The sequence below is a fragment of the Flavobacterium collinsii genome (genome assembly GCF_902804485.1).
Classification (GTDB): Bacteria; Bacteroidota; Bacteroidia; order Flavobacteriales; family Flavobacteriaceae; genus Flavobacterium; species Flavobacterium collinsii.
Genome location: NZ_CADCST010000071.1, coordinates 115343 through 157383 on the forward strand (window position 1 = coordinate 115343; position 42041 = coordinate 157383).

General features: G+C 34.7%; 39 protein-coding genes and 3 tRNA genes (1 of these 42 cut by a window edge). 22 read left to right on the forward strand and 20 right to left on the reverse strand.

All coding sequences use genetic code 11. The annotated features are described in order from the left end of the window. Nucleotides 1-4116, forward strand: the 3' portion of a protein-coding gene (locus tag FLA105534_RS07325; RefSeq protein ID WP_173965375.1) for a T9SS type A sorting domain-containing protein. Its footprint begins 2190 nt before the window's first position; 4116 of the gene's 6306 nt are visible here — the last part of the coding sequence; its start codon lies off the left edge, out of view; the stop codon is at nucleotides 4114-4116. A 2-nt stretch (nucleotides 4117-4118) separates the two neighbouring features. Further along, on the forward strand, nucleotides 4119-4811 hold the full coding sequence (locus tag FLA105534_RS07330) for a glycoside hydrolase family 78 protein (RefSeq protein WP_173965376.1): 693 nt from the start codon (nucleotides 4119-4121) through the stop codon (nucleotides 4809-4811). Nucleotides 4812-4896: 85 nt separating this feature from the next. Here FLA105534_RS07330 and FLA105534_RS07335 read toward each other — a convergent pair whose 3' ends face one another. Beyond that, complete coding sequence (locus tag FLA105534_RS07335) at nucleotides 4897-5754, reverse strand: MBL fold metallo-hydrolase (protein ID WP_173965377.1); 858 nt, start codon at nucleotides 5752-5754, stop codon at nucleotides 4897-4899. A gap of 338 nt (nucleotides 5755-6092) precedes the next feature. On the opposite strand from FLA105534_RS07335, the gene FLA105534_RS07340 reads away from it, so the two are divergent. The 5 genes from FLA105534_RS07340 (at nucleotide 6093) to sufD (ending at nucleotide 10585) form a co-directional block, all read left to right on the forward strand. Further along, nucleotides 6093-6422 (forward strand): HesB/IscA family protein, encoded by a 330-nt coding sequence (locus FLA105534_RS07340; protein WP_055097560.1) that lies wholly within the window; start codon nucleotides 6093-6095, stop codon nucleotides 6420-6422. Between the two features lie 76 nt (nucleotides 6423-6498). Further along, complete coding sequence (gene sufB, locus FLA105534_RS07345; RefSeq protein WP_173965378.1) at nucleotides 6499-7947, forward strand: Fe-S cluster assembly protein SufB; 1449 nt, start codon at nucleotides 6499-6501, stop codon at nucleotides 7945-7947. Between the two features lie 7 nt (nucleotides 7948-7954). Next, entirely contained in the window at nucleotides 7955-8443 is a 489-nt protein-coding gene (locus FLA105534_RS07350) for a flavodoxin family protein (RefSeq protein ID WP_173965379.1), read from the forward strand. A 12-nt stretch (nucleotides 8444-8455) separates the two neighbouring features. Beyond that, nucleotides 8456-9202: a Fe-S cluster assembly ATPase SufC gene (sufC, locus tag FLA105534_RS07355; protein ID WP_017494567.1), complete on the forward strand. Its 747-nt coding sequence runs from the start codon at nucleotides 8456-8458 to the stop codon at nucleotides 9200-9202. A gap of 66 nt (nucleotides 9203-9268) precedes the next feature. After that, entirely contained in the window at nucleotides 9269-10585 is a 1317-nt protein-coding gene (gene sufD / locus FLA105534_RS07360) for a Fe-S cluster assembly protein SufD (protein WP_173965380.1), read from the forward strand. 105 nt (nucleotides 10586-10690) lie between these two features. Here the strand turns inward: sufD and FLA105534_RS07365 are convergent, their stop codons facing one another. Further along, nucleotides 10691-12040, reverse strand: coding sequence for a serine hydrolase domain-containing protein (locus FLA105534_RS07365; protein WP_173965381.1), 1350 nt, complete (start codon nucleotides 12038-12040; stop codon nucleotides 10691-10693). 219 nt (nucleotides 12041-12259) lie between these two features. Between FLA105534_RS07365 and FLA105534_RS07370 the strand changes: the two genes are divergently transcribed. The 6 genes from FLA105534_RS07370 to FLA105534_RS07395 all read left to right on the forward strand — a co-directional run bounded on the left by FLA105534_RS07370 (nucleotide 12260) and on the right by FLA105534_RS07395 (nucleotide 16377). Further along, complete coding sequence (locus tag FLA105534_RS07370; protein ID WP_173965382.1) at nucleotides 12260-13471, forward strand: aminotransferase class V-fold PLP-dependent enzyme; 1212 nt, start codon at nucleotides 12260-12262, stop codon at nucleotides 13469-13471. Nucleotides 13472-13550: 79 nt separating this feature from the next. Then, the gene (locus tag FLA105534_RS07375) at nucleotides 13551-13904 is read left to right on the forward strand and encodes a hypothetical protein (RefSeq protein WP_246253188.1); all 354 of its coding nucleotides are present in this window, start codon (nucleotides 13551-13553) and stop codon (nucleotides 13902-13904) included. A 2-nt stretch (nucleotides 13905-13906) separates the two neighbouring features. Continuing rightward, a complete protein-coding gene (locus tag FLA105534_RS07380) occupies nucleotides 13907-14332 on the forward strand; it encodes a SufE family protein (RefSeq protein WP_173965384.1) in 426 nt (141 codons plus the stop codon). Between the two features lie 107 nt (nucleotides 14333-14439). Further along, nucleotides 14440-14763, forward strand: coding sequence for an SUF system Fe-S cluster assembly protein (locus FLA105534_RS07385; protein ID WP_017494560.1), 324 nt, complete (start codon nucleotides 14440-14442; stop codon nucleotides 14761-14763). Between the two features lie 73 nt (nucleotides 14764-14836). Further along, nucleotides 14837-15346: a DUF2480 family protein gene (locus FLA105534_RS07390; RefSeq protein ID WP_173965385.1), complete on the forward strand. Its 510-nt coding sequence runs from the start codon at nucleotides 14837-14839 to the stop codon at nucleotides 15344-15346. Nucleotides 15347-15426: 80 nt separating this feature from the next. After that, nucleotides 15427-16377, forward strand: coding sequence for a DUF3078 domain-containing protein (locus FLA105534_RS07395; protein WP_173965386.1), 951 nt, complete (start codon nucleotides 15427-15429; stop codon nucleotides 16375-16377). 45 nt (nucleotides 16378-16422) lie between these two features. Here FLA105534_RS07395 and hflX read toward each other — a convergent pair whose 3' ends face one another. The 9 genes from hflX to FLA105534_RS07440 form a co-directional block, all read right to left on the reverse strand. Then, the gene (gene hflX, locus FLA105534_RS07400) at nucleotides 16423-17652 is read right to left on the reverse strand and encodes a GTPase HflX (RefSeq protein ID WP_173965387.1); all 1230 of its coding nucleotides are present in this window, start codon (nucleotides 17650-17652) and stop codon (nucleotides 16423-16425) included. 167 nt (nucleotides 17653-17819) lie between these two features. Beyond that, nucleotides 17820-18689, reverse strand: a complete 870-nt coding sequence (locus FLA105534_RS07405; protein WP_173965388.1) for a hypothetical protein — start codon at nucleotides 18687-18689, stop codon at nucleotides 17820-17822. Between the two features lie 138 nt (nucleotides 18690-18827). After that, nucleotides 18828-20177, reverse strand: coding sequence for a DUF5689 domain-containing protein (locus FLA105534_RS07410; RefSeq protein WP_173965389.1), 1350 nt, complete (start codon nucleotides 20175-20177; stop codon nucleotides 18828-18830). Between the two features lie 21 nt (nucleotides 20178-20198). Continuing rightward, nucleotides 20199-23036: a carboxypeptidase-like regulatory domain-containing protein gene (locus FLA105534_RS07415; protein ID WP_173965390.1), complete on the reverse strand. Its 2838-nt coding sequence runs from the start codon at nucleotides 23034-23036 to the stop codon at nucleotides 20199-20201. A 264-nt stretch (nucleotides 23037-23300) separates the two neighbouring features. Then, on the reverse strand, nucleotides 23301-24518 hold the full coding sequence (locus FLA105534_RS07420) for an MFS transporter (RefSeq protein ID WP_246253189.1): 1218 nt from the start codon (nucleotides 24516-24518) through the stop codon (nucleotides 23301-23303). A 273-nt stretch (nucleotides 24519-24791) separates the two neighbouring features. After that, nucleotides 24792-25832: a Gfo/Idh/MocA family oxidoreductase gene (locus tag FLA105534_RS07425; protein ID WP_173965392.1), complete on the reverse strand. Its 1041-nt coding sequence runs from the start codon at nucleotides 25830-25832 to the stop codon at nucleotides 24792-24794. 78 nt (nucleotides 25833-25910) lie between these two features. Continuing rightward, entirely contained in the window at nucleotides 25911-26981 is a 1071-nt protein-coding gene (locus tag FLA105534_RS07430) for an NADH:flavin oxidoreductase/NADH oxidase (protein WP_173965393.1), read from the reverse strand. Between the two features lie 344 nt (nucleotides 26982-27325). Next, a complete protein-coding gene (locus tag FLA105534_RS07435) occupies nucleotides 27326-27472 on the reverse strand; it encodes a hypothetical protein (RefSeq protein ID WP_173965394.1) in 147 nt (48 codons plus the stop codon). Between the two features lie 60 nt (nucleotides 27473-27532). Then, nucleotides 27533-27853, reverse strand: a complete 321-nt coding sequence (locus tag FLA105534_RS07440) for a hypothetical protein (RefSeq protein WP_173965395.1) — start codon at nucleotides 27851-27853, stop codon at nucleotides 27533-27535. Nucleotides 27854-28213: 360 nt separating this feature from the next. Between FLA105534_RS07440 and rseP the strand changes: the two genes are divergently transcribed. The 3 genes from rseP to FLA105534_RS07455 all read left to right on the forward strand — a co-directional run bounded on the left by rseP (nucleotide 28214) and on the right by FLA105534_RS07455 (nucleotide 29824). Next, nucleotides 28214-29554 carry an RIP metalloprotease RseP gene (gene rseP, locus FLA105534_RS07445; protein WP_173965396.1) on the forward strand — a complete coding sequence of 447 codons (1341 nt, stop codon included), beginning with the start codon at nucleotides 28214-28216 and terminating at the stop codon, nucleotides 29552-29554. Between the two features lie 86 nt (nucleotides 29555-29640). Continuing rightward, nucleotides 29641-29714: transfer RNA gene (locus tag FLA105534_RS07450), tRNA-Asn, on the forward strand. Between the two features lie 36 nt (nucleotides 29715-29750). Next, nucleotides 29751-29824: transfer RNA gene (locus FLA105534_RS07455), tRNA-Asn, on the forward strand. Between the two features lie 150 nt (nucleotides 29825-29974). Here FLA105534_RS07455 and FLA105534_RS07460 read toward each other — a convergent pair. Then, a complete protein-coding gene (locus FLA105534_RS07460; protein ID WP_173965397.1) occupies nucleotides 29975-30403 on the reverse strand; it encodes an SRPBCC family protein in 429 nt (142 codons plus the stop codon). A gap of 264 nt (nucleotides 30404-30667) precedes the next feature. Continuing rightward, nucleotides 30668-30747, reverse strand: a tRNA-Leu gene (locus tag FLA105534_RS07465). 228 nt (nucleotides 30748-30975) lie between these two features. Here FLA105534_RS07465 and FLA105534_RS07470 point away from each other — a divergent pair. From FLA105534_RS07470 to FLA105534_RS07485, 4 genes are all read left to right on the forward strand, one after another. Further along, entirely contained in the window at nucleotides 30976-31917 is a 942-nt protein-coding gene (locus tag FLA105534_RS07470) for a ribose-phosphate pyrophosphokinase (protein ID WP_173965398.1), read from the forward strand. A gap of 123 nt (nucleotides 31918-32040) precedes the next feature. Beyond that, complete coding sequence (locus FLA105534_RS07475) at nucleotides 32041-32652, forward strand: 50S ribosomal protein L25/general stress protein Ctc (RefSeq protein WP_166921521.1); 612 nt, start codon at nucleotides 32041-32043, stop codon at nucleotides 32650-32652. A 267-nt stretch (nucleotides 32653-32919) separates the two neighbouring features. Then, the gene (pth, locus tag FLA105534_RS07480) at nucleotides 32920-33546 is read left to right on the forward strand and encodes an aminoacyl-tRNA hydrolase (RefSeq protein WP_173965399.1); all 627 of its coding nucleotides are present in this window, start codon (nucleotides 32920-32922) and stop codon (nucleotides 33544-33546) included. Between the two features lie 138 nt (nucleotides 33547-33684). Beyond that, nucleotides 33685-34293 carry a superoxide dismutase gene (locus tag FLA105534_RS07485; RefSeq protein ID WP_217427692.1) on the forward strand — a complete coding sequence of 203 codons (609 nt, stop codon included), beginning with the start codon at nucleotides 33685-33687 and terminating at the stop codon, nucleotides 34291-34293. Nucleotides 34294-34383: 90 nt separating this feature from the next. Here the strand turns inward: FLA105534_RS07485 and FLA105534_RS07490 are convergent, their stop codons facing one another. From FLA105534_RS07490 to FLA105534_RS07500, 3 genes are all read right to left on the reverse strand, one after another. Continuing rightward, nucleotides 34384-34728 carry a hypothetical protein gene (locus FLA105534_RS07490; RefSeq protein WP_173965400.1) on the reverse strand — a complete coding sequence of 115 codons (345 nt, stop codon included), beginning with the start codon at nucleotides 34726-34728 and terminating at the stop codon, nucleotides 34384-34386. A gap of 699 nt (nucleotides 34729-35427) precedes the next feature. Next, the gene (locus tag FLA105534_RS07495) at nucleotides 35428-37326 is read right to left on the reverse strand and encodes an amidophosphoribosyltransferase (protein ID WP_173965401.1); all 1899 of its coding nucleotides are present in this window, start codon (nucleotides 37324-37326) and stop codon (nucleotides 35428-35430) included. Nucleotides 37327-37408: 82 nt separating this feature from the next. Next, entirely contained in the window at nucleotides 37409-38332 is a 924-nt protein-coding gene (locus FLA105534_RS07500; protein WP_173965402.1) for a PfkB family carbohydrate kinase, read from the reverse strand. 246 nt (nucleotides 38333-38578) lie between these two features. Between FLA105534_RS07500 and FLA105534_RS07505 the strand changes: the two genes are divergently transcribed. Beyond that, a complete protein-coding gene (locus FLA105534_RS07505; RefSeq protein ID WP_173965403.1) occupies nucleotides 38579-39148 on the forward strand; it encodes a hypothetical protein in 570 nt (189 codons plus the stop codon). A gap of 3 nt (nucleotides 39149-39151) precedes the next feature. Here FLA105534_RS07505 and FLA105534_RS07510 read toward each other — a convergent pair whose 3' ends face one another. Both FLA105534_RS07510 and FLA105534_RS07515 read right to left on the reverse strand, forming a co-directional pair. Beyond that, nucleotides 39152-39547: a hypothetical protein gene (locus tag FLA105534_RS07510; protein ID WP_173965404.1), complete on the reverse strand. Its 396-nt coding sequence runs from the start codon at nucleotides 39545-39547 to the stop codon at nucleotides 39152-39154. Beyond that, complete coding sequence (locus tag FLA105534_RS07515; RefSeq protein WP_173965405.1) at nucleotides 39531-40118, reverse strand: RNA polymerase sigma factor; 588 nt, start codon at nucleotides 40116-40118, stop codon at nucleotides 39531-39533. The genes FLA105534_RS07510 and FLA105534_RS07515 overlap by 17 nt, the downstream gene beginning before the upstream one ends. A gap of 269 nt (nucleotides 40119-40387) precedes the next feature. On the opposite strand from FLA105534_RS07515, the gene FLA105534_RS07520 reads away from it, so the two are divergent. Next, complete coding sequence (locus FLA105534_RS07520; protein WP_173965406.1) at nucleotides 40388-40735, forward strand: DUF6249 domain-containing protein; 348 nt, start codon at nucleotides 40388-40390, stop codon at nucleotides 40733-40735. A 65-nt stretch (nucleotides 40736-40800) separates the two neighbouring features. Here the strand turns inward: FLA105534_RS07520 and rnhA are convergent, their stop codons facing one another. Together rnhA and purN are read right to left on the reverse strand one after the other, a co-directional pair. After that, on the reverse strand, nucleotides 40801-41277 hold the full coding sequence (rnhA, locus tag FLA105534_RS07525; protein WP_055097607.1) for a ribonuclease HI: 477 nt from the start codon (nucleotides 41275-41277) through the stop codon (nucleotides 40801-40803). Nucleotides 41278-41442: 165 nt separating this feature from the next. After that, on the reverse strand, nucleotides 41443-42006 hold the full coding sequence (gene purN / locus FLA105534_RS07530) for a phosphoribosylglycinamide formyltransferase (RefSeq protein ID WP_173965407.1): 564 nt from the start codon (nucleotides 42004-42006) through the stop codon (nucleotides 41443-41445). Between the last annotated feature and the right edge of the window lie 35 nt (nucleotides 42007-42041).

The following is a 42041-nucleotide window of genomic DNA, read 5'->3' on the forward strand; positions in this document are numbered from 1 at the left end:
GAGAAGTTAAATGTAGGCTACAATTCGCTTACCAATTTAAACTTAAAAGCTAATACTAAATTGACATTTTTAGATTGTACAAGTAATAACCTAACGACGTTTGACACCTCTTCAAATACTGCACTTGAGTATTTAGTTGCCGGTGCTAACGGAAGTGCTCGTGTTTTAAAAACTTTAGATCTTACAAAAAACACTAAACTTTTAGAATTAGAAGTTTGGCAAGTTCAAATTGAAGAACTGAATTTAAGCCAAAATACTGCATTAAAAATGCTGGAACTTCAAAGCAGCAACATAAGCTCTTTAGACTTGTCGAAAAACACAGCATTAGAAGTAGCACTAATTGGCGGTAATAAATTAACAGCCCTTGATGTCAGTAATAATAAACTATTAAAAACTTTAAGCTGTTCGACAAATCAAATACCTTCATTGGATTTAAGCAAGAATACTGCTTTAACTTTTCTAAACTGCGGGAATAACAATTTGACAAGCCTGAATTTACAGAATGGAAATAATTCAAACTTCGTAAAAAATGTAGGGATCTATTTTACAAATATAGAAGGAAGATCTGGGTCAACCTATTACCCTAATTTTAAAGGAAACGCAAACTTAAGCTGTATTCAGGTTGATAATATTGAGTATTCTAATACTAACTGGTCCGAAATAAAAGATCCAGAAGTAAACTATAATGCATTGAATTGCGGTCTTGCAACCACAATTACTGATTTAGCATTCGAAGACAAATTAATCAGTCTTGGAATCGATACTGATGGTAGAAATGGTGCCGTTTTAAACTCTAGTATCAACAATGTTACTTCATTAGATGTATCTAACAGCTCTATTAAAAATTTAACAGGTCTTCAAGGCTTTACGGCTTTGCAAACTTTAAATATCTCTAACAATTTAATTACAAAAGTTGATTTGTCTAAAAATAGCGCATTAAAAACTTTAAACGCAGCTAGTAACAGCACTTTAACTTGTATTATGGTTGCTAATATTTCAGCTACAGAAAATTGGAGTGTTACCAAAGACCCTTCTGCTAGTTTTAGCTTAGATTGTGAAGTTTATACTCTTATCCCCGATTCAAATTTCGAAGATTTCCTTATTGCTCAAAAAATCGACAGGGATGGTAAAAACGGAAAAGTAAAAACCGAAAATATCTCACAAGTTAAATACATGAATGAGTTAAGAAACCGAAATATTAAAGACTTAACAGGTATTGAAGGTTTTACATCTTTAATTCAGTTAGATGTTTCTAATAATCCTTTAACTACCTTAGATGTTTCTAAAAGTCAAGCTTTAACTTATTTGACAGCCGATTCAAATTCTATTCAGGATATCAATCTTTCAAAAAATGTTAATTTAACTTCTTTGAGTTTAAGCTCATCGCAACTCACTACTTTAAATCTTTCAAAAAATGTTAATTTAACTTCTTTGAGTATCACAGGCAACAAACTTAAAACGTTAGACTTAAGTCAAAATACGAAACTAACTCGCCTGAGCGTATATCGTGGAGAATTAATTTCTTTAGATCTGTCAAAAAATACAGAACTGACTGAATTTAACGCCTTTGAAAACCAACTGAGAGTATTAGATTTATCGAAAAACTCAAAACTAACTGTAATTATTCTTTCTGGAAATAAATTAGCAAACCTTAACATCAAAAATGGGGCAAATACTTTATTAACGAATTTAGACTTTACAGCTAATCCTGATTTAACTTGCATTCAAGTTGATAATGCTGCATATTCTAATGAAAATTGGAAAACCAAAAAAGATCAAACTGCTGCTTTTTCAACAGACGTTTGTCCAGTTACAGTACCTTATACATTAATTCCAGATCCAAAATTTGAAACGAAACTTATAAGTCTTGGTATCGACAAGGATGGGAAAAATGGAAAAGTTGCTACAATGAATATTGTCTTTTTAACTAGCTTAAACATCTCAAATAGTGAGATTACTGATTTAACAGGATTACAAGATTTCTCTTCATTAACATCTTTAGACTGCAGTAACAATCAATTGACTGTTTTTGATGCCCTAAAATACAAATCACTGACAAGTTTAAATATAAGTAAAAACAAACTAAGCGCTTCGTTTTTTAGAGCAAGTACTTCATTAACTAATCTAAACATCAGCAATAATGAATTCACAAATCTTGACTTATCTTACTTCACTAACCTTACTGCTTTAAGCGTTAGTTTTAATAAGTTGAGAGATTTAGATGTTTCTAAAAACATAAAGTTAAGAGAATTTGATTGTGCTGGTAACAATTTATATACCCTGAATCTAAAGAACGGCAATAATGCTAATATGCAAAATATGACTTTTGGAAACTTTACTGAAAATCCAAACTTACGTTGTATTCAGGTTGACGATGCTGCTTTTTCTACAGAAAAATGGGTTGCTAAAGACGCAACTGCAAGCTATTCGGCTGCAGCATGTCCGCCAAACTTTCAATACACTTTAATTCCTGATCCAAGATTTGAGAAAATATTAATTTCTCAAGGTTATGATTCTGGTGAAATTGACGGAAAAGTTTTGACTTCAAAAATTGAAAATATTACGTCGATATCTGCGATTGACTTAGGAAATAGAGTAACAGACTTAACAGGAATTGAAGATTTTAAATCATTAGAAAGTCTTTATTGCTATCATGGAGCAATTACTAAAATAGACCTTTCTAAAAACCTAAAATTAAAAATTTTAGACATAGCAGATAATCAGATTACAACATTAGAGCTTTCTAAAAATACTGCTTTAGAATCTCTAAATTGTGGCGCTAATAAATTGACGGAATTAAATGTTTCAAACAACTTAGCTTTACAAACTTTAGTTGCGGATAATAACAAACTAACAGAGATTAATGTATCTAAAAATACAGCATTAACTCGATTAGAGGTTGGTTCAAATCAAATTACAAATATTGATGTAACTGCAAATTCAGCCTTAAAAGGACTAAGTGTTTACGCAAACAAAATAACAGCTTTAAATACTTCTAAAAATACAGCTTTAACTAGTTTAAGTGTTTTTTCAAATGAGTTAACAACTTTAGATGTTTCTCAAAATAAAGCTCTAACTTATTTAAATGCTAAAAAATGTCAATTAACAGCTATTGATATTTCAAATAATGTTTTATTAAATGGTCTTGAAGTTAACGAGAATAAAATTGGAACAATCGATGTTTCAAAAAACCCTCTATTAACCAGTTTGATCGTAAACTCAAATCAATTAACCAGTTTAAATCTTAAAAATGGTAAAAACACATTACTAAACAACAATTATGTCTCTTTTTCATCAAATCCAAAACTATCTTGTATTTTGGTTGATGACGTAACCTATGCCAACACCAATTGGCCATACAAAAAAGATGCTTCTGCAACTTACAATACAGAATGTACCGGAGAATTGAATTTGTCTGCCTACAATTTCACCATTGAAACGAAGAGTGAATCTTGTCTTGGTGAGAATAATGGAGAAATAAGCATTCTTGGTAAGGCAACATATGCTTATACTGCGACTATAAACGACAAGCCTTATACTTTTACCGCCAATAGTTTAAAAGTTAACGCTCTGGCTCCAGGAAGCTACAAAATCAAGATTACGATTCCAGATGTGATTTTCGAACAAAACTTTACGGTTACCATTGCAAAAGGTGCTACTGTTGCAGGAAAATCAAGCGTAACTGCTAAAACGGTTAATGTTGAAATTACGGAAGGAACGGCTCCGTTTACTGTTTTTGTTAACGGAACAGAGCAATTTCAAACTAATGATGTTGCTTTCTCTGTGGATGTTAATAAGAATGCCCTGGTAGAAGTAGCGACTGCAAAAGCTTGTGAAGGTATTTTTGCCAAAAAAGTATCGGTTTCAGATTTCGAATCACAAATTTTGTCGGCTTATCCAAACCCTACTTCAGGAAGTTTTGAAATAGAGATTCCAGGTACTAAAAAGGAAGTTAAAATAGAATTATATAGTTTTTCCGGTCAATTAGTTTCGACTAAAACGTACACTATCGAAAACGGAAAAGCACTATTAAATCTTGAAAATCACCCTTCAGGAATTTATGCTGCCAAAATCTATTTAGAGACTCCGGAATACATTAAAATTATAAAAAAATAAAGATGAAGAATTTTATATCCCTTACAATCATTGGTCTTTTATTCGCAGCTTGCGGCGGTGGTGATGATTCAGGATCTCCGGAAGCGGTCAATGCGGCACCAACTGTACCTGCGTTAAAAGCTCCGATTGATAACAAATTATGCGTAGACAATACCGTTTCCTTTCAATGGGATCTTTCTACAGATTCAAATAAAGATGCTATAACCTATCAGATTCAGGTAGCAAAAGAAAATACGTTTGCACAAATTGTAAAATCTTCAGAAGTGACTACTAATGATACTTCGATCACACTAGAGAAAAACACTGCCTATTATTGGAGAGTAAAAGCGACTGACAGCAAAGGACTGGCAAGTAGCTATTCTTCTACATTTAAACTCTACACCAGTGGTGATGCAGTTGTAAATCATTTGCCTTTTTCTCCAGAATTAATACAGCCAGCTGTAAACTCTCTTTTGAATACAACAACCGCTTCTTTAAAATGGAAAGCTGCAGATGTTGATAGCAACGATGTTCTTACCTACGATGTTTATTTTGGAAAAACCAATCCGCCTACAGCAAAAATAAGTGAGAACACAAGCGCAACTTCACTTGATGTCACATTAGAACCAACAACCCAATACTTCTGGAAAATTGTCGTAAAAGACAATAAAGGAGGGGAAACCATTGGTCAGATTTGGAAATTCAAAACCAATTAAAAATCTTAATAATTACAATTAGTTAAACCAAAAAATCCTGTTTTCGACATACTGAAAACAGGATTTTTTATATTTTAAGTTTCTTCTAAAGAATTTCTTCACAAGTAAAGACATCCTTCAATCGAACTCCTTTTTCGGTATGTTCCACCGTTATAATTTGATTGTGAGCATCATGTTCCAAAAACAAATAATGATTGTTGTCTGCAGCAGCATTTAAAAATTTTGATTTCTCCGGCATTGTTAACAAAGGTCGTGTATCATAACCCATTACATAGGGCAACGGGATATGCCCTGCTGTAGCCAGCAAATCGGCACAGAAAACGATCGTTTTATCCTGATACTGAATATGCGGAATCATTTGTTTTTCAGTATGACCATCCACATAATAAATTCCAAAATTCAATTCTTCAGAAAAACCAAAATCACTTTCAGGGCGCTTAATAAAATTCAGCTGTCCGCTTTCCTGCATGGGTAAAATATTCTCTGAAAGAAAAGAAGCTTTTTCACGGGCATTGGGTTTTGTTGCCCATTCCCAGTGATTCTCGTTGCTCCAGTATTTGGCATTTTTAAACGCCGGCTCATATCCTGTTTTGTCTGAATTCCATTGTACGCTCCCACCACAATGGTCAAAATGCAAATGCGTCATAAAAACGTCAGTAATATCATCCCTATGAAAACCATATTTCGCCAAAGATTTATCTATCGAATGTGATCCCCAAAGTGAATAATAGCCGAAAAATTTTTCCGATTGCTTATCTCCCATTCCGGTATCAATCAAAATCAGGCGGTTTCCATCTTCAATAAGCAGGCAACGTGCCGCAATATCAATTAAATTATTCGCATCGGCCGGGTTGGTTTTGTTCCAGATGGTTTTAGGGACAACGCCAAACATGGCGCCTCCATCTAATTTAAAATTTCCGGATTCTATAGGGTAAAGTTTCATGTGGATATATTTCTAATAGGAAAACAAAGCTAGGAAATACAATCACCTTATGCTAAAATTTTCTGTTTAAAAAAATCAAAACCTCATTGTTTAAAAAAAATCCGAACACTTCTTATTCCTTTTTTTCTATCATAAATAATACCTCCCTTCCATAATATAACTAATATCTATTTTAACATTTGTTATAATAATGTGAACCGTTATGGAAAAAGGTTTTTAAGTCGTATCTTTGCGGATAATTTCATTTCAACATTGAAAGACAGCACTTTAAAATGTAATAATTGGATTACTGTTTTGAAAGCAAATTGAAATGAAAGCAAAAACAAATACCATAAACAATGATAAAAGTTTCTGATACAGCAAAAAAGAAAATCATCGACTTGATGAAAGATGATGGTTTTGATGCCGCCAGCGACTACGTAAGAGTAGGCGTAAAAAGTGGTGGATGCTCTGGTTTGTCATATGATTTAAAATTTGATAAAACGAAAGGCGACGACGATAAAATATTTGTAGACAACGACATAACAATCGCAGTTGAAAAAAAATCATTCCTGTATTTAGCCGGAACAATACTTGAATTTTCAGGAGGATTGAACGGAAAAGGATTTGTATTCAATAATCCAAATGCAAGCAGAACTTGTGGATGCGGAGAATCTTTTTCGCTGTAAATTAAAAGAATCTAACAAAAGCAAAAATTTAAACGCTTAAGAAAATCACTTTTTAAGCGTTTTAAAAAACTAAAAAATGTCAAAATACACTGAAGACGATTTAAAAATCGAACTCGAAACTAAAGAATACGAATACGGATTTTATACTGATATTGAATCGGAGACATTTCCTATTGGCTTAAATGAAGACATCGTAAGAGCTATTTCCCTTAAAAAAGAAGAACCTCAGTGGATGACCGATTGGCGCATTGAAGCTTTTCGCGCCTGGAAAGAAATGATTGAACCAGAATGGGCAAATGTTCATTATGCAAAACCAGACTTTCAAGCAATCTCTTATTATTCTGCTCCAAAACAAGTAGATCCAAACAAAACTTTGGATGATGTAGATCCTGAACTTTTAGAAATGTACAAAAAGTTAGGTATCTCTGTCGATGAACAAAAAATGATGAACAATGTCGCTATGGATATTGTAGTCGATTCTGTTTCTGTAGCTACAACCTTCAAAAAGACTCTTGCTGAAAAAGGAATCATTTTTTGCCCAATTTCAGAAGCAATAAAAGAACATCCAGAATTAGTTAAAAAATACTTAGGAACTGTTGTACCTCAAAAAGATAACTTCTACGCAGCATTAAACTCAGCAGTTTTCTCTGACGGAAGTTTCTGTTATATTCCAAAAGGCGTACGTTGCCCAATGGAACTTTCAACTTATTTCAGAATCAATCAGGCAGGAACAGGTCAGTTCGAAAGAACTTTGGTTATTGCTGACGAAGGAAGCTACGTTTCTTACCTGGAAGGCTGTACTGCCCCAAGTCGTGACGAAAACCAATTGCACGCTGCAGTGGTTGAATTAATCGCTTTGGATGACGCTGAAATTAAATATTCTACCGTTCAGAACTGGTTCCCTGGAAACAAAGAAGGAAAAGGTGGAGTTTATAACTTCGTTACCAAAAGAGGTTTGTGCGAAACAAACGCTAAAATTTCATGGACCCAGGTGGAAACAGGTTCTGCTGTGACTTGGAAATATCCTTCTTGCGTACTAAAAGGAGACAACTCGGTTGGAGAATTTTACTCTATTGCCGTTACCAATAATTTCCAGCAAGCTGATACAGGAACTAAAATGATCCATTTAGGGAAAAACACTAAATCGACTATTATTTCCAAAGGTATTTCAGCCGGTAAATCACAAAACAGTTACCGCGGATTAGTTCAGATTAGTCCAAGAGCGGAAAATGCACGTAACTTTTCTCAATGTGATTCTCTTTTAATGGGAAACAATTGCGGGGCGCATACTTTCCCTTATATCGAAAGTAAAAATCCATCAGCCAAAATAGAGCACGAAGCAACTACAAGTAAAATTGGAGAAGATCAGGTTTTTTATTGTAACCAAAGAGGTATCCCAACTGAAAAAGCGATTGCCCTAATTGTAAACGGTTTCAGTAAAGATGTTTTGAACAAGTTACCAATGGAATTTGCTGTTGAAGCTCAAAAATTATTAGAAATTTCTCTAGAAGGATCTGTAGGTTAATCACAAAATGGAAGGTAAGAAAGTAATCATTTTAGGTTCATCCAGAAAAAACGGAAACACAACCCGAATTGCGGATGAAATTTCTAAAGAAACCGGAATAGAGGTAATTGATCTGAGTGATTATAATATTTCCTATTATGATTACGAAAGTAAGAACAGAGAAGATGATTTTTTCCCTTTAATTAAAGGTATCATCGAAAAGTACGACACTTTAATTTTTGCAACGCCCATATATTGGTATAATATGAGTGGAATCATGAAGGTATTCTTTGATCGCTTTTCGGATTTAATCCGAATTGAAAAAGAAACCGGAAGAAAACTCAGAGGAAAGAAAATTGGTGTGATTTCAAATTCACACGACAATGAAATTGAAGATAGTTTTTACATTCCTTTCAAAAAATCAGCCGATTATCTAGGCATGGAATATTTAGGACACGCGCATTTTAATGCCAACATCTTAAACCAAACAACAAAAATAGAATTGACATTTATATAAAATAAAAAAACAATGTTATCAATAAAAAACCTTCACGCCTCAATTGGTGATAAAGAAATCCTTAAAGGAATTAATATAGAAGTTAAAGCTGGCGAAGTACACGCTATCATGGGACCAAATGGTTCTGGAAAAAGTACACTTTCGGCTGTAATTGCCGGAAACGAAAACTACGAAGTTACTGACGGAGAAGTTTTCCTTGACGGAGAAGATCTTGCTGATCTTGCTCCTGAAGAAAGAGCACACAAAGGAGTTTTCCTTTCTTTTCAATACCCTGTAGAAATTCCAGGAGTTAGTGTAACCAACTTCATGAAAACTGCAATCAACGAAACTCGTAAAGCAAACGGTCAGGAAGAAATGCCTGCTAATGAAATGCTAAAAGTAATTCGTGAGAAATCTGAGTTATTAGAAATCGATCGTAAATTTTTATCTCGCTCCCTAAACGAAGGTTTTTCAGGAGGAGAGAAAAAAAGAAATGAGATTTTTCAAATGGCAATGTTAGAGCCAAAATTAGCCATCCTTGACGAAACAGATTCGGGTCTTGATATCGACGCGCTAAGAATTGTGGCTAATGGTGTTAATAAATTGAAAAGCGAGAAAAACGCCATCATCGTAATCACGCACTACCAACGTTTGTTAGATTATATCGTTCCGGATTTCGTTCACGTTCTTTACAATGGAAGAATCGTAAAATCAGGAGGAAAAGAACTAGCCTACGAACTGGAAGAAAAAGGATACGACTGGATTAAAGCAGAAAACTAGTTAACAGTTACAGTTTACAGTTTACAAAAACTCATAACTCATAACTTATAACTTACAACTACGAAAATGGATTTAAAAGAAAAATTAGTATCGTCTTTTATGGCTTTTGAAGAGCGTGTCGATGTACATTCAGATCTGCATGATATTCGCACCAAAGCACTAAAAAACTTTGAAAATAAAGGTTTCCCAACCAAAAAAGAAGAAGCTTGGAAATACACATCGTTAAACGCCATCTTAAAAAATGACTTTACGGTTTTTCCAAAGCAGGAAAATGCAATTGAATTTAATCAGGTAAAAAAATACTTTTTACACGAAATCGACACCTATAAATTGGTCTTTATTGATGGTGTTTTTAGTTCGCATTTATCTTCTACCACACATGATGGAATTGATGTTTGTTTAATGTCTTCGGCATTGACCAAACCTAAATATAAAATGATTATTGATACCTACTTCAATCAGATTGCAAGTAAAGATGAAAGTTTAACTTCGTTGAATACTGCTTTTGCAAGCGAAGGAGCCTTTATCAATATTCCAAAAAAGAAAGTCGCCGACAAACCTATCGAAATCATGTATTTCTCTACAGGTAATGAAGCTGCATTAATGGTTCAGCCAAGAAATTTGATCATTGTGGGCGAAAATTCACATGTACAAATCATCGAACGTCACCAAAGCCTGAACGAAAATCCGGTTTTAACAAATTCTGTTACCGAGATTTTTGCTCAAAAACGTGCGATTGTGGATTATTACAAAATTCAGAACGACAATAGTGAAGCAAATTTAATTGACAACACTTATGTTTCTCAACAACAAGAAAGTCATGCTTATGTACACACTTTCTCATTTGGAGGGAATCTAACGCGTAACAACTTAAACTTTTACCATTTTGGAGAAAGATTAACAAGCACGCTAAACGGAATTTCTATTCTAAACGATAAACAACACGTAGACCATTATACTTTGGTAAATCACGCAACACCAAATTGCGAAAGTTTCCAAGATTATAAAGGGATTTTCTCTGATCGCTCAACTGGAGTTTTCAACGGAAAAGTATTGGTAGAAAAAGAAGCTCAAAAAACAAATGCTTTCCAAAAAAGCAACAACATTTTATTGAGTGACAAAGCAACCATCAATGCCAAACCTCAATTAGAGATTTTTGCTGACGACGTAAAATGTTCTCACGGCTGTACCGTTGGACAATTAGACGAAACCGCAATGTTCTACATGCAGTCTCGTGGAATCCCGAAAAAAGAAGCTAAAGCGTTATTGATGTACGCATTCTCAAATGCGGTAATCGAAAGCATTAAAATACCGGAATTAAAACAAAGAATTACTAAAATCATCGCTACGAAATTATGCGTTAATTTAGGATTTGATTTGTAATAGTGTTTAACCACAAGGAGCGCTAACATTTAAGCAAAGTTCGCAAAGTTTTATTTTAAGCTTTGCGAACTTTGCGCTTTTTACTGGGCGTCTTTGCAGTTATATTTATTTTTTTACTGAAGAAATAACCTCCTTCAGAAATTCATTAAAATCAAAATAATAACCTCCTTCATTCACTCCCATCCTAACAATTACCATATCCAGAGACGGAATAATCGCTACCATTTGTCCCTGATAACCATTACAATAAAACATATCACGAGGCGCATCGGGAAACTTCCCTCCGGCATTTAACCAAAACTGAGCTCCATAACCTCCATTTGAAGTATTCGTTGGAGTTGCGGTATACTTTACCCAGTTTTCCTCTAAGACCTGCTCTCCGTTCCAGTTTCCTTTATGCAAATACAACAATCCAAATTTTGACCAATCTCTCGCTGTCGCCCAGGCATAAGAAGATCCCACAAAAATTCCCGACATATCCTGTTCCACAATCATCGAGTTCATTCCGATTTTATCGATTACGGCACTATACCAAAAATCAAGATATTCCTGCTGCGTTTTAAACTGACTTCTTAAAATTCGCGATAATAAGTTAGTAGTTCCGGAAGAGTAATACCAATGCGAATTAGGTTTATGCTTAGCCGGTTTATCCATTTGTACCTTCCCCATATCCTCAGCCTGAAAAAGCATTTCAGTTGCATCACAAATTTTAGTATAATCCTCCTCCCATTCCAGACCTGAATTCATATGAAGCAAATCATTAATCGTAATAATTTTACGATCGTCATTTTGCCATTCTGCAATTGGAGCAGGTTTATAAATATCTATTTTTCGCTGTTTGGCCAAAACTCCAAAAGCCGAACTTACAATACTTTTAGTCATTGACCAACCCAGAATTTTACTGTCTTTACTAAAACCAGTATCATATTTTTCGCCAATCAATTTGTCTTTATACAAAACTACAACTGCTCGTGTACGTTTTGCTTTTCCACCTTTTTTATCGAAAGAATCATCAATGGCTTTTTTCAATTTTGAATAATTAATATTCGCAAAAGCGGAATCTTTTGGTTCGTTATTCCCATAAGGAAAAGGAAGACTATTGACTAATTTAGTTCTCTTTGGAAGCAGATAAGGCTTCGAAACATCAAAATCATCATTTATCAAAATTGCGCCCAATCCCTCTCTGTAAATCGCCTTTCTTTCTTTTAGACCATAAACCGTAGAAGTAGCAAATTTTCCTGCGTCATTAATAGTGTTCGTGGCTAAAGTAATCATGTTAATATCATTATCGGTTTTTTCGATTAATTCCTTCGAACGATGATCAATAAAATGACCTGATGCTACACTTTTGGCCGAAAAGCCTGAAATCAAATCAAGTTTGGAATAAGTAGTAAAACCAAAATACAAAAACGCAAGAACTAAAACAAAGACAAGTAATTTTAGAATTTTTTTCATATAGCTAAAGATAATTTTAATGCAATATAAATAATTTACAATCAAGATTACACAACTTATTTTAGAAATAAAATTCATAAAACTAAAAAAACCGAACGAATTTTAAAGAATCAATATATAAACCCTCAATTGATGGTACCATAAAAGGAAATTATAGTTTTAATGGATAAACCAATTTTGTTTTAGTACTTTTGTAGGTAGAATTTTTCTAAATAAGACATGTTAGACATCCAAAAAATAAGAGCTGATTTTCCGATACTTTCAGAAAAAGTAAACGGAAAACCTTTAGTATATTTCGACAACGGCGCGACCTCACAAAAACCACAAATTGTGATTGATGCGATCGCAAAGTATTATCAGGAGATCAACGCCAACATTCATCGTGGTGTTCATACTTTAAGTCAATTGGCAACTGATGCTTACGAAATTTCAAGAGTCAAAATCCAACATCATATCAATGCGAAATTTTCGCATGAAGTACTTTTTACTTCAGGAACTACTCACGGAATCAACTTAGTAACCAACGGTTTTGCTTCAATTTTAAAACCAGGAGACGAAGTAATTGTTTCTTCATTAGAACATCACAGTAATATCGTGCCCTGGCAAATGTTATGTGAGAAAACGGGAGCAACACTTAAAGTTATTCCGATGAATGAGGAGGGTGAGCTTATAATGGAAGCTTACGATGCCTTATTGTCTGAAAAGACTAAAGTGGTAACGGTGAATCACATTTCGAACGCATTAGGAATTATTAATCCGATCAAGTATATGATCGAAAAAGCTCATGCTGTTGGTGCGGCTGTTTTGATCGATGGTGCACAGGCTGTTCCTCATTTAAAACCTGACGTTCAGGATTTAGATTGTGATTTTTATGCTTTTTCAGGACATAAGATGTGCGGACCAACCGGAACCGGAATTCTTTACGGAAAAGAAGAATGGTTAAACAAATTACCTCCTTACCAGGGTGGTGGCGAAATGATCAAAGAAGTTACTTTCGAGAAAACAACTTATGCTGATTTGCCTCATAAATTTGAAGCAGGAACTCCTAATATTGCTGGCGGAATTGTTTTAGGAACTGCCGTTGATTATTTGAACCACATTGGTTTTCACAATATTCATCAGCACGAAACACATTTATTAGAGCACGCAACCAAACGTTTATTAGAAATTGAAGGTCTGAAAATTTACGGAACCGGAAATAAAGCCTCTGTAGTTTCGTTTAATATTGATGGCATTCATCCGTACGATATTGGTTCAATTATCGATAAACTGGGAATCGCCGTTAGAACCGGACACCATTGTGCCCAACCAATTATGAACTTTTTCTGCATTCCGGGAACTATTCGCGCCTCTTTTTCTTTTTACAACACCAAAGAAGAAATTGACATAATGGTTGAGGCCATTAAAAAGGCAAAAACGATGTTAAGCTAAAAAAATTATGAGAATATTATCTTTGTTGCTCTTAACGTTTTTTATAGGAACAAGCTGTTCCAGCCAAAAAAAAGCTGATATGAAAGGTACTGAAATTGAATATTCTGCCGTTTCCCGAGGTATTTACAAAGTGATCGTGGTACAGAATAAAATGGTTTCGATTACCAATGGCCGCAATGTTCAGCCCGTTGAAAGCAAAATAGATGATTTAAAATGGAAACAGATTGTAGCTCAATTTTCGAAAATCAATCTCAAAACTATTCCCGACTTAAAAGGCCAAACACAAAAACGTTTTCATGATGGAGCTGCTCTGGGAAATTTAAAAGTCACTCAGAATCAGAAAATATATGAAACTCAGGGTTTCGACGATGGATACCCTCCAAAAGAGATAGAAAATTTGGTAAATTTGCTACTGGATTTTACGAAAAAATAATTATGACGATAAAAGAAATACAAAACGAAATAATCGACGAATTTTCGATGTTTGATGACTGGATGCAACGTTACGAGTACATCATCGAATTAGGAAAAAGTCTTCCGTTAATCAAAGAAGAATATAAAACCGACGACAATTTAATCAAAGGATGTCAGTCTAAAGTTTGGCTGCAAGGAGAACAGAAAGAAGATAATATTGTCTTTACTGCCGATAGTGATGCCATTTTAACTAAAGGAATTATCGCGATTTTAATTCGTACATTCTCCAATCAAAAAGCATCCGATATTTTAAGCGCCGATGTTGATTTTATTGACGAAATTGGTCTAAAAGAACATTTATCTGCAACACGTGCGAATGGCTTGGTATCGATGATTAAAAACATCAAAATGTACGCATTGGCTTTTGACGCAAAAAATAAAAATTAAAAAAATTACCCCTTAAGCCATTAAGTTTCATAAAGCGTCAGCCTTAATTTCTCTTAATATCTTAATGGTAAAAAATAAAAACACTTAGTGTTCAAAAAACAAAAACAATGGAACAAGAAATAGACACAAACGAATTAGGAGAATCAATCGTAAAAGTTTTAAAAGGCATTTATGATCCGGAAATTCCTGTAGACATATATGAGTTAGGATTAATTTACGATGTAATGGTCAATACTGATTACGAAGTAAAAATCTTAATGACCCTAACTTCTCCAAACTGTCCTGTTGCAGAAAGCTTACCAAGAGAAGTGGAAGAAAAAGTAAAAACAATTGAAAACATAAAGGATGTTGATGTTGAAATTACTTTCGATCCGCCATGGAGTAAAGATTTAATGAGCGAAGAAGCAAAATTAGAATTAGGAATGCTTTAAAAAGGCATACAGTTTACAGTCACAGTCACAGTTAAATCCTGTGACTGTGACTGTAATTGATAACTAAATAAAAATGGAAGAAATCATCAATAAAGTTGCCAATAGTGCTTTGGAGGTATTTGATCTTGAAGATTATTACCCAAAAGGAGCGCGTGTGCAAATCGATATATCACAATGGCTTTTAGAAGGTTTTTTATTAAAAGAAAAAGATTTTAGAGAGCATTTAAAAAATCACGATTGGTCGCAATACCAGGATCAATATGTGGCTATAAACTGTAGCACAGATGCAATTGTTCCGGCATGGTCTTCTATTCTTGTTGCTATACAATTGGCTCCTTTTTCCAAAAAAGTAGTCAATGGAACTCTAGAGGATCTGGAAGCGAGTTTATACGAAGAGATACTGAGCAAGCTTGATTACTCTGCTTACAAAAACAAACCTGTCATTGTAAAAGGATGTTCCCGAAAACCTGTTCCAACCCGTGCTTACATTTTGGCTGCAACTTATTTACAGCCTTTTGCAAGAAGTATTATGTATGGCGAGGCTTGTTCGGCGGTGCCATTATACAAAGAATCAAAGAAATAACATTCCTTACCGCTACATCCCATAAGTCTTTTTTAACGATTATTTAGTATATTTGTTCTTACACATTTAAACCAGATATCATGAAAAAGCTAGCGTTATTACTCCTTATTTTAGCGAACTTAACTTTTGTTCAAGCCCAAAATTCTGAAAAAGAACTTATTCAAAATACTGAAAAAGCGGTTAAAAAAATAAATGACACAATAGAAGATGAAGGATGGAAAGCTAAAGGAACTGTCTCTCTTTTACTAAATCAATCAAGCTTTAACAATTGGATTGCAGGAGGTGAAGACAGCTTTTCCGGAACATTAGGTATCAACTATGATTTCAATTACAAAAAAGAAGATCTTACCTGGGACAATAAAATCCTGGCTTCTTACGGTATTTTACAAACTAAGAATACAGATTTTGGAAAAAAGACAGATGACCGTCTTGAATTCAATTCAATTGTAGGTAAAAGAGCTTTTGGAGAATGGTATTATTCTTATTTCCTGAATTTTAGAACCCAGTTTACTACTGGTTACGTTTATGGGAAAGATGCAAACGGAAAGGAAATTAGAACCGAAAACACCAAATTCATGTCTCCTGGTTATCTGACTACCGGCCCTGGTATTTATTGGTCAAAAGATGAAAATCTTAAAGTAAACTTTGCCCCTTTAACTTCAAAATTCACTTTTGTAGACAACGCTTACACTTCAGGAATTGATCAGACAACCGGTTTACCCTATGTCGATGGCGCCTATTTTGGTGTAGATGCGAATAAAAGTATGCGTTACGAATTAGGTTTCTATGCTTCAGTTTATTATAAACTGGCCATCATGACTAATGTAACTGCAGAAAATACTTTGAACCTGTACTCTAATTATTTAGAAGATCCTCAAAATGTAGACATCAATTACTCCTTGAACATCATCATGAAAGTAAACAAATTTTTATCTGCCAATTTATCCTTTCAGGCCATTTATGACGACAATGCTTTTAAAGGTTTTCAAACCAGAGAAGTTTTCGGCTTAGGGGTTAATTTCGGTTTCTAATAAAAAAACAAAAACGGCTTTTGAATTACTCAAAAGCCGTTTTTTTTATTCTTCTTCTTTTTCGATTGCATCTTTATAATCCGGATACAAAAACTTATTATATGGGAATCTCGTGATATGAATCTGACGAACTGCTTCGTAAACTATTTCTCTGAATTCCTCAAAATTCTCTTTTTGTGTTGCCGAGATAAACAAGGCATTATTTTCTCCAACATTACTCATCCAGGTTTGCTTCCATTCTTCAAGTGTGTAATGTCTTCTGGTTCTTTCGGTAATCAAATCATCTTCATCGATCGTTAAATGTTTGTAGGCATCAATTTTATTAAAAACCATGATCGTTGGTTTATCATTACTCTTGATCTCTAGCAAAGTCTGATTTACCGATTCGATATGATCCTCAAAATCAGGATGTGAAATATCTACAACATGTAATAATAAATCGGCTTCACGAACCTCATCCAAAGTACTTTTGAAAGAGTCAACCAATTGTGTTGGTAATTTTCTAATAAAACCTACCGTATCCGACAATAAGAATGGTAGATTTTTAATAACTACTTTTCGAACGGTAGTATCTAAAGTTGCGAATAATTTATTTTCAACAAAAACATCACTTTTACCAATTGCATTCATGAGCGTCGATTTTCCAACATTGGTATATCCTACCAGTGCCACACGCACCATCGCACCGCGATTACTGCGCTGGATACTCATTTGTTTATCGATTGTTTTGATTTTGTCTTTTAACAACGAAATTCGGTCACGAACAATACGCCTGTCAGTTTCGATCTCGGTTTCTCCCGGACCACGCATACCAATACCACCTTTCTGACGCTCAAGGTGTGTCCACAACCCCGAAAGTCTTGGTAATAAATATTGACATTGCGCCAATTCAACTTGCGTCCTTGCATAAGAGGTCTCAGCTCTTTGGGCAAAAATATCAAGAATTAAATTCGTACGATCTAAGATTTTACAATCTATAATTCTGGAAATATTCTTTTGTTGTGATGGTGATAATTCATCATCAAAAATTAAAGTCGATATGTCGTTTTCTTTTACAAAAAGATTGATTTCATCTATTTTTCCTGTCCCTACAAAAGTTTTAGGATTTGGACGTTCCACTTTTTGCGAAAAGCGCTTAATCACTTCACCTCCTGCGGTAAAAGTCAAAAACTCTAATTCGTCCAGATATTCGTTAAGTTTTTCTTCACTTTGATTTTGAGTTATAATACCTACAATGGCAGTTCTCTCAAAATTTATAACTTCTTTTTCTAACATAGCTTTGAATAAGGTGCAAATTTAATGATTTGTAAGGTACTAACGCTTATAGAATTTCTTTTTTAAGTTCTATTTGGGAAATTACCCTATCTTTAAAAAACTCCAAATCCCAAACTTCAATAAACAATTGGAATTTGGGATTTGGAATTTCAGTTTTAAAATTTACGTTACTCGTATATAAAAGTCTTCTCTGTTTTTACAATTCCGTTTTCCTCCACCTGAGAACAAGAAATCGGGAAATTCAGTTTGTTGTATTTATATTTTCTGCTCACTCCAACCAAAACAGTAGAAGAAGGGCTAAAAACAATTTCATTATTAGGAGAGATTGATTCAAAACTAAATTCTTCTTCATGATAGGAGATCATTGGTACAATTACTTTATAATTGTTTCCAAACAAATTTTTAACAATCAGAAGATCAACAGAATTTTTATCATCAAAAATATAGTTTTTTGAAATTTTATCTCCTACCAGACCTTTATGCGTTATAACATTATCATTGAAATAAACATATTCGATTTTACCAATTATAGCTTTATTTCTGTCACGTGAAGTGCGTCTCACGATGATCCCGTTTTCAACAATATATTCAATATCATCAACTAAATTCTGATGATTAGTACTCTTTTTTGTAGTTACTTTTACTCTCGCGCCTTCGTAGCCGAAAGTTACGACTTTGGTAATGTAATCATTCCCTTCCTGGTATTTTTTTACAAACTTTGTAATGTTATTGTCTGCGCCATAGGTGTAATTCACAACTTCTTTCCAATCGCTGCCAACCTTATCTTTTACTGTCATATCCAATAATCCTTTGGTGTTGTAAAAGAAATGCTGAATAACATCTGAAGTAGTAATGGTTTGTATTTTTCCGTCTTTAAAAACAATTGTTTTATTTACAATTTCACCATCTTTAGTGTTTTGGTAATTTGTTTTTACAATATTGATTTGTTTGAGTCTTACAGGTGCCGTATCCTGATTCTGACTTTGCATTAAGCATGGAAAAACCATCATTATGATGGCAATAAAGTAGATTTTCATAGTGGTATTTGTATTGATTTGGGTTGACCAAAATACAAAATTCCATTAAATTTTAACAGTTTAAATCTGAAAAACAATACACTATCCAATTAGCTCCTAAAAATCAACATCTTAACTGCATCAAGAGACAAAACACCTTTACTTTTCGGCGAAAATCCTAACGTCGTCAACCATAAAAGCTCCATTTAATGTTTTATCTTTACCGGAACCCGTATATTTAAATGCAATATGAATGTTTCCTGAAAATGCAGATAAATCAACTGCTCCGGAACTTATAAACGTTCGTGCAGGTGTTGACAAAGAAGGAAATTTTGCTGCTAATTTTGTCCACTTCGCTTTAGTTACATTCGAGCCGTCAAAATTAGTTGAAACGTAGACTTCCAGAATATTTAATGGTGAATCAATCTTTAAATCATGCTGTGCACTTCTAAATGATAGAGTTGAATTTTTATACCCACTCAGATTGATTTTTGGAGTGACCAACCAAGCGATGTTTACAGCAGCTGTTGTGCTTGTAGTATTAAATTCTGCATAACCATTTCCGGCATACAACATGCTTTTCCATAATTTTGAAGCTTTTTCCACAATATTGCTCCAACCTGGCAGAGTAAAATTTACATTGTTTTTTACCGATTGAAAATCTTCTGCAAAAAACGGAACATTTCTTTTCCCTTTCATCTCCAGATCTTTTTCTGATCGGACCATTAGTTGATAATCTGATCCAAATTTTGTCAAAATACCCCTCACTTTGCCACTCCCTTCCGGTACAAAATTAGCGGCAAAACCAGCGTAACTACTTGTTCTGAAAATAATCTGATTGCCGCTTTTATCCCTAAGGTTCCAATTTGTCGAACCACCTATATTGTTCGATTCTTCAAAATATCGACGCCCAATCGCTTCCTCGGTAAACTGAACTTCTTTTAGCTCTATCAGGGTATTAAGTCTCTCATCGCTTAATGCCTCTTCAACTGAAATTACTTTTACCAATCGACTTTCATCAATTACGGTACATGAAGCATTCAGAACATTTTTATAATCAGTTTGAGAAACTCTGCCAATCGTTGGATCTCCCGAATTGCTCACATATAAACTCCCAATACGCAAACCACCGAAGTACAAATCTGTAAACTGATTTTTCAATTTAATATATACTTTACTTCCTACACGAAAGTCAATATAAGTATTAGAAACATCAACCGGAACATTAAATCCTATTGCCGGTACTTTTTCTGTTGGTATAGTTTGCAGAAAAAGGGTCTTGAAAAAATTTCCTCCTTCATCACTTGATACCACATAGGCCTCCATGACATCATCATACCCATATTGTTTCGGAACAGGCCCCGAAACAGCCTTAACCCTTTGAACCTTCTGATTTACGACTAAATTGGGCTGTGTACATTCCAATTTTGGAATTTCGATTTCATTATTACAACTATAAATAAGAACCAATAATAAGGCATAACCGAAAATTGAAAAACTATCTTTCATTTCAAATTAATTTTAAATTTTTTATAAACTCATTGTAAGGTTTACGAAATAAGTTCTTCCATATCCATAATAATATTTAGAACCAAATGATGGCGTTCCACTGGACACATCCTGATTAAGGGCCCTAAAATTAGCATTCCGAGCCTGTTGAAAACCACCCGTTTTGTAGCTAACATCCAGAACATTATTGATACTCCAAAAAAGCCCAATATATCTATGGAATATGCGCCAGGATTTCCCACCTGTAATGTTTAATAATGAAATTGGATCGAATTTTTCCTGTTTCAGTAAAGCTGCCGTCCGTTCTTCAGTTGCTTCCGGAAATGCAAGACCATTTACCGAATTTTTATAAAACCGATTTGTTCTTGCGATTGGCGAAACATCAATGTAGCTCTCAGACAAATAATTAATATTTGCTCCCAGCCACCAATATTTAGGATCTCTGTATTCTAATCCAACCGAAAAAGCTTGTTGTGGCATACCCGGTTGTTTGTAGTTTTTAAGGTATGATTCTCCAAAATCAAAAGTAGATCGAGCGTTGTCTTTCCCTACATTAGCATCATTCGTTATTGTTACATTGGGATTACTGCTATAAATATAGTTTCCATATGCTGTAGCTAAGACGGTTTTTAATGTTGATGAGATTTGATATTCCATACTAAATTCCAGTCCGATATTTTTCTTATCCAAGTGTGTTAAAGTCTGACTCACAAAAGCATCGGTATTGTTATAACTTGCACCTTTATCTAAAATTCCTTCCGCATAGAAAAAAGAGGTTCGGGTCACGTTTTTGATCAGCGAATAATAGACTGTTGAACGAATCTTAAAGTTAGGGGAACGAAAAACATGGTTTCCTTCGACACTGCTGATGTTTTCATTTTCGATTCCATCGACAACTGAGTTATTCAATCGGGAATTTGAAAACGTATTTCTTAGAGATGGCGCTCTGGTAAGATACATTCCGTTGAAAAACAACCATTGTTTTCCTGAAATTTTATATGTTAAACCACCTTTAAAACCAAAATTTTCAAACTTCACATCTTTACTTTTTCCAAGAGAAGAGGCTGGATAAATTCCGTTTTGATACAATCCTTCTCTCTGATAATTGGAAACTGAATAGGACTGACCTAAATAAAAATCTGTCTTTTTGTAATTAAATTTAAACTGAGTGAAAACATCAATTGTTGTTGCTAAAAAATTGTAATTGTAACCATAAGTATCTCCTTCTTTTACCTGACGATTGGGGTTTTGCAAATCTGACTGCGCTTGGTTTCCTTTATAAAATGCATCAATATCTTCGAAATATTGTCCTCCCAGCAAGTCTAAAAGATATTGAAAATGATGTGATTTTAAACTCCTAAAAGTAATTCCTCCATCAAAAGCACTGTTCTCTGTTATTTGTATGTTTAAATTTGAGTTTACGGCAAAGGTTTTATCGTCTGTTCGGTCTTCATATAAAACATAATGACTTTGAGCAGACTCATATCCATTAATTATTCCATCCGAATTCAATATTGGTTTCTGGTTCGCACGATACAGCTGATTCCAATCGATCTGTCGGTTTTCAAGAAACTTTGTTTTTGCTCGTTCGGCATTTATATAATCGGGGGTGAAATCTCCTGAAAACTCCCCTTTGTCTTTTCCATAAATTGAGGTGTAATAACTCGGTAGCTTCTGATAATATACAGGGTCCGGACTGGCTGCATTTTGATAATCTATTGTACTGTTTCCTACCTGGCCAAATTGATACATTACACTCGAATTCAAATTTGTTTTTTCGTTTATTTTGTAATAATGATTTAGCATCAATAAGGGTTCTTCGACTCTTTTGACCCTCGCATTTCGTTTTTCTCCACTTTGAAATCCCCAATAAGAATTGTATTTTTCATTCGTTAGTTGAGTAACCTCGGCTGTATTTGCTGAATTTTTCCCTCTCGAATTTGGTGTATAAAATCCCGTAAAATTCAACGACTGTTTGTCATTCAGTTTTTTTTCAACACTCACGAAAAAAGACTCTGCCGCAAAATTTGTTCCTTCAAAATAACCTTCATTTGACCAACGCTTCCCTGCCGAAAGAACATAAGCCCAACCGGAAGCATTCATTCCTGAAGCATAAGTTGCGATGGTCCGCCAGTTGAAGGTTGTATTGCTCCCTGAAAACGAAAGCTGACTACTTTTCCTGTAGGTTGAAGCACGTGTAGTTATTTGTTGTGTCCCTAAAATCCCTCCGAAAGTATAATTTGAAGCGGCTGCACCAATTGAAAACTCCTGATTTCGCAGTACATTGTTCAGACCTCCCCAATTACTCCATTGTGGTCTTCCGTCGTAAATTTTATTCATAACCATGCCATTAAGCATCATTGTTCCGTTTTCGCTGTCTAAACCCCGAATCCTAAATCGAGCCTGTCCCCAATTGAAGGCGGAAGCCTGCATAAAAACATCTCTTGAAGATTGTAAAAGACCTGAAGTCATTTCAGATGAACTATTATCCTCCGAAAGATCGCTGTCTAATAATGTGATTAACGCTGCCGGTGTCTCATCAGAAAAATTATCTTCTAACGATATCATGCCCAGATCTACCTTTTGACCTGGATTAGATTGTATCTTTAAAAGAAGATCTTTATAGCCCTGACTGTGTATCCATAATAACTGCTCTCCCTTTATCACAGTATGCAATTCAAATTTTCCCTTTACATTGGTTAATTGTGTTGCCGAAGAATTCTGTATGTTTACGACAACATTCACCAGAGGATTTTGAGTTTTTGCATCGACCACAGTTCCTGAAAAAGCAGTCTGTTCTTGTGCAAATAAAAGACCAATAGGCAATAAAACAAATAGTAAGACACATTTTTTTGTCATGAAAACCCCAATTTACTTTTAATAATTTAGTTTTTGAATTGAATTGGTTTTGGTAACAAAACATTCAATCGCTTACATCAAAAGATAAAATTGGTTTTTGGAAGGGATTGCAAAAATAACAAGTTAAAACTTACTATTTAGGTTCGAGCTTCAAATATAAACAAAAAACAATATGAAAATATTTTCCTGTTAAATAATTTAATTAAAAAAATGCTATGCTTACGGTAATTATTTCTACCCTTAAAAAATTTGTGTTTGTTTAAACTAAGAGGTTACTCTGATTTTAGAAACCATAAAGGCTATCAAAACTCCGAAAATTCCAATAAAAGCAAAGGAAAACTGGAGTCCGAAAGTTTCAGCAATATGTCCGATAACCGGTGGTCCCATTAAAAACCCCAAAAAACTTACACTCGAAACAATGGTTAAGGCTTCTCCGGGTGGAACTGTCGGATTTTTTCCTGCCATACTATAAACTGTAGGAACTATGGTCGCAACTCCTAGACCAACGGCCATAAAAGCAATAGTACAAGGTATAAGATAAGGAAGAAAAACGGCTGTAAAAAGTCCGGCTGAAATCATGACCCCGCTAATTTGCATCACACGTTCACGTCCGAATTTATTGATCAGTCCATCTCCTAAAAATCGTCCGCTTGCCATCATAATCATGAAAGAAGTGTATCCTAAAATTACTAATGGTCCCGGTGCTTTTACAACATCTTTAAAATATACTCCGCTCCAGTCAAACATAACGCCTTCGCTTGCCATACTACAAAATCCAATTACGCCAAGCCAGATTAAAGCACTGTCCGGTTTTACAAACAATTTTTTCTTCTCCTCTTTGACTTTGATCTTTTCTTTGGCCTTGATTAAAAATTTAAAGTTAAAAGCGATCATCAATAATACAATTCCTGCCACTATCATAAAGTGATGAAGAGGGCTTAATTTTAAAGCTAGCATTCCTAAGCCTACTAAAGCTCCGGTAAATCCGGCAAAGCTCCACATTCCGTGAAAAGAGGACATTATTGTTTTTCTAAAAAGTACCTCAGTATAAACTCCTTGCGTGTTAACTGCAATATTAGCCAGGTTTCCAAACAATCCAAAAAGGAATAACCCCAATGACAATTGTAAGGCTGTTGTAGCCAAACCTAAATTGGCCAGACATAAAACATACATGATTAAAGAAAAGATTAAAATTCGATGGCTCCCGAATTTTGTAACCATCTTACCCGAAAATGGCATAATAAGCAATTGCCCCATCGGCAAAGCAAAAAGAATAGATCCCAGATCTCCTTCGGTTAAATGTAATGCCGTTTTGATATCCGGAATCCTGCTTGCCCAGGTCGCGAAACTCAAACCCATTCCAAAATAAAACATCCCAACAGCAAAACGAATTCTGTTTAAATAAGAGATTTTAGCTTCTCTATAAACTTTCTTAATTTTTCCTTTGGTTTGGAATAGTGCTAGTGGATTGAAATTGATCAAAATGATGCGTTTAGGATTTAACACCATAAAAGTACTAAAAAGCTCCTTTGCAGAAGGCAAAACCTACCAGTTCCTGCTATTTACAACGTTGTATGTTTATAATTTTTTTTCCAGGGGCAAAGGTTCAAAGAGGCAAAGGGACAAAGGTTTTCCCTAGGACACATTGCAATACTTAATACAGCTATACCAAATTATGCTGTTTTTTTGCCATAGACTTCAAGAATTAAAAGAATCTTGCAATCCTTTTAATTCTTGAAGTCTATGGCAAATTTTCTATAAATTAATTACTTTTTGCTGTGTATGACTTGCAATTGCTGCTTCGATAATCTGCATTACTTTTACTCCGTCCTGCGCAGTAACTGGTTCTTTTTTATCCTTTACAATAGCATCATAAACTCCATCAAAAAAGGAAAAATAATTCCCCTGAAGCGTTGGGATTTTTTCCCTAATTTGTTTTCCGTCAATTTCGGTATGCAAAAGCCCTTGTAAAGTTTCTGATTCTGTTCCCCAGGATTCAAGATTTGGTTTTTTACCTAATTTTAAATCATCTTCCTGAACATCACCACGAGGCTTTAAAAAAGATCCTTTTTTGCCCTGAAGCACATAAGCGGGATTGGCTTCTCTCACAAAGAAACTGGCTTTTAAACGAACTCTGAAATTTTCATAAATCAGCAATAAATCAATCCAATCGTCAACCAACGTATTCGCTCTGGTAAAACGAATGTCTCCGAAAACCGATTTTGGAGAACCAAACAAACAAACGGCCTGATCAATTAAATGTGGCCCCAGATCTTTCAAAATTCCAGCCCCGTCATTTATCGTTTCTTTATGTGCTTTAGGGCTCAATGAAGGATTGTATCTATCAAAATGAAATTCGGCTTCAACCAAATCTCCTAAAACACCATCGCTAATTACTTTTTGGACGGTTTTGAAATCACTATCCCATCTTCTGTTTTGAAAAACGGCTAATTTCAATCCTTTTTCCTTTGCAATCGTAGCTAATTCCTGAGCTTCAGCTACTGTCGTGGTAAAAGCTTTTTCGACTACTGCATGTTTTCCACTCAAAAGTACTTTTTTGGCATACTCATAATGCGTTCCAACCGGTGTGTTTACAATGACTAAATCGACATCATCTGCCAACAAATCTTCAATTGATGAATAACTTTTTACAGCCGGATAATCTTCCTGAATGAGTTTTTTACTTCTTTCCCAGGAACCTAATAATTCAAATCCTTCATGTATATTTAAAAATGGAGCGTGAAATACCTTCCCCGACATTCCGTATGATAGTAATGCTGTTCTAATCTTTTGCATTGGGTTTGTTTTAATTTGTTTACCACGAATCACCAATTAGAAGAAATTAAATTTGTGAATTTGCGGCGAATAAAAATATTAAAGTTTAGCTCTTTCGTATTGTTTGGGCCATTGAATTTCTTCGTTTAATTCTTTGGCAAAATCCAAAGGCAAATTCGGATTTCTAAGTGATTCTCTCGCAAACAAAATTACGTCGGCCTGACCACTGCTTAAAATTTCTTCGGCTTGTCTCGCTTCTGTTATTAAACCAACAGCACCTGTTAAAATAGAAGCTTCTTTTTTGATCTTCGCTGCAAAAGGAACCTGATAGTTTGGTTTTAAAGGGATTTGTTGGTGCGAAACTAATCCCCCTGACGAAGTATCGATTAAATCAACTCCTTTTTCTTTTAAAATTATTGAAAGTTTCACTGATTCTTCCGGATTCCATCCTCCTTCAGCCCAATCGGTGGCAGAAATCCGAACCAATAAAGGTAAATCGGACGGCCATTCTGATTGCACCGCGGCTACAATTTCTAAGGTAAAACGGATTCTATTTTCAAAAGTTCCTCCATACTCGTCAGTTCTGACATTTGTTAAAGGTGATAAAAACTGATGCAGCAAATATCCATGTGCTCCATGAATTTCCATAACCTGATAACCTGCTACAACGGCTCTTTTGGTCGCCGCTTTAAAATCTGAAACTACTTTTTGAATTCCATCCTTATCTAAAGCTTCAGGAAGAAAAGGTTCGTCATCATGATATGGTATAGCACTTGCCGAAACAGTATGCCATCCGCCCTTAGCGATATCCAGTTTTTTATTGCCTTCCCACGGTACCGAAACACTGGCCTTTCGTCCTGCATGCGCCAATTGAATTCCGGGAATAGCATTTTGCGACACAATAAATTTATTGATGATTTGAAGTTTCTCAATATGTTCTTCTTTCCACAAACCTAAATCTGAAGGAGAAATTCTCGCCTCAGGAGAAACTGCAGTGGCTTCCTGAATGATTAAACCCACCCCTCCACTGGCCCGACTGCCCAAATGAACCAAATGCCAATCGTTTGCAAATCCGTCTACTGCCGAATATTGACACATGGGTGAAATAACGATTCTGTTTTTTAAAGTAATATTTTTTATTGTAAGCGGTGAAAACAATAATGAAGCCATAGGTGTAACTTTTTTTAATGATTTTACACTACCAATTGGGTAAGTTAGTGTATCAAAAAGTAAAGTTAAAGCATCTATTCAATAATAGAAATCTAAATGTTTATTAATTAACAAACATTTAAAGCAAATTTTCTTTGCTTCACACCTTATAGTATTCCTTTTTAATCAAACAGACTGTTGTGATTCGCGGATTTATAGGCGTCACCATAATATCCCTTATAGAAAATACTCTATACGAACATAAGAACTTTATAAACGTAATACCAAATTCCACAGTAATCGCTATGATTTGTCTCCCCGCAATTTTACAGTATTTCAATAAGTATTTTTTCCCTTCAAACTCTTTAATTTTTTTTATTATTCTTATAATTTAAAACAACTACTATTGCAACTACTACCACTATAATAATTAATATTGTAAAAGTTAAAAAAACTTCGTTACTTACCTCTTGCGAAGCTAGCTTCCCATAATCAAAACCTTCTGATTCCATAATTTTAAAACCGTTCATTCATACTTTCTAACAAAATCATTTTCGTCTAATTCTTTTTTGCTATGACAAACTTATCAGAGTTCCGTCTAATAAAATTGGACGGAACTCCGAGCCTCCAAAAATTTCTTTCGCTTCTTCATCTTTAATTATGCTTAGAGAATAATGTAATACTAATTCAAACGAAGTTTCATAATAAAAACTCTCTCTCTTTTTGCAATACTTTAAAGGTGCATCAAGTCCTTTAATTATTCCCAGTTCATTATAAAGCTGACTTCTGCTTAGAAACATTCTTTTTGCAAAAACAGCCGGAGAACCTGTTTTTTCCTCACAGATTAACTCATGAATTCTTTTAATTCGCTCTATTTTCTTTATAAAATCCATCGCCTGCATTAAAAAATAAGTGAAACATAAACCCTTAAAAACCCACTATTATTTCTTCAAAAGAAAACTACATTTTTAAAAAGTAGGAAAATTATAAAAGATTTCTGCAAAAAGCTGTCTAAATAAGCCATAAGACTATCGTAATAAGACTTATTTTACATCCGTGTATCATTTTAGCATGAAGCAAGAAAAAAATACCTGCTGTTTTTCCCACTTTTTACGAAAAAGGCTTTAGTTCTGTCTTAAAAAAAATAAGAGTGAAGTATTAACAAACATTTAAAACCTTATGTATTATATTGCACTATCAAATTAAAATAGAAACGTTACTTTTGTGCGTTAAATACGAACTAAAAATACAAAATGGATATAGTTATCAAACTCTCTCAATTTCTATTGAGTTTATCTTTACTTATTATTCTTCACGAATTAGGGCATTTTATCCCTGCAAAATTGTTTAAAACAAGAGTCGAAAAATTCTACTTATTTTTTGACATTAAATATTCTCTCTTAAAAAAGAAGATTGGCGAAACTGAATACGGAATCGGATGGTTGCCATTAGGTGGTTATGTAAAAATCTCCGGAATGATTGATGAAAGTATGGACAAGGACCAAATGGCCCTTCCTCCACAACCTTGGGAATTTCGTTCGAAACCGGCATGGCAGCGTTTAATTATTATGTTGGGTGGTGTTACGGTAAACTTTATCCTAGCCTTTATTATTTACATTGGAATGGCATTTGCTTACGGTGATATTTATGTAGCCAATGCGGACTTGAAAGATGGTGTTTTGGTTGAAAACCCTGTAATGCTAAAAGCAGGTTTCAAAACCGGAGACAAATTCCTTGCTGTTGACGGACAAAAGATCGAAAATTTCGATAATGATATCAACATGAAAATTATCATGGCCAAAGAAATCTTAATCGAAAGAAACGGACAACGGCAAACCATAAAAATGCCAACTGACTTTGTCGATCAATTGTCAAAACAGGAAAAAGCGCATCTTGTAGACATGAGAATCCCTTTTGCGGTGGCAAGTGTTACAGAAGAATCCGGAAATACAGCTTTAAAAGCAAAAGATTTAATTGTTAGCCTTAACGGTCAGGACGCAAGATACTATGATCAGGTAAAAGCGATTTTAGAAAGCAACAAAGGCAAAACTATTCCCGCTGTTGTTTTACGTGATTTAAAGAAAGTGCCAATTACCGTTAAAATTTCTTCAGCCGGAAAACTTGGTGTTGGCGTCGGAGGTTTAAATATAGAATCCTTAGAAAAATTAGGATACTATAAGGTAAGCAAAAAAAGCTATACTTTCTTAGAATCAATTCCGGTTGGACTTACAAAAGGTAAAGATCAGTTGGTAGGTTACGGAAAACAACTTAAAATGATTTTCAATCCTGAGACGAAAGCTTACAAACAAGTGGGGGGTTTTGCAGCTATTTTCAACATTTTTCCAAGCAGCTGGAGCTGGGAAACCTTCTGGTCGATCACTGCTTTATTATCAATTATGCTTGGAGTAATGAATTTATTGCCAATTCCTGCTCTTGATGGTGGTCATGTCATGTTTTTATTATACGAAATAATTAGTGGTAGAAAACCGAGCGATAAATTCCTTGAAAATGCCCAAATGGTTGGTTTCGTTTTACTTATAGCACTGCTTTTATTTGCTAATGGGAACGACATTTATAAGGCAATTGTGAAATAGAAAAAAAAATCAATAAAAAGTGCTAAAATATTTTTGAGAAACTAAAAAACGTCTTATATTTGCACTCGCTAAAAAGAACAGCAACTTCCTCCTTAGCTCAGTTGGTTAGAGCATCTGACTGTTAATCAGAGGGTCCTTGGTTCGAGCCCAAGAGGGGGAGCAACTTTTTAGCAAACATATTTACCTTTAAGGTGATTCCTCCTTAGCTCAGTTGGTTAGAGCATCTGACTGTTAATCAGAGGGTCCTTGGTTCGAGCCCAAGAGGGGGAGCTTATCAAATACCACTTACAAACGTAAGTGGTATTTTTTTTATCCTTATATTTCATCCTGGCACACAGCCTACACCCAAACCCTATTCAATCATTCCCTCAAAACACCAAACAAACTCACGTACTCGTCGACTTTTAATCGAAACTAAAGCTAAAACTTTCGCTTTTGATACGGAGTTCCCTCCCCATCTTCACAATACGCCTTAAGACTCAAAAGAAACATTGCCCAGTTGTAATTACACCATTGATAGAATTCCGTCAACTCACGCCACTCAAAATGCCTCAAAACAACCACTGTCACACCACCTCTCTCTGTCAAATCAAACGAAATACCCGTTCCAATCCATTCCGGATCTGATTCCACACATTTCCACACTATTCTTTTATCAGGAGACAATTCAACCACTTTCATTCTTGTCACATCCTCATCTCCGAAACCAAACTCATTTACAAAACCTACTTCCGGCTTAACAACTAATTCCTCCGTCCAAACCGCACCAAGACCTTCCTGCGTTGTCAACACCTTATAGACCTCCGAAATTGACGACTTAATATAATTAACATGTTCTATTTTTTCCACACCTATACTAGATTATTATTTATATACTCAAAGTTAACAAGTTTCACACTACTCCAACACAAGCCGTTATCTCAAAATTCCAAGAACTTTAATTCACCTCTTCACCAAAGAACACACCCCTTCACAACATCAATAGGCCGCAAACCCACACAAACACAACAAAAAAACCCGCGGTTGAAACCGCGGGCAATATTCAAATCAAAGATCAAATTCAAAATTTATAAAGCACAAAAAAAGCCCCTTCTAAATAGAAGAGGCTTTAAGTACCCGGAGCCGGAGTCGAACCGGCACGGTTTCCCACAGGTGTTTGAGACCAGCGCGTCTACCAATTCCGCCATCCGGGCTTAGCAGACGAAAAAACAATCAAGATTTGATTATTTCAACGCAATAGAATAAGTTCATCATGATGTCATAACTGTGCTTATTCCTTTAACACGGTGCAAATGTAAAAAATAAAATTAAAAATTCTAATAAAAATACTTAATTTTTTCCTTTCAGTGTCCAATAAATTTTCTAAATTTGCACCTCGTTAAAACGAAGCACACACAACTAACTACAAAACAACAAATTAAATGTCGCACCTAGAACCAGAAGCTAAAATTTTTGCTTGTTCACAAAGTGTCTATCTTGCAGAAAAAATTGCAGAACAGTACGGAATTCCGTTAGGAAAAGTAACGATGTCGAAGTATAGTGATGGAGAATTCCAACCATCGTACGAAGAATCAATAAGAGGATTACGTGTTTTTATCGTGTGTTCAACTTTCCCATCTGCTGATAATTTGATGGAATTGTTACTCATGATCGATGCAGCAAAACGTGCATCAGCAAGACACATTACAGCTGTTATGCCTTATTTTGGTTGGGCAAGACAAGACAGAAAAGATAAACCAAGAGTTCCGATTGGAGCAAAATTAGTAGCTAATTTATTAGATGCTGCTGGAGCAACAAGAGTAATGACAATGGATTTGCATGCAGATCAAATTCAGGGGTTTTTCGAAAAACCGGTAGATCATTTATTTGCATCTACTATCTTTTTACCATACGTAGAAAGTTTAAAGTTAGACAATCTGACTATTGCATCTCCAGATATGGGAGGTTCAAAAAGAGCATACGCTTACTCTAAGTTCCTGGAATCAGATGTAGTAATCTGTTACAAACAAAGAAAAGCAGCCAACGTTATCGACACTATGGAACTAATTGGTGAAGTAAAAGGGCGTAACGTAATATTAGTAGACGACATGATCGATACAGGTGGAACATTAGCGAAAGCAGCAGATTTAATGATCGAAAAAGGAGCATTAAGCGTTAGAGCCATTTGTACACACGCTATTTTATCAGGTGATGCCTACGAAAAAATTGAAAACTCTAAATTAAGTGAGTTAATTGTTACCGATTCTATCCCATTAAAGAAAGAATCAAAGAAAATCAGAGTCGTGAGTTGTGCACCTCTTTTTGCCGAAGTTATGCACATGGTGCACCACAACAATTCCATTAGTGGAAAGTTTATAATGTAAAAGCAGTAAGCTTTAAGCCTTAGGCTATAAGCTTTATTACTTAGTACAGCAAAAGCTTGAAGCGTATTGCCTAAAGCCTATAGCAAATTAGAATATTTATTTAATAACTATATTTTTTTTACAATGAAATCGATTACAATTAAAGGATCAGAAAGAGAAAGCGTGGGCAAAGTGTCAACTAAAGCCTTACGTAATGCTGGAGCGGTTCCTTGCGTGTTATACGGAGGAAATCAGGCAGTACACTTCTCAGCAGACGCTGCAGCGTTCAAAAACTTGGTTTACACTCCAAATGCACACACAGTTGTGATTGAGCTTGGAAAAGGAAAATCATTTACAGCTATCTTACAAGACATTCAGGTTCACCCAGTATCTGACAAAATTTTACACATTGACTTCTTCCAATTATTTGATGACAAAGAAATCACTATGGAAGTTCCTGTAAAAATCGTTGGTACATCTAAAGGTGTTCTTGCAGGTGGTGTTTTACGTTTGAACCAACGTAAATTAAAAGTTAAAGCTTTACCTAAAAATCTTCCTGATTTTGTTGAAGCAGACATCACTCCACTTGAAATGGGTAACAAATTATATGTTACTAAAGTAGGATCTCCAGAGTACAAAGTTATGCACCCGGATAACACTGTTGTTGCTCAGGTAAGAATTTCTCGTGCTGCTATGAAAGCTGCTCAAGAAGCTGCAAAAGCTGCAAAAGCTCCTGCAAAAGGAAAGAAAAAATAATTTTTTTCAATTCAAAATACAAAGCATCAATCGAAAGGTTGGTGCTTTTTTTTTGCTTTAGAGGTACTGAGGTTCTGAGATGCTAAGGTACTAAGGTTCTAAGTTTTTTTTCTACAGGACGACTTCGGCTTCGCTCAGCCTGACAATGGAAATCATGTTTTCACAACCCCCTCAATAAATACAACAATCTAATTATCTCATTGACACATTTACAAATTATCCAATTAACCCATTGGCACATTCCTCAATTAAGTTTATTTTTGCGTCATGATAAAATGGATAACAAAACTGTTTTCATCAACACAAAAAGAAGAGAACACTGATTATATGAAAAAATACTTAATCGTCGGATTGGGCAATATTGGTGCCGAATATGTAAATACACGACACAACATAGGCTTTAAAGTACTTGATTTTTTAGCCAAAAAAGAAGGCCTTTCATTCGAGACTGTGAAATTGGGCGCCCTGGCCGAATATAAATTCAAAGGAAGAACCTTTTTTCTACTCAAACCAAACACCTATATGAACTTAAGCGGTAAGGCCGTAAAATACTGGATGGACAAGGAAAACATTCCACTAGAAAACATTCTCGTAATTACTGACGATCTGAACCTTTCTTTCGGAACGATCCGAATCAAACCAAAAGGCAGCGACGGAGGACACAACGGACTTAAGAACATTAATTTAGTTCTAAACACACAGCAATACACCCGCTTTAGATTTGGCATCAGCGATCAGTTCAAAAAAGGACAGCAGGTTGATTATGTTTTAGGAGACTGGGACGAAGAAGAAAAAGCAAAATTACCGGAACGCTTGGAAGTCGCCTCAGAAATTATTAAATCTTTTGGAACGGCCGGTCTTGAAAACACCATGACCACTTTCAACGGAAAGTAAAGATTTGCAGTTGGTTAAGATTCCAATAACCAAACCATCAATTAATTAAATGGAATAATAACGAAATAGTATTTTCTATTCCAAAGTTAAATGTCTAAATTTGGAATAAATAATTATAAATCATAAAATCATAATATCATGGCTTTTGAATTACCTCAATTACCTTATGCATATGATGCATTAGAACCACATATTGATGCCCGCACAATGGAAATTCACCATTCAAAACATCATAATGCCTATACTACAAATCTAAATGCGGCTATCGCCGGAACAGATTTGGAAGGAAAAACAATCGAAAACATCTTAATCAATCTAGATAAATCAAACGCAGCAGTTCGTAACAATGGTGGTGGTTTTTACAACCACAATTTATTCTGGACTGTAATGACTCCAAATGGTGGTGGATTACCAACAGGTGATTTATTAGCAGCTATTGAAGCTTCTTTTGGAACTTTTGAAGAATTTAAAGCAAAATTTGCTAAAGCTGGTGCTACACAATTCGGTTCAGGATGGGCTTGGTTATGTGTACAAAAAGGTGGAAAATTAGATGTTTGCGGAACTCCAAATCAAGACAACCCATTAATGCCGGAAGTAGGCTGTGGTGGAACTCCTATTTTAGGAATGGACGTTTGGGAGCACGCTTACTACTTAAACTACCAAAACAGAAGACCTGATTATATTGAAGCTTTCTTTAATGTAATTAACTGGACTGAAGTTGCAAGAAGATACGCTCTAGACAAGTAAGAAAATAGAGTAAAGAATATAGAAAAAAGACGGATGACTTAACGGTTATCCGTCTTTTTTTATCGTTTAATTTTCGGTTGAACACTTCATTTACATAATACTGGATATGATTAACATGTAGATCAGCAACGCCATAAAAAATAATACCAGATTAATATTACGCAATTCTTCCTCTTTCTTCATTTGCAAAGCTATGGTTTCTACAAACATATAGGCAAACCATACTATCGGAGCAAATATACTAAGCAACAAAAATTCAAACTCACTTCTATTACTCAAATTAGGAAGCGACAATAGCACGAGTGGTCCTCCCGCAATAATAGCCAAAATTATAATTCGGACAAGTAAATGTTTGACTCCACTTTTTCCTTTTAGAGCCACACCCCTTGAATTTCTATTACCTGCCTCAAAAGGCTCATTAAGTCCCTGATTCATTTTTTTTCTAGTTAATCTTATTATCCTTAATTATTTACACAAGACGCATTACTCTTCTAATTGAGCCCTAATATACCGCAAGAAAGAGTAATAAAAAAATTACAAAAAAAATAAATATGTGAAAATTAAGCAGTCTTACTGTTTGACTAAATTCTGAGTCAGATTAATATTTAGAATCCAACTTTCTTGTCGTTAACAGCAATTCTTCTTATACAGAAGAAAATAGAACAAAGATTATAGACAAAAAAGACGACTACCAAATGGCACTCGTCTTTTTTGTCGTTATATTTTGTCTTTACTCTATTCTCTTTGTTCTATACTCTATTCTCTTAAAAAAAGAAAATAAAAAAGGCGGAATCACTTCCACCTTTTTTGCCCCAAATCTACCATAAACTTAACCTACTAATGTTATGGTTCTGTAAATGTATGGCAGCTATTTTAATGAAAAAAACTTTCTAGACGAATGGCAAATATATCCGATGAAGTGACGTAAAATCTTACTTTAGAAATACTTGACTTTATTCCAATAAAAAAGGTGGAATTACTTCCACCCTTTTTGCCCCAAATCTACCATAAACTTAACCTACTAATGTTATGGTATTTCAAAAGTATTGTAGCTTTTCATTTTCACCAAACAAATAAGATGAACGGTAAAAAAAACCGATGAAATGCACAAATTAACCTTTTGTTAGTATTTTATTAATACGCTCTCGCGTCTTTCCCTTCGTAGAAGTTCATGAAAGCTCTATTCACAACACGGTTTCCACCTGGTGTTGGATAATCTCCGGTAAAATACCAGTCTCCAAGGTTCTTCGGACAAGCAATATGCAAATCTTCTACTTTTTGGAAAATGATTTTTACTTCAGCATTAATTTCAGGAGAGCTTAACATTTCGGCTATTTTAGCTGAAATTTCCTCAGGGGTAAACTGATCGTAAATTGCAGTAACATAGTTCACAACATCGCTATCTATATAATTTTCCTGAGCTTTACACTTCGCATAAACTTCATCAACGATATGATATAAGTTTCTTTCTTTCAATAAAGCCAAAGCCGCTCTAAAGGCTACAAGCCCTTCCAGCTTCGCCATATCGATTCCGTAACAGTCAGGGTAACGAATTTGTGGTGCCGATGAAACAATTACGATACGTTTAGGATTTAAACGATCCATCATCTTTATAATACTCATCTTTAAAGTGGTACCACGAACGATACTATCGTCTATAATAACCAGATTATCTGTTGGCTTGATTACTCCGTAGGTAACATCATAAACGTGCGCAACCAAATCATCACGACTACTATCTTCTGTAATAAAAGTTCTTAGCTTTGCATCTTTTATCGCCACTTTCTCTGTACGAATCTTTACAGCCAACAATTCCTGTAACGTCTCAGCCGTAAGCGTATTTCTGTTGGCTAAAATATAGTTATTCTTTCTTTGATTTAAAAAGTCCTGAGCCGCTTCAACTAATCCATAAAAGGATGTTTCGGCTGTATTTGGAATATAAGAGAAAACTGTGTTGTCTGTATCACTGTCGATCGACTCCAGAACAGCAGGTAAAATTAATTTTCCTAAATTTTTACGCTCCTGATAAATTTCAGCATCACTTCCTCTTGAAAAATAAATCCTTTCAAAAGAACATGCTTTTTTAACGGTTGGTTCCAGAATTTGATTCATAGAAACTGTTCCGTTTTTTTTGATGATCAAAGCATTCCCTGGTTCGATTTCCTGCACACTTTCAAAAGGCACATTAAATACCGTTTGAATAACCGGTCTTTCAGAAGCTACAACCACCACTTCATCATCCTGATAATAATACGCTGGACGAATTCCTGCAGGATCTCTAAAAACAAAAGCGTCACCATGACCTAACAATCCGGCCATAGCATATCCTCCGTCTAAGTTTTTAGCCGAACGGGCTAAAATTTTTGCAATATCCAATCGGTCGGCAATCACAGGAGAAGCTTCTCTCTTAGAATAACCTTCAAGTTTACAATCCTGATAAAGCTGCATCACCTCTTTGTCTAAGAAATGCCCAATTTTCTCCATAACTGTAACCGTGTCAGCCATTTCTTTTGGATGCTGACCAAGTTCTACTAAATTTTCAAAAAGCTCCTTAACATTCGTCATGTTAAAGTTACCCGCTAAAATTAGATTACGATGCATCCAGTTGCTCTGACGCAGGAATGGATGTACGCTTTCAATACTGTTCTTTCCGAAAGTTCCATAACGAACGTGCCCCAGAAACAACTCTCCTATATAAGGTATGTTTGCTTTTTGTTTAGCAACATCATCTGCATATTCAGGATGAGAACTCATCTCCTCATTAATACGCTCATTAATTTGCTTAAAAACATCCTGAATGGGTTGTGAATGATTGGAACGAACCCTGCTGATATAGCGCTCACCAGGTGCTACATCTAATTTGATGCTTGCAAAACCAGCTCCGTCTTGTCCACGGTTGTGCTGCTTTTCCATCATCAGATACATTTTCTGTATTCCGTAAAAAGCTGTTCCGTATTTTTCTTTGTAATATTCAAGCGGTTTAAGAAGTCTAACCAAAGCTATACCACATTCGTGTTTTAAAGCGTCGCTCATTGTGTTGTGTATTTTGTGTTGTTGTAAGTTGTGTGTATTAACGTAATAAAAAAGCCCCGTTATTATTCGAGGCTTTTGGGCATTATATTTCTATGTCAAACTGAGTTAACGACTTAAACTGTTGTAATCGAATCGCCACTTCAGCTTTGCTTAGGGTTTCCATCCTTTCTGTTCCAAATTTCTCTACACAGAATGAAGCTAAATTTGAACCGTAGATAATCGCATTTTTCATATTGCCAAACGAAATGTTTTCGCTTTGCGCAATGAATCCTGAGAAACCACCGGCGAAAGTATCTCCAGCCCCTGTAGGATCAAAAACATCTTCCAATGGCAATGCCGGAGCAAAGAATACTTCTCTATTGTGGAATAAAAGCGCACCGTGTTCTCCTTTTTTGATCACCACATATTTTGGTCCCAATTCCTGGATTTTAGCTGCTGCTTTTACTAATGAATATTCTCCAGAAAGCTGTCTTGCTTCTTCGTCGTTGATCGTGATTACGTCTACACGTTTGATAACGTCCAATAGTTCAGGTAAAGCACAATCCATCCAGAAGTTCATTGTATCTAAAACTACTAATTTTGGTTTTTTCTCTAATTGATCCAAAACACTACTTTGTACTAATGGGTGTAAGTTTCCTAACATTACCACATCAGCATCTTTATAGTTTTGCGGAACTTTTGGTTGAAAATCAGCCAAAACATTCAGTTCTGTTACTAAAGTGTCTCTTGAATTTAGATCGTTGTGGTACAAACCGCTCCAGAAAAAGGTTTTTCCGCCTTTTACAATTTCGATACCTGAGATATCAATATTTTTTGAAGTCAATAAATCCAAATGCTCTTGAGGGAAATCGTCTCCAACTACAGAAACAATAGCCGATTGCAGGTTGAAAAAAGATGCTGATAAACCAATGTAAGTCGCAGCACCACCTAATATTTTATCTGTTTTCCCGAAAGGAGTTTCAATCGCGTCGAAAGCAACCGTTCCAACAATCAATAATTTATTCATTTTATGAATTTCGAATTAGGGTGCAAAGATACTTCATAAGTTACAATATTGCAACGGTTTAGGTTCTCAAAATTTTCATAAAAAATCAAGGCCGTTTTCGGGGGTAAAACTATTGTAAATGAGATATTTATATTAAAATCTTTTAAAAGATTAAAATAGGTTTTTAGGATTTAAATCGCAATACTTGTTTTCGAAAAAAGGTTTGAATGTTTTTGATTAGATTTGTGTAAATATCAAACCTTATTTATGAAGAAAATTTTGTCTTTATTAATGCTTTTTTGCTTTTTTAGTTCCTGCGAAAGAAAAGAACCAAATTTTTCTAAAGAGATGATTAAGAAGCTGGCTTATGAAAATGATAGTAAGGGCGGAATTATATCTTTAAATGCCTATAATTTTTTAGACTTTTATGTTTTAACTGATAATAATGAAATCCATCAGAGTTCTAAGAGTGAATTATGGTATATTCATAATCAATACTACTCTAAAGAATTTGTATCATTTGAAAATTTTTTAGATGCTATTTTGAATAAATCATTTACTCTAAAAAAGAAAAGATTGAAGAAAATTACTCATTTTACAAGCTTTAGACTAAATTCCAAAATTCAAAAAGAATATTCTGTTTTAGGATTTGATAAATTTCTAAAAAAATATTCAAAAGAAACAACAGCTAAAAGATTAGCTCTTAATCGAGCAACTATAAAAGACGGTGAATATTTAACTATCGCATACTTTTTATACAAGAACAAATATGATATAAGCTCCGATTGTTATCTGGCAATTGATTATTTAAGAAAAAGAGAAGATTCTTTTAAATAAATTCTACAACTCATACTTTTTATCAAAATAATTCTTCAAAACCCCAAGCTGAATGAGCATCATAAATGGAACAACTAAAATAGCATATAAAACATTTTCAGAAAAATGAATACCTGAAAACAGTGTCGAAATTTTATCTGCATAAGAACTTCCTGTTTCTACAGTAGCATTGCTTCCGTTAAAAAACGAAGCATAAACAGCCAAAGCCGCCAAACCAAAGCCAATCACAAACCAGGTAAACTTAGAAATTAAAGGTTTGTAAATTTTAACCTTGCTCTGTTCAGCCACCAAAACCTGAGCCATTACTTTTGAGGTAAAATCAATTGATGGCGCATCCAAAGGGATTTCGCTCATCATTTTATCAATAAGATTTTCTAAGTTTTTATCGCTCTCTTTCATAACACTGTACTATTTCTGGTTCTAATTGTTTTTTCAAAATTACGGCTAGTTTTTGTCGGCTTCTAAATAATTTCACCTTGACATTGTTGGCTGTAATTCCCATAACTTTTCCAATTTCTTCTAAATTCTGATCTTCAAAATAAAATAAAGTTAACAGAATGTTTTCTTCTCTCGGCAACAGGTTTAAACAGTTCTGAATCGTCTGCTTTCGTTCTTTATCCTCCAAAGCACTCAAAGCATTGTCCATAGTCTTAATCAAATGTGCCGAAAACTCATCTATCGAAATATTAAGATCTTCTTTTTTATTTTTCTTCAAACGATCTAAACAGGTATTGTACGTTACTTTATAAGCCCAGGTTGAAAATTTCGAATCACCCTTAAATTTACCCAGCGAACTATAAATTTTAACAAAAGTGTCTTGCGAAACTTCTTCAGCCTCTTCCCTGTTTTTAACCATTTGAAGTGCCAGAGTAAAGATCATATTCTTATAACGATCTACCAGTACGGCAAACGCATTGGTCTCGCCCTGCAGAATTTTATCGATATAATGTTGATCTGGTATTGTACTCATATTATATAGGACGATAGTTTGTTATTCCAGGTTACAAGAATTTTAAAATAAATCTCAAAAAAATAAATTTTAAATCTCAAGTTTCAAGTTTCAAAATCTGATCTTTGAGTACACTAGCACTTTATTAAAGTTTAGATATTCAAAATTAACTCATAATCAGCATGTTTTGGGATTTGGAATTTAAAAATTGATTTTTTTTACCAAAACTTGTAACCTAAAATTAAAAGGTATCGTCCTATGGAGTATCAATCAATTAAACAATAAAAAATATGGGACCAGAAATTTTAGTACCAATAAGCCTGTTTCTAATGATCTTCGGGATCATTTATCTTATTTACTCAACCAGAAACAGAGAGCGTTTAGCACTTATCGAAAAAGGCGTTGACGCTAGCATCTTTTTAAAAGGGAGCGGAAAAGGTGTTCCGACCTGGAAGGTTCTTGTTTTAAACCTGGCCTTTCTATTAATAGGAAGCGGTGTTGGTATTTTCGTTGCCTTACTTATTACAACTTATACTTCGCTGTCAGATTCAGCAGTATATCCGTCTATTATTTTTATTATGGCAGGAGTTGGTTTACTTGCCGGATTCAGCAAAGCAAAAGATTTAGACAAAGAGTAAAAACAGTAAGTAATACTTTTAACAACAACAAAACGCGTCGAAACCATTGTTTCCGACGCGTTTTTTTATGACTTTGAGCCAATGGTTTCGTAATAAACATCGACAGAAAGATTCTTTTGCATGGATGCCATAACTGCCAATTCATCGCAACGTTCGTTCTGAGGGTGATTGTTATGACCTTTAATCCATTTAAAATCGACCTGATGTTTGCGGTAGATAATCAGGAAACGCTTCCATAAATCAGGATTTTTCTTACCGGTATAGTTTTTTTTCTCCCAGCCAAAAACCCATTTCTTTACAACAGAATCGATGACATATTTTGAATCGGAAACTACCAAAACTTTCATGTTTGGCTTTTTCAACTTTTCGAGCCCCACAATTACAGCCAAAAGCTCCATTCTATTATTGGTAGTAAGACGAAAACCTTCATAGAATTCTTTCTTATGGGGAGTTCCTACCAATTCCATCACTACACCATACCCCCCGTTTCCGGGATTTCCTTTTGCAGCGCCATCTGTATATATATGTACTTCGTGATTCATTCTCTTTAGACTTCTTAGATGTTTTAGATTGTTAGACTTCTTAGATTATTGGATTTTTAGACTTCTTAGATTATTGAACTATTGGATCTTTAGGTTTACTTGATTTTAGCAAAACCTGAAAAAACATTAAGCATTTAAAAAAAGAAATCTAAGGATCTAAGAAGTCTAAGCTTCTAATATTCTGGAAATAATTTCCGGAAAATACTTTTGTTCCAGTTCATGAATCTTTTCGGCCACTGTTTCCGGCGTATCCTCTTCGGTTAGAGCTACGCTTTTCTGAAAGATGATACCACCTTCATCATAATTTTCATTTACAAAATGAATAGAGATTCCTGTTTGTTTCTCTTTATTATCAACTACAGCTCTGTGTATGTGCATGCCATACATTCCTTTACCTCCATAATGAGGTAAAAGCGCAGGATGTATGTTTATTATTTTATCCGGATATTGTTCTATTATATGCTCTGGAAATTTCAATAGGAAACCTGCAAGAACTATCAGATCCGGATCTATTTCTTGTATTTTTTGTAAAACATTTCTTTCTAAAAGTTCGTTTTTTGAGAAGATTTCGACTGGAATTTGATGATTTTTTGCTCTTTCAATAACTTTTGCTGAAGCGTTATTTGTAAAAATCGAAACGACGTTTGCAATTTTGGTCTTCGCAAAATATTTTATAATGTTTTCAGCATTAGTACCTGATCCTGAGGCAAAAACAATAATTTTTTTCATAATCCAATTTATTTTTAGACTGCAAAAAACGGAAT

What these genes read in the sequence shown, in the direction of transcription:
- sufB (WP_173965378.1), top strand. Translation starts at nt 6,499, where the DNA reads ATGTCAAAATACACTGAAGACGATTTAAAAATCGAACTCGAAACTAAA.
- FLA105534_RS07330 (WP_173965376.1), top strand. Translation starts at nt 4,119, where the DNA reads ATGAAGAATTTTATATCCCTTACAATCATTGGTCTTTTATTCGCAGCT.
- FLA105534_RS07390 (WP_173965385.1), top strand. Translation starts at nt 14,837, where the DNA reads ATGGAAGAAATCATCAATAAAGTTGCCAATAGTGCTTTGGAGGTATTT.
- sufC (WP_017494567.1), top strand. Translation starts at nt 8,456, where the DNA reads ATGTTATCAATAAAAAACCTTCACGCCTCAATTGGTGATAAAGAAATC.
- FLA105534_RS07380 (WP_173965384.1), top strand. Translation starts at nt 13,907, where the DNA reads ATGACGATAAAAGAAATACAAAACGAAATAATCGACGAATTTTCGATG.
- FLA105534_RS07435 (WP_173965394.1), bottom strand. Translation starts at nt 27,472, where the DNA reads ATGGAATCAGAAGGTTTTGATTATGGGAAGCTAGCTTCGCAAGAGGTA.
- FLA105534_RS07340 (WP_055097560.1), top strand. Translation starts at nt 6,093, where the DNA reads ATGATAAAAGTTTCTGATACAGCAAAAAAGAAAATCATCGACTTGATG.
- purN (WP_173965407.1), bottom strand. Translation starts at nt 42,006, where the DNA reads ATGAAAAAAATTATTGTTTTTGCCTCAGGATCAGGTACTAATGCTGAA.
- FLA105534_RS07370 (WP_173965382.1), top strand. Translation starts at nt 12,260, where the DNA reads ATGTTAGACATCCAAAAAATAAGAGCTGATTTTCCGATACTTTCAGAA.
- hflX (WP_173965387.1), bottom strand. Translation starts at nt 17,652, where the DNA reads ATGTTAGAAAAAGAAGTTATAAATTTTGAGAGAACTGCCATTGTAGGT.
- sufD (WP_173965380.1), top strand. Translation starts at nt 9,269, where the DNA reads ATGGATTTAAAAGAAAAATTAGTATCGTCTTTTATGGCTTTTGAAGAG.
- FLA105534_RS07365 (WP_173965381.1), bottom strand. Translation starts at nt 12,040, where the DNA reads ATGAAAAAAATTCTAAAATTACTTGTCTTTGTTTTAGTTCTTGCGTTT.
- FLA105534_RS07335 (WP_173965377.1), bottom strand. Translation starts at nt 5,754, where the DNA reads ATGAAACTTTACCCTATAGAATCCGGAAATTTTAAATTAGATGGAGGC.
- FLA105534_RS07470 (WP_173965398.1), top strand. Translation starts at nt 30,976, where the DNA reads ATGTCGCACCTAGAACCAGAAGCTAAAATTTTTGCTTGTTCACAAAGT.
- rseP (WP_173965396.1), top strand. Translation starts at nt 28,214, where the DNA reads ATGGATATAGTTATCAAACTCTCTCAATTTCTATTGAGTTTATCTTTA.
- FLA105534_RS07405 (WP_173965388.1), bottom strand. Translation starts at nt 18,689, where the DNA reads ATGAAAATCTACTTTATTGCCATCATAATGATGGTTTTTCCATGCTTA.
- FLA105534_RS07500 (WP_173965402.1), bottom strand. Translation starts at nt 38,332, where the DNA reads ATGAATAAATTATTGATTGTTGGAACGGTTGCTTTCGACGCGATTGAA.
- FLA105534_RS07475 (WP_166921521.1), top strand. Translation starts at nt 32,041, where the DNA reads ATGAAATCGATTACAATTAAAGGATCAGAAAGAGAAAGCGTGGGCAAA.
- FLA105534_RS07495 (WP_173965401.1), bottom strand. Translation starts at nt 37,326, where the DNA reads ATGAGCGACGCTTTAAAACACGAATGTGGTATAGCTTTGGTTAGACTT.
- FLA105534_RS07515 (WP_173965405.1), bottom strand. Translation starts at nt 40,118, where the DNA reads ATGAGTACAATACCAGATCAACATTATATCGATAAAATTCTGCAGGGC.
- FLA105534_RS07395 (WP_173965386.1), top strand. Translation starts at nt 15,427, where the DNA reads ATGAAAAAGCTAGCGTTATTACTCCTTATTTTAGCGAACTTAACTTTT.
- FLA105534_RS07430 (WP_173965393.1), bottom strand. Translation starts at nt 26,981, where the DNA reads ATGGCTTCATTATTGTTTTCACCGCTTACAATAAAAAATATTACTTTA.
- FLA105534_RS07510 (WP_173965404.1), bottom strand. Translation starts at nt 39,547, where the DNA reads ATGAAAGAGAGCGATAAAAACTTAGAAAATCTTATTGATAAAATGATG.
- FLA105534_RS07505 (WP_173965403.1), top strand. Translation starts at nt 38,579, where the DNA reads ATGAAGAAAATTTTGTCTTTATTAATGCTTTTTTGCTTTTTTAGTTCC.
- FLA105534_RS07520 (WP_173965406.1), top strand. Translation starts at nt 40,388, where the DNA reads ATGGGACCAGAAATTTTAGTACCAATAAGCCTGTTTCTAATGATCTTC.
- FLA105534_RS07410 (WP_173965389.1), bottom strand. Translation starts at nt 20,177, where the DNA reads ATGAAAGATAGTTTTTCAATTTTCGGTTATGCCTTATTATTGGTTCTT.
- FLA105534_RS07490 (WP_173965400.1), bottom strand. Translation starts at nt 34,728, where the DNA reads ATGAATCAGGGACTTAATGAGCCTTTTGAGGCAGGTAATAGAAATTCA.
- FLA105534_RS07485 (WP_217427692.1), top strand. Translation starts at nt 33,685, where the DNA reads ATGGCTTTTGAATTACCTCAATTACCTTATGCATATGATGCATTAGAA.
- FLA105534_RS07375 (WP_246253188.1), top strand. Translation starts at nt 13,551, where the DNA reads ATGAAAGGTACTGAAATTGAATATTCTGCCGTTTCCCGAGGTATTTAC.
- FLA105534_RS07415 (WP_173965390.1), bottom strand. Translation starts at nt 23,036, where the DNA reads ATGACAAAAAAATGTGTCTTACTATTTGTTTTATTGCCTATTGGTCTT.
- FLA105534_RS07350 (WP_173965379.1), top strand. Translation starts at nt 7,955, where the DNA reads ATGGAAGGTAAGAAAGTAATCATTTTAGGTTCATCCAGAAAAAACGGA.
- FLA105534_RS07385 (WP_017494560.1), top strand. Translation starts at nt 14,440, where the DNA reads ATGGAACAAGAAATAGACACAAACGAATTAGGAGAATCAATCGTAAAA.
- pth (WP_173965399.1), top strand. Translation starts at nt 32,920, where the DNA reads ATGATAAAATGGATAACAAAACTGTTTTCATCAACACAAAAAGAAGAG.
- FLA105534_RS07425 (WP_173965392.1), bottom strand. Translation starts at nt 25,832, where the DNA reads ATGCAAAAGATTAGAACAGCATTACTATCATACGGAATGTCGGGGAAG.
- rnhA (WP_055097607.1), bottom strand. Translation starts at nt 41,277, where the DNA reads ATGAATCACGAAGTACATATATATACAGATGGCGCTGCAAAAGGAAAT.
- FLA105534_RS07440 (WP_173965395.1), bottom strand. Translation starts at nt 27,853, where the DNA reads ATGGATTTTATAAAGAAAATAGAGCGAATTAAAAGAATTCATGAGTTA.